The organism is Pseudomonas sp. S30_BP2TU TE3576 (assembly GCF_050436025.1).
GTDB lineage: Bacteria > Pseudomonadota > Gammaproteobacteria > Pseudomonadales > Pseudomonadaceae > Aquipseudomonas.
Map to the genome: position 1 here is coordinate 5791791 of NZ_JBNDLK010000001.1, position 57671 is coordinate 5849461.

A 57671-nucleotide genomic window follows, 5' to 3' on the forward strand; every position below is an offset into this window, starting at 1 on the left:
CACAGGTGGTCGATTGCGGAGGACTCGTCAGGGTGAGCGGTAGGCGACACAGTACCCTGTGGGAGCGAGCTTGCTCGCGATGGCGTCGGATCAATTTGCATTGATGTCAACTGACACTCCGCTATCGCGAGCAAGCTCGCTCCCACAGGTAACCTTATTTCAATCCATGAGTTCTGGCCTGTTTCGGAACTGCTCCAGCGCCTCGGGATTGGCCAGCGCATCGGTGTTTTTCACCTTCTGCCCATGCACCACATTGCGCACCGCCAACTCAACGACCTTGCCGCTGATGGTCCGGGGAATGTCGGTGACCGCGACAATTTTCGCCGGCACATGACGTGGCGTGGTGTTGGCGCGAATCGTCTGGCGGATCTGCTGTTGCAGCGCCTCGTCCAGTTCGATCCCGTCGCGCAACCGTACGAACAGCACTACCCGCACGTCATCCTGCCACTGCTGACCGATGGCCACGCTGTCGAGCACCTGGGGGACTTTTTCCACCTGGCGATAGATTTCCGCCGTGCCGATGCGCACGCCGCCGGGATTGAGCACGGCATCGGAGCGGCCGTGGATCATCATTCCGCCATGGGGCAATTGTTCGGCGTAGTCGCCCTGGGCCCAGACACCGGGGAACAGGCTGAAATAGGATTTGCGCAGCTTTTCGCCATCCGGATCATTCCACAGGCCCACGGGTATCGCCGGGAAATGGCGGGTACAGACCAGTTCACCTTTTTCGCCGATCACCGGGTGGCCGTCGTCATTCCACACTTCGACGGCCATGCCCAGGCTCTTGCCCATGATTTCGCCACGCCGCACTGGCGACATCGGGTTGCCATTGACAAAGCACGAGACGATGTCGGTGCCGCCGGACATCGAGGCCAGGCACACGTCAGCCTTGAAGTCGCGATAGACGAAATCATAACTCTGCGGCGACAACGCCGAACCGGTGCAAAGCAACATCTTGAGGCTACTCAGGTCATGAGTCTCACGCGGCTTGATGCCACTGCTTTCCAGGGTTGTGAGGTATTTAGGGCTGGTGCCGAAGACGCTGATGCGTTCGTCGTCGATCAGGTCGATCAAGCGTTGCGGGTCGGGCTGGAACGGCGAACCGTCGTACAACACCACCGCACTGCCTACCGCCAACGCCGAAACCAGCCAGTTCCACATCATCCAGCCACAGGTGGTGTAGTAGAACAGGCGTTCACCGGGGCCGAGATCGCCATGCAGGCCATGTTCCTTGACGTGTTGCAGCAACACGCCGCCGGTGCTGTGGATGATGCATTTGGGCACGCCGGTGGTGCCGCTGGAGTAGAGGATGTACAACGGATGGGCGAAGGGCACGGGGACGAAATCCGGTTCGCCGCCAGGTTCATAGAAGTCGTCCCACAGCGTCACATTGGCCGGGGTGCGGAAGTCTACGATGTGCGCCTGTGGCCGCGCATACGGAACCACGATCAACTGCTGCAACGACGGCAGGCGTTCGAGGATTTCATTGACCTTGGCGGTCTGGTCGATGTCCTTGCCGGCATAACGGTAGCCGGCGCAGGTCACCAGCACCTTCGGTTCGATCTGGCCGAAACGGTCTACCACCCCTTGAGTGCCGAAGTCCGGTGAAGAGCAGGACCAGACAGCGCCAAGGCTGGTAGTGGCGAGCATGGCCACCAGGGTTTGCCAGGTGTTGGGCATGCAGGCGGCGACCCGGTCGCCAACAATGACGCCGGCGGCGATCAAGCCATTCTGAAAACCGGCGACGTGTTCGGCCAGTTCGGCCCAGGTCAAGTGTTCGCGTTGACCGTTTTCGCCGACAGCGACCACGGCTATGGCGTCGTCACGACGTCGCAGCAAGTGTTCGGCGAAGTTCAGGGTGGCACCAGGGAACCACTGGGCGCTGGGCATCTGAGGGCCTTCGAGCAGCACGGCGTCGGGTTGCTCATGAAAGCGAATGTCGAAGAAATCGACGATCGCCTGCCAGAAGTCCGGGCGTTGCTCGATGGACCATTGGTGCAGGGCAGGGTAGTCGTCAATCTTGAGGTGATGCCGCTGATTGATGAAGCGCCGGAAGGCCTCCATGCGGGTCTTGCCGATGCGTTTGGCGTCAGGTTGCCAGAGGATGTCGGACATGGTTTGCCTCTTCTTTTTTATGCCTTCACACAAGCTGATGTGGCGCAGGCTTTTGTGGCGAGGGGGCTTGTGTGGCGAGGGGGCTTGCCCCCGTTGGGTGGCGAAGCCGCCCCAAAAACCTGCCCCCGATTTCAATTCATATACCGCGAGTATTGAATTTACGACTGCTGCGCAGCCGAACGGGGGCGAGCCCCCTCGCCACAGGGGTCTGGCAGATGATTACTGCGCCAACCACCCACCGTCCACATTCCACGCCGCGCCACGTACCTGGCTGCCGGCTTCGCTGCACAGGAACAGCACCAGTTCACCCAATTGCGGTGGTGTCACGAACTCCAGCGACGGCTGTTTCTCGGCGAGCAAATCATGCTGCGCCTGCTGTGGATCAACCCCGCTCGCGGCGCGATCATCGATCTGTTTCTGCACCAGCGGCGTCAGCACCCAGCCTGGGCAAATCGCGTTGCAGGTGACCTGGGTGGTCGCGGTTTCCAGTGCGACCACTTTGGTCAGGCCGATCACGCCGTGCTTGGCGGCGACATAGGCAGCCTTGCCCACCGAACCGACCAGGCCATGCACCGAGGCAATGTTGATCACCCGGCCCCAACCCTTGGCGCGCATGCCCGGCAGGCTCAAGCGGGTGCTGTGGAACACCGACGACAGGTTGATGGCGATGATCGAATCCCAGCGTTCCACCGGAAACTCATCCACTGCTGCCACGTGTTGAATGCCAGCGTTGTTGACCAGAATGTCGACGCCGCCGAACTCACGCTCGGCGTAGGCGATCATGTCGGCAATTTGTGCCGGATCGCTGACATCGGCCGGATGATGGCCGACCTTGCCGCCAAACTGTTCCACCTCGGCAATAACTTTGGACGCATCGCCGAAACCATTGAGGATCAGGTTGGCCCCGGCCTTGGCCAGACTGAGGGCTATCCCCAGGCCGATGCCGCTGGTGGAACCGGTGACCAGTGCAGTCTTGCCCGAAAGAGTCGTCATGAATACCTCACACAATGCCAGTGGCGTAGAAAGTGCCGATCACCACGAAAACCGCCAGGGTCTTGATCAGCGTAATACAGAAAATGTCTTTGTAAGCTTCGCGATGGGTCAGGCCGGTAACTGCCAGCAGGGTAATGACCGCGCCGTTGTGCGGCAGGGTGTCCATGCCGCCGCTGGCCATCGCGGCGACCCGGTGCAGCACTTCCAGCGGAATGTTCGCCGCATGGGCGGCACTGATGAATTGCTCGGACATCGCTGCCAGCGCGATGCTCATGCCACCCGAGGCGGAACCGGTAATACCGGCCAGCAAGGTCACGGTAATCGCTTCATTGACCAGTGGATTGGGAATGCTCTTGAGCCAGTCGGCCAGCACCAGAAAGCCGGGCAAGGACGCGATCACGGCGCCGAAACCATATTCCGAGGCGGTGTTCATTGCCGCCAGCAGCGCCCCGCTGACCGCGCTTCTACTGCCTTCGGCGAGCTTGCCGCGAATCGCCTGGAAGCCAAACACCAGCACCATGAGGATGCCGACCAGCAAGGCTGCCTGTACCGCCCAGATCGCCGTGAGCTTGGCAATGTCGGTGGTCACCGGCGCAGCCATGCCCGGCAGCGCGAGGCTGTGGGTCTTGCCGTACACCTGCGGAATCCATCGGGTGAACAGCAGGTTCATGATGCCCACCGCCAGCAGCGGCGACAGCGCGAGCCACGGGTTGGGCAGCTTGAGGTCGGCGGCGGTTTCCGGCTCGTTGCGCAGCTGCGAACCATAGCCTTCACCGGCGCGCTGCGCCTTGTTGCGCTGACGCTGGAGAAACAGCATGCCGGCGCAGAACACGAAGATCGTGCCGATCAAGCCCAGCCACGGCGCCGCCCACGCGGTGGTGTTGAAGAATGTGCTGGGGATGATGTTCTGGATTTGTGGCGTGCCGGGCAGGGCATCCATGGTGAACGAGAACGCGCCGAGGGCGATGGTCGCCGGGATCAGCCGCTTGGGGATATTGCTCTGGCGGAACATCTCGGCGGCAAACGGATAAACCGCGAACACCACCACAAACAACGATACGCCGCCGTAGGTCAGCAGGGCGCAAACCAGCACGATCACCAGCATCGCCTGGCGGGTGCCGAGCAAGCGAATCGCCGCCGCGACGATGGAGCGCGAGAAACCGGAAAGTTCGATCAGCTTGCCGAACACCGCGCCGAGCAGGAATACCGGGAAGTACAGTTTGACGAAACCGACCATTTTCTCCATGAACACCCCGGTGAAGGCCGGGGCGACGGCAGAGGGGTCAGTCAGCAGGACGGCGCCGAGGGCGGCAATCGGGGCAAAAAGGATAACGCTGTAGCCACGGTAGGCAGCCAGCATCAGCAGCGCGAGCGCTGCCAAGGCAATGATCACACTCATGGTGTGTCTCTCCTGGGTTGTTATTTTTGTAGGGTGAAACCGGGTAGAGAGGCGTATAGCGAGTTTTGTGCCAAGAAGCTAACTTGTTGAAATATAAGGATATATTTTCAAGGTAGTGAGGTTGTCAGACACTTTTGTCTCTATTTTGAGACTTTCGTTGGGAGTGCTGGCCTCTTCGCGAGCAAGCCCGCTCCCACAGTTGACCGCGTTGGCTCGGAGAATGCCTTCTTCTGTGGGAGCGGGCTTGCTCGCGAAGGTCTGTCTAATAATGGAGATTTACGTCTCTTTATTGAGATTCGGCAATCCCCAGCGCCACCATCTTCTTGTACAACGTCGACCGCCCAAGCCCCAATCGCGCCGCTGCTTCAATTACCTTGCCCCCGCATTGCGCGAGGGTGGTTTCGATCAGTTGCCGGTCAAATCGCTCCCGCGCCGCACTGAATGTCTCGTGGGCAATCGGCTCGATGGTTACAGGCGCCATGCGCTCCACCGGGGTGAACGTACCAATCGCCGCACGGATGTCCGCCACCGTCAGGCGCAAGTCATCACTGAGCAACGCGGCCCGCTCCAGCACATTGCGCAGTTCCCGGATGTTCCCCGGCCAGGCGTGTTGCCCCAACAGCTCCAGGGCTTCGTGGTGCAGTTCATGCTGGCTGCGCAGTTCCTCAAGAATCGCCTCACTGAGCGCCGGCACGTCATCGAGGCGATCGCGCAGGGGGGGAACCTGGATCGGCAGCACATTGAGCCGGTAATACAAGTCGGCGCGGAATTCGCCGCGCTTGATGGCGGCTTGGAGGTCGGTCGAGGTCGCAGCGATCACCCGCACATCGCTCTGGATCACTTCATTGGAGCCTACCGGCTCGAATTCCTTTTCCTGCAACACTCGCAGCAGTTTGCTTTGCAGGGGCAGCGGCATATCGCCGATTTCATCGAGGAACAACGTGCCGCCCTGGGCGATCTGCAATTTACCGGCGCGGCCCTTGCGGTCGGCACCGGTAAACGCGCCGGGGGCAGTGCCAAAGAACTCGGCTTCCAGCAACGCTTCGGGGATCGCCGCGCTGTTGATGCTGACAAAGGCCTTGTGCGCACGGGGCGAGGCATTGTGGATCGCCTGGGCCAGCAACTCCTTGCCGGTGCCGGTTTCGCCGAGCAGCAACACCGGCGATTCGGTACTCGCACTGCGCCGGGCGCGACGTTTGACTTCCAGGCTGGCGGCGCTGGTGCCGATGAAGTGGGCGAAGTTGTATTTGGTCTGCCGGGCGCGCAGCAGCGAGCGGGTGGAGGCCAGTTCTTCCTGCATGCTCATGTAGCGCTTGAGCATCGGCGACAGGCTGCGCAGTTCGTCGAACAGGGCGAAACCGATGGCACCGATCACCACGCCGGCGTCATCGTGAATCGGCAGGCGCATGACCACCAGCGGCTCTTTGGGCGTGTCTTGCATATCCAGCAGAATCGGCCGGCCGGTGCGCACCACTTCACGCAACAGGCTGCCGGGGATCACGCTTTCGCAGGGCTTGCCGATCGCACCCTCCGCCGATTGCAGACCGAAGCGCCGGGCATAGCGCTCATTCATCCAGACGATGTTGGCATCGCGGTCGACAATCACCGTGCCTTCACTCGATTGCTCGATGATTTCGAACAACGAGCGGATCGCCAGCAGGCGAACGCGCTGGTAGTCCTTGAGGCTTTCGGTGGTGTTCATGGGTTTGATCCTGATGATTTATTGCCTGTGCCGGCCTCTTCGCGAGCAAGCCCGCTCCCACACTCGATCTGTGTCGCTCACAAATCCCCTGTGGGAGCGGGCTTGCTCGCGAAGGCCGCGCCGCGATCTAACGGCAAGATTATGCCTGCCCCAACAACGCCGCCGCCAACAGCTCTTTGGTGTACGGATGCTGCGGTGAATCAAACACTTGATGACTGGCGCCGCGTTCCACTACTTTGCCGTCCTTGACCACGATCATGTCGTGGGCCAGGGCACGCACCACCGCCAGGTCATGGCTGATGAACAGGTAGGTCAAACCGTGTTTTTCCTGAAGCTGGCGGAGCAGGGCGACCACCTGTTTCTGCACTGTGCGGTCCAGCGCCGAGGTCGGTTCGTCGAGCAGGATCAGCGCAGGCTTGAGCACCAGCGCCCGGGCAATGGCGATGCGCTGGCGCTGGCCGCCGGAGAATTCGTGGGGATAGCGATGGCGACTTTGCGGGTCGAGGCCGACTTCGCTGAGTGCCCGGATCACTTCGGCGTTGCACTCTTCGGTGCTCAACTGGCTGTGCACTTCCAGGCCTTCGCTGATGATCTGCGCTACCGACATTCGCGGACTGAGGCTGCCGAAGGGGTCCTGGAACACCACCTGCATCTTCTTGCGCCACGGTCGTAGTTGTTTTTGCGTCAGGCCGTCCAGCGTCTGGCCTTGAAAGCGGATGCTGCCTTCGGAGTCGAGCAAACGCAGGATCGCCTGGCCAAGGGTGGACTTGCCGGAGCCGGACTCGCCGACGATGCCCAGGGTCTTGCCGCGCTGGATGTTCAGGCTGATGCCATCGACGGCGCGCAGCCAGGTCTTGCGCTGAAACAGGCCACCACCGACGGGAAACCGCACGTGCAGGTTGTCCACCTCCAGCACGTTTTCGCGCTCGTCCCGGGGCAAGGCTTCGCCCTCGGGTTCGGCGTGCAGCAATAGGCAGCTGTAAGGGTGCTTCGGTTCGGTGAACAGGATTTCGCATGGCGCCTGCTCGACGATTTCCCCGGCCTTCATCACGCACACGCGCTGGGCGATGCTGCGCACCAGATTGAGGTCATGGCTGATCAGCAGCAGCGACATGCCCAGCCGCTGTTGCAGGGATTTGAGCAGCAGCAGGATCTTGCGCTGCACCGTCACATCCAGCGCGGTGGTCGGTTCGTCGGCGATCAGCAGTTCCGGTTCGCAAGCCAGGGCCATGGCAATCATCACCCGCTGGCGCTGCCCGCCGGACAATTGATGGGGGTAGGCCTTGAGGCGTTCCTCGGGCTTCTGGATGCCGACCAGGTGCAGCAACTCAAGGATCCGCTCTTGTGCCGCTTTGCCCGCCAGGCCTTTGTGCACCAGCAAGGTTTCACCGATCTGTTTTTCGATGCTGTGCAGCGGGTTGAGGGACGTCATCGGCTCCTGGAAGATCATCGCGATGCGGTTGCCGCGCAGTTGTCGCAACTTGCCGGTATCGGCGCCCACCAGTTCCTGGCCGCGATAGCGGATGCTGCCCGTCGTTTCGGTATCGGTTTGCGGCAGCAATTGCAGGATCGAGTGGGCCGTCACCGACTTGCCCGAACCCGATTCACCCACCAACGCCAGGCATTCGCCGGGGCGGATATCCAGGCACAGATTGCGCACCACGGTCTGGCCGCTGAAGGCCACGCTGAGGTCACGGATTTCGATCAGGTTGGTCATCTCTACATTCCCAATCAAGAGCGCGGATCAAAAGCGTCGCGCAAGGCTTCGCCGATGAACACCAGTAACGAAAGAATCAGCGCCAGGGTGAAAAACGCCGTCAGGCCCAGCCACGGCGCTTGCAGGTTTTGCTTGCCCTGACCGATCAGTTCGCCCAGGGAAGCGCTGCCGGCCGGCATGCCGAAGCCGAGGAAGTCCAGGGCCGTCAGGGTGGAAATCGCCCCGGTCAGAATGAACGGCAAGTAGCTCAAGGTTGCGTTCATGGCGTTGGGCAAAATGTGCCGGACTATGACTTTGCGGTCGGTCAGGCCCAGCGCGCGGGCGGCCTTGACGTATTCCAGATTGCGCCCGCGCAGGAACTCGGCGCGCACCACATCCACCAGGGCCAGCCATGAAAACAGCGCCATGATTCCCAGCAGCCACCAGAAGTTCGGCTCGACGAAGCCCGACAGGATGATCAGCAGGTACAGCACCGGCAACCCGGACCAGACTTCCAGCAACCGCTGGCCGAGCAAATCCACCCAGCCGCCGTAATAGCCTTGCAGGGCGCCGGCCGCGATGCCAATCAACGCGCTGACAAACGTCAGCATCAAGGCAAACAGGATCGACACCCGGGCGCCGAAGATCACCCGGGCCAGTACGTCCCGCGCCTGGTCGTCGGTGCCCAGCCAATTGACGCTGGAGGGTGGACTGGGTGCGGGTTTGTTCAGGTCATAGTTGGGCGTGTCGTCACTGAACGGAATCGGCGGAAACAGCAACCAGCCGCCGTCCTTCTTGATCAGTTGCTGTACGTAATCGCTGCGGTAGTCGGCCTGGAACGGCAGTTGCCCGCCGAACTCCTGCTCGGTGTGGCGCTTGAAGGCCGGGAAGTACCACTGGCCTTGATAACTGACCATCAGCGGTTTGTCGTTGGCGATCAGTTCGCCGCCCAGGGTCATCAGGAACAGGCCGACAAACAGCCAGAGCGACCACCAGCCCCGACGGTTTTTCTTGAAACGCTCGAAGCGGCGACGCGCCAACGGTGAAAGCTTGAGCATCAGGCGTTCCTCGCGGCGAAATCGATACGCGGGTCAACCAGGGTGTAGCAGAGGTCGCCGGCCAGTTTTATCAAAAGGCCGAACAGGGTGAAGATGAACAGCGAGCCGAACACCACGGGATAGTCCCGTGATACCGCCGCTTCGTAGCTCATGCGGCCCAGGCCGTCGAGGGAGAAGATCACTTCGATCAGCAGGGAGCCGGCAAAGAACACACTGATGAACGCCTGGGGGATGCCCGATACCACCAGCAGCATGGCGTTGCGGAACACGTGCCCATACAACACCCGTCGTTCACTCAGCCCCTTGGCCCGGGCGGTGACCACGTACTGGCGGGTGATTTCATTGAGGAACGAGTTTTTGGTCAGGATGGTCAGCGTGGCGAAGCCGCCGATCACCAGCGCGGTCACCGGTAACACCAGATGCCAGAAGTAGTCGGCCACTTTGCCGATGGTCGACAGCGATTCGAAGTTGTCAGAAACCAGTCCGCGGACCGGGAACCAGTTCAACGAAGTACCACCGGCAAAGACCACGATCAGGAACATCGCAAACAGGAACGCCGGCATGGCATAGCCGATGATGATCGCGGTACTGCTCCAGATATCGAAATGGCTGCCATGGTGCACGGCCTTGCGGATGCCCAGGGGAATCGACACCAGGTAGGTGATCAGCGTCGCCCAGAGCCCGAGGGAAATGGTCACGGGCATTTTTTCGAGGATCAGGTCGGTGACGGTGGCACCACGGAAGAAGCTCTTGCCGAAGTCCAGGCGCGCGTAACTGGTGAGCATCAGCCAGAGGCGCTCGTGTGCCGGTTTATCGAAACCGTACTGTTTTTCAATGTCCTTGATCAGCTGCGGATCGAGCCCGCGACTGGACCGGGACTTGCCGCTCATGGCTTCGCCGGAGCCGCCGCCAACCGTGGCGCCGCCAATGCCTTGCAGGTGCGCGATGGCCTGTTCGACCGGCCCGCCCGGCGCCGCCTGGACGATGACAAAGTTGACCAGAAGAATGATCACCAGTGTCGGAATGATCAGCAGCAGGCGCCGTAATATGTAAGCCCACATCAATGCGGCCCTCCGGGTTTGCCTCGGCTGATACGCTCCGCCGTCATCTGTTGGTTGGTCAATGGCGTGGGGCTCATCTCCCACCAGCTCTCGATGGCTTCGTCATTGCTCGCATGCACGTTCGGGATGCCGAAGCGGTTCCACCACACTGTAGAAGTGCCCGGCGGGTAATAGTTGGGAATCCAGTAGTAATTCCATTGCAGCACACGGTCCAGGGCATGGGCGTAATGCAGCATGTCCGCCTGGGTATTGGCGCGCACCAGCCCGGTAATCAGGGTGTCCACAGCCGGGTTCTTCAACACCATGTAGTTGTTGGAGCCAGGGTCGGTGGCCGCTGCCGAGCCGAAATAATTGAGCAGTTCGTTTCCCGGAGAAGTGGTGACCGGGTAGCCGGTGACAATCATGTCGTAGTCGCGGCTCATCAGGCGATTGACGTACTGGGACGGGTCGATGCGGCGGATGTTCAGATCAATGCCGATCTGTTTCAACGTGCGTTTATAGGGCAACAGCAAACGGTCCATGCCGTTCTGACTGACCAGGAACGTGAAACTCAGCGGCTCGCCGTCGGCGTTGACCAACTGATCACCTTCGGGTTTCCAGCCGGCCTGTTCGAGCAATTCCAGGGCCTGCAACTGCTTGTCGCGAATCACGCCGCTGCCATCGGTCTTCGGCGCCTCGAACACCTTGGTGAAGACTTCGTCGGGAATCTGCCCGCGCAGCGGTTCAAGAATCGCCAGCTCGCCAGCATCCGGCAATTGCCGGGCAGCGAGGTTGGTGTTGGAAAAAAAGCTCTGCTGGCGGATGTACATGTCACGCATCATCTGCCGGTTGCTCCACTCGAAATCCCACAGCATCGCCAGTGCCTGGCGTACACGGCGATCCTGGAACATGGGCTTTTGCAGATTGAACACAAAACCCTGGGCCGGTTGCGGTGCCTCGGTGGCGAGGTGGGCCTTTTGCAGGCGACCGTCGCTCAGGGCCGGGCTGTCGTAGCCGATGGAGTATGCGGTAGCGGAAAACTCCCGGTTGTAATCATAGGCGCCGCCGCGCAACACCTGGCGTGCGACGTCGGTATCGCCAAAGTACTCGATGCTGAAATGATCGAAGTTGTACAGGCCGCGGCTGACCGGCAGGTCCTTGCCCCACCAGTCGGGGTTGCGCTCGAAAGTGATGCTGCGCCCGGAATCGATCTTGCCGACTTTATAGGGGCCACTGCCCAGCGGTGCTTCATAGCCGCCGCCACTGGCGAAATCACGGCTCTTCCACCAGTGTTCGGGAAACACCGGCAAGGTCGCGATGTCCAGGGGCAGGGTGCGATTTTCGTTGTTCTTGAAATCAAAGCGGACAGTCAGTGGCGATTCCACTTCGACGCCTTTGACGTCGGCGAACTGGGTACGGTAACGCAGACTGCCCTGGGTCATCAGCAGGTTGAAGGTATAACGCACGTCTTCAGCGGTAATCGGTTTGCCATCGGCAAAGCACGCCTTGGGGTTGAGGTAAAAGCGCAGGGAAAGACCGTCTTCGGAGCGCTCCATCTTCTCTGCCACCAGGCCGTACACGGTGTACGGCTCGTCCAGCGAGCGCTGGGCCAGTGGTGAATAGAGCAGGCCGTCGATCTGCGTAACGCCGATACCTTTGTCGATGTACGGCAGGATATGGTCGAACTGGCCGATTTCAATCGCCGAGCGGCGCAGGGTGCCGCCCTTGGGGGCTTGCGGGTTGGTATAGGCGAAGTGACTGAAACCGGCAGGGTATTTCGCCGGTTCACCGTAAACGGTCAACGCATGCTGCGGTTCAGCATTCACACCAGCGGCACCCATCAGCAGGGCCACGGCAGTGAACAACAAGGTAGAGAAAGCCGGTCGCATTGTCAGCCTTAGAGCCGGGTGGTCGTTAACGACAATTTGTACGCTAGCGGCGCGTCCCTCGCCAGCCGTATTACGCGTGGGAAACACAACGGCCCACCAAAAGGCGGGCCGTTGTGTGAATAGCTCAAGCGTGAATCAGTCCTGGCGACTGGTCACTTCCAGCAGGTGGTAACCGAACTGGGTCTTGACCGGGCCCTGGACCACATTGATCGGTGCGCTGAAGACCACGGTGTCGAATTCCTTGACCATCTGGCCCGGACCGAACGAACCCAGGTCACCGCCCTGGCGGCTCGAAGGGCAGGTGGAGTTTGCCTTGGCAACTTCGGCAAAATCAGCGCCAGCCTCGATTTGGGCCTTGAGTTCGTTGCACTTGGCTTCGGAAGCAACAAGGATGTGACGGGCAGTGGCTTTAGCCATGGGAAAATACTCCTTTCAATATACGGTAAAGTGCTGAGCCTACCGGATTCAGTGAGCTATTTCTCCTCAAAGTTCCGTTCCACGCAGGATCCACGGCAGTTCGCGCCTCAAAGGCCGGCCTCTCGCAAGCGCTCGGCATGTTGTACAAACAGTTCAATCGGGTCGACACCTGTGCGCAGTTGGCCGGTCGGCTGGCCAATGGTGTCCAGGTGATCCAGCGGATAGTCGGAGCGGATAACAGTACCCAGGTGGGAGCTGAAGCGACCGACCATGCCGTCGTTCTGCTCGCCTTCAGTGACGAAATAGCCAGCCAGGGCCCGACAGAAAGCGTGGAAGGGGGCGAGCGCATTGAACCCTGCGTCGAGGGCATTCGACTGCAGGACGCCGCTCCACGAGTAGTAACGAACACCGTTGACCTGTTCGCTCCCCTTGCCACCCCAGGTTGTCGGCAGTCCTTGCGGGTATTTGTCGTTGAATGCGCCTACGCCTTCGGTGGTCAGCGCGTTGAGGGCCGCAATCGCGTTCCGTGGCAGGTACTGGTTGTCGCTTAATGTTGCCAGAAAGTCGGCGAACAAGGTCACCACCGTCTCGGCCACATGTTCCGGCAGGCTGCCCGGTGTCAGTGCCTTGCGCAGGAAGTCGGCCAGTTCCGAACCATGATTCGGCCCGCTGACGGAGGTCACCGAAGCCACACTGTGTGGCGCAATGGCTGCAGCATAACGTGCGGTCAGTGCGCCCTGGCTATGGCCTATGAGGTTGACTTTGCTTGCGCCGGTTCCTTCCAGTACCCGCTCGATCTGTGCGAGCAATTGGTCACCGCGTACCTCGTTGTCATGGGTGGCCGACAGGTGGGGAACGAACACCCTTGCTCCGGCGTTCCGCAGCGCCTGCCTTATGTCGTGAAAGAGTTCGAATTTGCCGATTCTTTCGAAGCCGAATAGGCCGTGGATCAGCAGGATTGGATAACAAGTATTTGCATTCCGTTGCATGTTCGTACCTTTTCGAAGAAGTTCGCTGGGACTGAATTGCGCTTCACTCTAAAACACTCGACGTAGGTGCGATGTCTGAAAAGTCCGCTGAAAGGTGCAGAAAACGGCATAGAGCAAGTACGAATGCTCTAATGCAGATGCGGGTTTGTTCGGAATGTTTGGACATCTATTTGGCTGACTCTGGCTGCGTACGGGTAAAGACCTACCTCGTAAGCGTCGATTTTCCGAGCCCGCCAGAGCGACCACCTGACAGCGTGGATCTTCACGGTGAGGTTCAATAGTCGTCATTCAATGTCGGCAATCCGGTCGACATGTGTTCCAAGGACTGGAGCGGATAAATGATCACTTATGAAGCCAATACCCCTGAGTACGCGCAGCTACTGTTACCGGCACCTTTATTGGAGGAGGCGGAAAACGGTGTGTTGAACCCCTCGGATAGAAAAGCCGTCGTCAAGGTCCAGCCTTATCCAGAGATGGCCTGTGGAGACAGGCTGCTGTTGAGTTGGGCAGGCCTGGATGCCGATGGCCTCGTCTACCGACATCAACTGTCGCGCTTTGTCAGTGAGGATCGAGTGGGAAAGGAGATTGTCTTCGCGGTTGGCGGCACGCACATTGCTGCACTTGAAGGGGGGGCTGTCGAAATCTGGTACACGCTCGCCAGTGCACGTTTTGCCGGGCCGGTGCATTCCCGTCGATTGCAGTTAAACGTGGGCGATGTCAGATCCGACTTGCTGCCGGTGATAGTGAACGATTCGGTGGGCGGAACGCTTGATCCGGATCGGGTCAAGGAAGGGGCGGTCGTCACGATCAAACCTTATTCGCGCATGGCGGCGGGCGACTGGGTGTTGCTGACCTGGACGGGCGTTACACCTGAAGGAAGTTTCAGTGATGTGTTGAAGGTCGAAGCCTTTGCCGTGGGGGACGAGCTGTCATTCTGGGTCAGTCCCGAGTGTTTGGCGCCCAATCTCGGCTCCACCGTTACCGTCGGTTATTGCGTTAAGCAATCCGGGCAGGCGCCCCGTTACTCGGAACCGACGGCACTATTGATCGGCACGCTGCAGCGGGGCCCGCTGTCCTCACCCAGCGTGCTGGAGGTCGACGAAGGCTGGCTGGACTTGCAGGATGCGCAAGATGGCGTGACCATCATCATCGAACAGGCCCAGGCCGAAGAAGGGGAGCTGGTTTACCTCAAGTGCGACGGGGAGAGATTCAATCACCGTGATGATCGCGAAATATCGCGAGAAACCGCCGGCCAACCGTTGGTGTTCATCGTTCCCTACCGGTTCTGGCGTGAACATCAGGGCTCGACGATAAGCGTCTCCTATTCAGTCGAGCGCCTTGACGATACCAGTCAGCAATCGGAGAAAACGTGGGTGCAGGTGCAATCGCCAATTAGCTGTTGATGGGTCGTTGCCATCCAGTCTTCGGTTCAAGACTGGATGGCAACCCGGTGTCACACCGGTTGCCGGGTGTTGTGCTGAATGCGCAACCGGTCTGCCGCCTTACGCAACAAATCTTCCGTCCCGGCCCAGCCCAGGCAGCCATCGGTCACCGACACGCCGTATTGCAATGACGAGCCCAGAGGCTGGCAACCCTCGAATAAGTGACTCTCGATCATCATGCCGATCAGCGAGCGATCACCTTGCAGGCGTTGCTCCAGCACATCATTGAATACCGCCGGTTGGCGCAGCGGGTCTTTGCCACTATTGGCGTGGCTGCAATCGACCATGATTCGGGCAGGAATCTTGAGCCTGGTCAGGTCGCTGTTCACTTGGGCGACGCTGGCGCGGTCATGGTTCGGCCCGCGATGGCCGCCGCGCAATACCAGATGAGTGTCCGCATTGCCCGGTGTTTGAATGATCGCCGGATGTCCCTGGCTATCGACACCGAAATGGCGGTGTGGATGGGCTGCCGAACGCATGGCGTCGCTGGCGACACCGACACCTCCGTCAGTCCCGTTCTTGAAACCGACCGGCATCCCCAGGCCGCTGGCCATTTCCCGGTGGATTTGCGATTCCGTCGTCCGGGCGCCAATCGCCACCCAGCTCAACAGATCGTCGAAGTAGCCGGCCGCCATCGGTTGCAACAGTTCGGTAGCCACCGGCAGGCCCAGTCGGAGCATCTCGCGCATCAACTCACGGGACAGCGTCAAGCCACCGGCCATGTCGTCGCTGCCATCCAGGTGCGGATCGTAGGCCAGGCCTTTCCAGCCGACAGTGGTGCGGGGTTTTTCGACATACGCGCGCATCACCAGCAGCATTTCGTCGTTGACTTCAGCGGCGAGGCGGGCAAGGTTGCCGGCGTACTCCAGGGCTGATTTCGGGTCGTGAATCGAGCAAGGGCCGACGATGACCAGCAGGCGGGAATCTTCGCCGTTGAGGATTGCGCGAACCGCTTGGCGGTGGGCATTGACTTGCTGGGTCAGGGCGTTATTGAGGGGCAATTGCTGTTTGAGTTGCAATGAGCTGGGCAGGCGCAGGGTCAGCGCTTCATTGGCAGGGCTCAAGGCGGACAGCGGTAGTGCAGAGACGGACGAGTTCATATTCAAGGCTTCCTGGGCTGGTGGCGGGTTCGTGCCCGCGCGCTCGGCCCTACTGGGGTGTTCGACAATTGGCCAAATCGGCTGCGTGTGTGTGCTTGCCACCTGTGGGTGACCGATCGGAGGCGGCAGGCTGTCCCGAGCGGAGGGTGGTAAATCGCCAGGCGGTAAAACTGTCGTAACGGTAGTAAGTGGCGTAGTTCATGTTTTGAATCCTCTAAATGTCTGGTGTGTCGCTAAAAATGTGGGGGGCTGAAAAAACAAAACCCCCGGTCGGGAGGCCGACCGGGGGTTGAGAATTCTCTGGTGGCGACCCGTTTAAAGTGGGCGCCGTGTGGGTATCAGGCGCGCCAGTGGCTAAACCAATACCCAAAATAAAAGCTGACCGGAGCACAACCGTCGTTCACCCGGGCAGCCGCAACCGAGCGCAGGGCGCTGGCGGTACGAAGCTGTAAGAGGGTACTGAACATGGTCTGTCTCCGATGGATGGGCCGAGCTTACTAGAGGCCGGTACGCAGATTCAATCAGAAAATGCTATTGGCCAATGACGATGCTTTCTATCGCTTGAGTGCCCCGAAGGTTGTGACACACTCTGTGCCTCAACAAAAAGCACATCGTCACAAGGACGCACCATGACGGTACTGACCCTCGCCACTGCTGAATCGATCGCCATCGCCGCAGACCTCGCCGGCAATATCGCCAGGCATGGCGGTGCAACAGGTGGCACGGAGCAAGCATGGTAGAGTGCCAATGGCGACCGGCAACGCCTGATGACCTGGTATTCGCCCGCGAGCTGACCTGTAAAGGCATGCTGCGTTACTACATTCAGCATGATTTGTTGTGGCAGGACGAAGCGTTTGACGTGGCCTGGGTTGGGCGAGACAACCGATTGATTACATGGGGCGACAAAGTGGCGGGTTATGTCAGTCTGAGTCGCGATGCGAGAGCGTTGTACATCCGCGAATTGCACGTCGCCGAAACGTTTCGTGGGCAGGGCATTGGGTCCTGGGTGATCGATCAGGTACTGGCTGTCGCACGCAAGGAGTGGCGCCCGGCGTTGCGCCTGACGGTATTCGAAAACAACCCGGCGCAAGCGTTGTATGAACGCAAGGGATTGAGGGTGGTGGGCAAAGACGAATGTTTCCTGAGAATGCAGCTGGATATCAATCGCTGACATTGCCGCAACACGCTGGCGACAAGCCTTTCAAGATGAATTGAAACTTTTAATCTGACGCTTTCTGCTAGGTCTGTCAGATGCTTTTTGCTAAGGTGTCTGACAACCGAATAAGACCATATCGCGAGGTGTCTGCTTGATTAGGGTGCTAGTAGTCGATGACCATGATCTCGTTCGTACAGGCATTACACGAATGCTGGCTGACATCGATGGCCTGCAAGTAGTCGGCCAGGCCGAGTCGGGTGAGGAATCCCTGCTCAAGGCGCGTGAGCTGAAACCCGATGTGGTGCTGATGGACGTCAAGATGCCGGGTATCGGCGGTCTTGAAGCCACTCGCAAATTGTTGCGCAGTCATCCGGACATCAAGGTCGTCGCGGTGACCGTGTGTGAAGAGGACCCGTTTCCTACACGGCTGTTGCAAGCCGGTGCTGCAGGGTACCTGACCAAGGGGGCAGGGTTGCCGGAAATGGTCCAGGCTATCCGCCTGGTGTTCGCCGGGCAACGCTACATCAGCCCGCAAATAGCCCAGCAACTGGCAATCAAGTCATTCCAGCCCACCAACGATTCTCCTTTCGATGCCTTGTCGGAGCGGGAAATCCAGATTGCGCTGATGATCGTCGGCTGCCAGAAAGTACAGATCATTTCCGACAAATTGTGCCTGTCCCCCAAAACCGTGAACACCTACCGTTACCGCATCTTCGAAAAGCTTTCGATCAGCAGTGATGTCGAGTTGACGCTGTTGGCGGTGCGTCATGGCATGGTCGACGCCAGTCTCTGAAAATGACCGATACCTTTGATCCGAGCGCCTTTCTGTCGACCGTTAGCGGGCGCCCCGGCGTGTACCGCATGTTCGACAGCGAAGCGCGGTTGCTCTATGTCGGCAAGGCCAAAAACCTCAAGAATCGCTTGTCGAGTTACTTTCGCAAGACCGGGCTTGCCCCCAAGACCGCCGCACTGGTGGCGCGTATCGCCCAAGTCGAAACGACGATCACAGCCAACGAAACCGAAGCCTTGCTGCTTGAGCAGACGCTGATCAAGGAATGGCGGCCACCCTACAACATCCTGTTGCGCGACGATAAATCCTACCCCTACGTCTATCTCTCCGATGGAGAGTTCCCGCGACTGAGCATTCATCGTGGTGCGAAAAAGGCCAAGGGCAAATATTTCGGTCCTTACCCTAGCGCTGGCGCGATTCGCGAAAGCCTGAGCCTGCTGCAAAAGACATTTTTCGTTCGGCAATGCGAAGACAGTTTCTACAAGAACCGTACACGTCCTTGCCTGCAATACCAGATCAAGCGCTGCAAGGCGCCTTGCGTCGGGCTGGTGGAGCCTCAGGTGTACGCTGAAGATGTGCGCCATTCGGTGATGTTTCTTGAAGGGCGCAGCAATGCCCTGACTGACGAATTGTCCGCCGGGATGGAGGAAGCGGCGATCAATCTCGAATTCGAGAGAGCGGCCGAGTTGCGGGACCAGATTGCATTACTGCGCCGGGTCCAGGATCAGCAGAGCATGGAAGGCGGGACCGGGGACGTCGATGTGATTGCCGCGTTCGTCAACCCGGGCGGTGCCTGTGTTCACTTGATCAGCGTGCGGGGCGGGCGGGTGTTGGGAAGCAAGAACTTCTTCCCTCAAGTCGGTATTGAAGAAGACGTTTCTGAAGTCATGGCCGCGTTTCTCGGCCAGTACTTCATCAGCAGTCCTGAACGCGACTTGCCCAGCGAGCTGATCGTCAATGTGGTCCACGATGACTTTCCAACACTGATCGCCGCCATCGAAGAGTTGCGCGGTCGTGAACTGACCATCAGCCATCGCGTGCGTGGTACGCGAGCGCGCTGGCAGCAATTGGCAGTGACCAATGCCGAGCAGGCACTGAGTGCGCGCCTGGCGAATCGTCAGCACATTACGGCGCGCTTCGATGCGCTGGCCGAGGTGCTGAAGCTGGAAGAACCTCCACAACGACTCGAGTGCTACGACATCAGTCACTCCAGTGGCGAGGCGACGGTGGCGTCTTGCGTGGTCTTCGGCCCCGAAGGTCCGATCAAGGCCGATTACCGCCGGTACAACATCGAGGGCGTTACGGCCGGCGATGATTATGCGGCGATGCATCAGGCGCTGACCCGACGCTTCAGTAAACTGAAGGACGGGGAGGGCAAGTTGCCGGATATCCTGCTGGTCGATGGCGGTAAAGGTCAGTTGTCCATGGCCCGTGACGTGCTCGATGAATTGGCCGTGCCCGACCTGATTCTGCTCGGTGTGGCAAAAGGCGCAACGCGCAAGGCCGGTTTCGAAACCCTGTACCTGAACGACGCAGCGCATGAGTTCACGTTGCGTGGCGATTCTCCCGCGCTGCATCTGATCCAGCAGATTCGCGACGAAGCCCACCGATTTGCCATTACCGGGCACCGTGCCCGGCGTGGAAAAACCCGCCGGACGTCTACACTGGAAGGCGTCGCTGGCGTCGGGCCAACCCGTCGGCGGGACTTGTTGAAACATTTTGGTGGATTGCAGGAGCTGTCTCGTGCAAGCATCGAAGAAATTGCCAAAGCCCCCGGGATCAGTAAAAAGCTCGCAGAGTTGATTTATGCAAATCTGCACAGCGAGTAGAATGCCCCCTCACCTCGTAGCCAGTTGTGCCGATGAATATCCCTAATCTGATTACCGTTCTACGCGTTCTGCTCATACCGATCTTCATTTTACTGTTCTACCTGCCTTACCAATGGAGCTACCTGGCATCCGCCTCGGTCTTCGCATTCGCTGCCGCCACCGACTGGCTGGACGGGTACCTGGCCCGCCGCCTGGAGCAAAGCACACCGTTCGGGGCTTTTCTCGATCCGGTTGCCGACAAGCTGATGGTTGCGGTTGCATTGGTACTGTTGGTACAGGAACACGGAAACCTGTGGCTCACGCTGCCAGCTGCCGTGATCATCGGTCGCGAGATTGTCGTTTCGGCACTGCGCGAATGGATGGCCGAACTGGGCGCTCGTGCACACGTTGCCGTGTCGAACCTGGGCAAATGGAAAACCGCCGCGCAGATGCTGGCGCTGGTGATCTTGTTGGCCAATCCCAAGGATTTCAGTTTCTGGGTCTTGCTGGGTTATACGTTGTTGATGGTGTCGGCCGGCCTGACTTTGTGGTCGATGGTCCAGTACTTGCGGGCTGCCTGGCCACATCTGAAGACCGACGTTGAAAAGAAATAAAACTTTTTTGAATCAAGGGGTTGACGGGGCTTCTGAATTCTATAGAATGCGCCACACCAAGACGCGGGAATAGCTCAGTTGGTAGAGCACGACCTTGCCAAGGTCGGGGTCGCGAGTTCGAGTCTCGTTTCCCGCTCCAATTATTTTTCTATGGACTTCCATTGAAGTATGTAGAAGTTGAAATCAGGACCTTCGGGTCCTTTTTTCGTTCCGGCGTGAACCACTGAAATCCAGCGCCATCCAGTGCTTTTAAGTCCTGAATTGAGTCTCGAATGAGAGTCTTGAATTCGGACAAGCACCGTCGCCGTGATGAGGCGCGTGCTTTGGTTACTCAGGGCTTCACCCTTATGAGCATCGTAAACAGCAGCGTCGCGCAGTTCGTGGCGCAGCGGAGCACACTTTTGAAGCAGTGTTTGTCAGTGGGTCGAGTTCCGCAGGCTGAGCCTGAAGGAAGGTCGCCAGAGCACGCTTCCGCAGATCTTGTGAGTCTTCAAAAAGACCTCCCGCCAACGCACGGCCGGCTGTCCATCCACGACATTAATCGCCACGATCAGTTCGACTTGCTAAGCGGAATCGAACAACGCGAGGCGTTAACGACAGCGGAAAAATGTCGGACCTGGTTCAAGCAATTATTCCGATGCGCCTTGGTGAAGGTTGGGGGGATGACCAAAATTCCGCGTCGGACCTTGATGTGGTAGCGCTTCCCAATCCCCCCTGTCACACACAATCCCTTTCTCCGTATGAACGAGTTGCCTGCGCCCAGGGTTTTCCCGAAACATTGCGCAACCTCAAAGCAGTATCGCCCACCGCCTACCTGACCTTACATTCGACAAATCACGTTCATCCATGCGAGACGGAGATTGTACGGTGGTCCTCGCGCTGTCTCGCCTAGGTCGCGTCGCCATCTACGCTGATCACTTTGAGAGTCCGTTCAGCCAGCGCCCGCAACAGCCGGCCTTCGCCACAGCCCAAGTCAAGCGGCGGTGGGGGGGGCACTTGCTCGCGAAAACTGCAATGCCCGCGATACAGATCCTGACCAGATATCAATCCAACTGATGCCGATAAGGCAAGTCCGGCCCGGTCTTGCCGCAGGTCAGGGCGGCGGCGCTGACGGCGAAGGTGAGCATCGCGTCGATCTGTTCGCGACTCAAGCGCTGCAAACCCTCCACCGAATCCAGCTGCTGTTCGGTCAGCCAGGCGATCAACGCCGCTTGGAAGGTGTCGCCAGCGCCCACGGTATCAGCCATCACCACCGCGCAGGCCGGCGCCGACCAACTGCCATGGCGGCGGCTGAATACCGTTGCTCCCTGGCCGCCACGGGTGAGGAATACCAGCTGGCAGCGGTGTTCCAGCCAGCCATGGATCACGCTCTGCGGATCACGCTCGGGGTAGAGCAGGTTCAGGTCCTCGTCGCTGACCTTGATCAGGTCGGCATGCTCGACCAGAGTGTTGATGCGTTCGCGCCACAGTTCGATATTCGGTTCCGGGTTGAGTCGCACGTTAGGGTCGAGGCTGATCAGGCGTTTGCCGCTTTCCCGGCGGACCAGGGCCAGCAGGGTGTCGGCAATCGGCTGCACCACCAGCGAGAACGAGCCGATATGCAACCCACGCACCTCAGCGCCTAACTCAGGTAAATGCCCCGGCAACAGCTCGCGATCGGCACAGCCTTCGCCTCGGAAGCTGTAATGCGGCGAGCCGTCGACACCGACGGCGACCATCGCCAGGGTGGTCGGTGCGTCGAAGTCCTGCAGGTAGTCCGGGCGCACGCCTTCCTCCTGCAGCACTTGCTGTAAACGCCGGCCGAGGTAGTCGCTGGACAGCCCGGCGAACAGCGCGACGTCGATACCCAGACGGCGCAAGCCGACGGCGACGTTGAACGGCGAACCACCGGCAATCGCTTTGTAGTTCACTTTTGAAGCTTGAGCGCTGACGTCGTTTTCACTGAAGAAGTCGAACAGCGCTTCACCACATACCAGATACATAGTCATTCGCTCTTTAAAGGTTCGCTACAAGTTGTTGATAGCGTTCGTAGGCCTGTTAGCGTTAAAAAGCTAGCCAAGCAAAGCTGTTGGTTAGCGCGTGATTCTTTCTCAAAAGAGAGGAGGTGGGATCTTAATTTGAGATCGTGAAGTCAGCGATATTGCTGGCCGAAATCACAATGTCGGCATTCGGAAGGTCGTTGCGATGAACTTTTTCATAGGAAGTAGCCTCATCGAAACCCAATGATCGCCATCGATCAAGCAGGCGCGCTTCCAGGATTCTGCGGTCAGCCTGCAGCATTATGGTGGCGTCAAAACAGTCTCTTAAGGACGACCATGGGGCGAGGTCTAATAGAAGGTAGTTTCCTTCCACGACGAGATATTTCACGTCAGAGGGAATCAACTGTCCTGCAGCACGGGATATCTCCAGGATTCGATCGAATACCGGAACGGCAACCGCTGGTTCGTTGTTCGCACGAAGCCGTAGCAGCAGACTCCTGAAACCACCCACATCGAATGTATCAGGTGAGCCCTTACGATCTAAAAGGTTCAAGGATCCAAGAACCGCGTCATCGTAATGAAAGCCATCCCCGGGAACGACAGCTGCGCTCCCCGGCATAACATTATTAAGAGCTTCTACCAAGGCCTGAGAGACGGTGGACTTACCGGCACCAGGCGGCCCCGCTAGCGCAACGACAATTCGATTGCCAGACAGAGCCTTAACGTAGTTGAGTAGCGCTGTACTTACTATTGTGTTTGTTTTGGTAGACATGCCAAATCTCTCCTCAGCAGACGTCGCTCAGGTTTCCCGTAGGTTCACCCCTTTAGGGATTTTCATGCCGTGCGGCCGCTGCGAGCACCTCGCAGCAGCCATTCCCCGCATTAAAGAGGTGGGACTCCTATGTCATTTGACTCAATCGCTCAGTGGTCAGCTTGCCAGCCTTTGTATTCCATGACGTTGGCTCGTGTTACCAGTGAGGGTTGAAGCAGTACCGTTGTACTTTCCAAAGATTTGCCATTCAACAGGTCATAACCCATCGTTACGGCCTGTTGTGCCTGGCCCCAAGGGGACTGAGAGGCGGATGCCTGGATCTGTGTATCGCTTTTGAGCGCAGTCTCTATATCGGGAGCCCCATCCACCGAAGCGATAATGATGCCTTTGCGCTTGAGTTGTTTTGCTGCCAGGTCTGCACCTATGGCCTGGGGATCATTGATCGCGAACACCGCGTCGACTTTTGCAAAGCGAGTCAAGTCGCCTTGCATCACGCTGTAGCCACCTTCGCGCGAGCCTTTGGCATCCTGATTATCAGACAGTACCTTGATATCGGGTGCCTGCGCGAAAACACTCTTACAGCCATTGACTCGGTCCAAGACTGCTGAAGTTTGCGTACCATTCTGGATAATAACGTTACCCTTGCCACCCAGCTTCTCAGAGATGTACTGACATACAATCCTGCCGGCTTCGACGTTATCAGTTTGTACCGTGGCGTTGGCACCTTGCACCATGACATCTACGCCCACAACCACTATGCCTGCCTTCCTTGCTTTCGCAATCGCAGGTGCGATTGCGACAGGGTCGACGGCGTTGACTAGAATCAAGTCTACGCCCGAAGAAATGAAGTTATCGATTTGAGTGAACTGCTTATTCAAATCGTAATCTGCCGACACTGAGATAAATTTTGCGGCGGGATTGATATGCAGTGCCTCGGCTTTGGCGCCATCTACCATCGCTACAAAGTAAGGATTACCCAGCGAGCCAACAGTTATCCCGACGGATTTCAACTCTCGCGCTTGAGCGGTGCTGAATGCCAGTAGTGTACAAACGGCGGTAAATATTATTTTTTTCATGAGCACTGTCTCTTGTTATTGGAGTGTGGGGGTTATATATGATTCAGGTTCGTGCACCTGACTGCCGAAAGCGATCAAGGGCTACCGCTCCGATAATGACAACACCTTTGATAATGTATTGCCAGATATCCGAAACTCCCAGCAATATCAGGCCATTGGAAAGTGTAGCGATAATCAGGGCGCCAATTAGCGTACCGACGATAGTGCCGACGCCTCCTGTAAAGCGCGTGCCTCCCAGAATAACGGCGGCGATAGCGTCGAGTTCATAAGACTGTCCCATTTGCAGTCCGTTAGCAGCCATCAGTCGAGCGGAAGTCATAATAGCCCCCACACCCGCCAACAAACCGGACAAGGCATAAGTAAATAACAGGACTTTCCAGACTTTGATTCCCGACAACCGTGCGGCCTCAGGATTGCCGCCCACTGCGTAAATCTGTACGCCTAACACCGTACGTCGAAGAATAACCCACGAAAGAGTAACCACGACTACCGCGATTACAACCAGCCATGGCACCCCGAACAACGTATCGTTTCCAATGTAAGCAAAGGACAGGTCGGGATTGAAAACCGTTTTGTCTTCGCCGATGAGGCGTGCGATTCCACGCATCGCAGTCAAACCGCCTAGTGTGACGATAAATGCCGGTAGCTTTCCAAAAGCGACCAATACACCATTGACGAGCCCTAGCAGCAGTCCGACTCCAAGCCCCGCAGCGATGGCCAGGGGAGCAAAACCCGGAACTTGCGATACCAATAGCGCCACTACTGCGGAAACAGCCAGAATCGAACCAACCGAAAGGTCGATTCCACCGGTCAAAATCACGAAAGTCAGACCTGACGCCAATACCACATTGATAGAGGCTTGCTGACTGATGATCGAGAAATTCTGAACCGAGAAAAAGCTCTCGCTCATCAGGCCAAAGCCCACACAAAGGAGTAACAGTACGGGCAGCATGCCCGCCACTCTCATCAGTTGGCGCATTTTATCCTGGGTGGAAGCTCCGGCGATGCTTCGTACACCAGGCGTGGTGAAGTCACTTGCTACTTTGCTTTGCAGTGGGGAAGTCATTGGACTAAGTCTCCGTTGGCTAGAGTCAACCTGTCGCTGCCTGTGGCAGACGCGATAATGGCTTCAGGTGTGATATCAAGACCGCTGTGGCCACCGAGTTCGGTGACAAGTTTACCTTCACACATGACCAATACACGGTCGGCAATTCCAACGATCTCTGGTAGTTCACTTGAAATTATCACTACGCAAACGCCGGATGCTGCTAATGCATTGATGATTTTATATATTTCTGATTTAGCCCCAATGTCGACACCCGATGTAGGCTCGTCGAGGAACAATACTCTGGGCTTCATCTCCAGCAGACGAGCCAACAAAACTTTTTGCTGGTTGCCTCCGGACAGTGCTCCAACATTGATATCTGAAGACGCTTTGATATTGAGTGCCTGGATTGCTTGTTCGGTACGTCCAGTTCCGGCCGTTCGGTCCACAAACCCCGCAAATCGAGCATCACTTCCCACAACACATACATTGATATTGTCGTGGACACTCATGTCGAGAAAAAGGCCCAGTGCTTTGCGGTCTTCTGTCAGATAGACGATGCCTGCGTTACCTGCATCGCGAGGAGAGCGTATGACTACAACTTCGCCGTCCATCTCAATATTTCCGCCTGAGTACGCATCGACGCCTGCGATTAATCGGGCAAGTTCGGTTCTTCCAGAACCCACCAGTCCTGCAATCCCGAGAATTTCGCCGGCATACAGATCGAAACTGCAATCCTCAATTTTGAAGTCATCTGTAAGATTGCGAACACGTAGTATCGGTTGCTCGTAAGAGCACAAAGGACGCTCATGGGCGTAGAAGCCGGAAACATCGCGGCCAACCATCATCCGGACCAGGGTTTCAGCTGACAGCGTGACGCGATCCAGCGAACCAACGTAATGACCGTCCCGGAGCACCGAAACAACGTCAGACAATGCGTATATCTCGGCCATTCGATGGCTGATATAGATGATCGCGACGCCATCTTCACGTAGCTGGCGAATCAATGTAAAAAGACTTTCGGTCTCTTTTGTGGATAGCGGCGTTGTAGGCTCGTCCATCACCAGGATTCGCGTATCGGCATGAATTGCACGCGCGATTTCAACAAGTTGTTGGTCCGCAATCGACAAGGTACCGACCAGTGCGTGCGGATCAAATGTGACGCCAAGTCGTTTTAGTACTACGAGCGCACCTTCGGTCATTGCCTTGCGGTTTATAACTCCACATCGTCGAATCTCTCTACCCAGGTAGATGTTCTCCACCACGCTCATATTCGCGCACAAGCTGAGCTCTTGATAGATGACGGATATGCCATGGCGCTTCGCATCGTTCACGCCATAATTTCGAATATCACATCCGTCGATTCGAATAGTGCCACTGTCGGCGACATAGGCCCCCGATAGTATTTTCATCAGAGTGGATTTTCCGGCGCCGTTTTCGCCCATTAGCGCGTGGATTTGTCCAGGGAAAATACTGAGGTCAATGTCATGCAGGACGCGTACCCCATTGAATGACTTCGAGATGGAATGCATTTCCAATAGGGCAGGAGGGGGGCTTTCAGATCCAGTGCTCAGCATAGCTGTTAACTCCTTATCTACCGATTTGAGAAGCAGTTGAAACCTCTCATCGGTGTTCTTGTTTGAGCAACATAGTCGAAAGGAAAGCGCTTGCGCAAGCGCTTTCCTTTCCGTTCGAGGAATTCTCCAAAAAGCACTTCCATGTCCATCCCCTAGGGAAGCCCCGACCAAAGAGGACATGAATAGGATGTTAGAAAAGCGCTTGCGCAAGCGCTTTCGTCTCGGCTATGCTTTTTTCAACAAGCGCTGTTGCGTCCATTAATTGGTTCGCAGGAGGATCGCTACGATAATAAAAAGGAGTGCCCGGCTATGCTGCATGGCGGATTCCACCATCTCGATTCACAGACTTCAGATGTGCTGCGCACCTCGCTGGGTCTTTCACGAAATTGCGGGTTCGTCCCGGCATCTATTCCGAGAGCCATCGACGCATTTTCTCGCCGTGAGCTTTACAATAGGTAGCAACTGGACATGAGTTCAGCGCTATCCATCAAATCACGTGAGAAAGGAGTGATACACAGTGGGCGCAAAGATGAGCGATGTCGCGAGAGTCGCGAACGTATCAATGTCTACGGTATCTCATGTACTCAACGGTACTCGTAAAGTACATCCTGACACCGTTCGTAGTGTGAATCAGGCTGTAGAGTCCGTAGGCTATATTCGAAACTCACTCGCTCGGTCTCTGGCTCGTTCCTCTTCGGGTTCGGGTGCTATCGGCGTGGCGATTGCTACGCTTTCAAACTATTATTTCAGTGAAACAGTACGTGCCATCGAAGCGGCATGCGCGAAAAGCGGTTTGATGATGATACTGGTCAATACGCAAAGAGATCCGGAACAGGAACTTAAAGCGGTCAAGGCACTGCATGAGCGGCGTGTTGACGGGATTGTACTCGCCTCGGAATATGATCCGGAGAATCGAGTATTTAATTACTTAAAAGCCAACAAAATACCCACGGTTCTCATCGATCGACTTCTCTCGACGTCTTTCGATCAGGTGGGGGTAGAGAATAAGAATTCATCTCAAGAGTTGATTGCACATTTGATTAAGCTTGGTCATCGGCGTATCGGGATGGTATCCGGACGATTGACCCAGTCTTCTTCTCACGAGCGAATTGACGGCTACCGTGCGGCTTTAGCTGACGCTGGAATTGAGTACGAAGATCAATTGGTTTGCTGTGGTGAATCGGCGATTGCGCCGGCAATGGAAGCCACGCGCCGTTTGCTATCGCTAGAGCACCCGCCCACCGCAATAATGACTGCAAACAACTTGATGACCATTGGTGCAATGCAGGCTCTTCGTGAAGCGGGGCTTGAGGTGCCAAAGGATATCGCGCTGGTTGGCTTTGACGATTTCGACTGGGCGGATGCTTTTAGCCCAAGACTGACAGTTGTAGCGCAACCTCTCGAGGAACTCGGAGCCCAGGCTGTGAAACTTTTATTGAAGCGTATCAAGCAACCTGAGGGTAGACGTCAGACTATTAGATTGAAACCCTCTTTAATCCAGAGAGATTCTTGCGGCGCTCCAAAATGACTGTACTCAGGGTTTCGTCCTGAGGATCTAGCGGTGCAGACGTGAATTATTTGACGCTTGTCCACGTCTCGCCGTCTGGATAACTTTGAAACTAAATGACTGGCACCTGATTTCCATTTGTCGTGCATGGGTATGCATGTTTGCAGTGTTTTCTGCTTGAGTACCCCCGCGTTCGGTTTTGTTTTCTTCAGGTTTCAATGATTTCGTTATCGAAATAGACATTTATTTGAATCGCGATGGAGAACGCTGGCCCTCGCGGGACTAAATCCGATAATTGGTCGTAACTGCACAATGCAGGGCTTATTCCTGTGATGGCGCTTCTGCGTTTGCAGAATTACAAAACGCCCACATTTGAATGGCAAGAAAAGAGTTGATTGAGACGGCACAAGCCGTATTGGCGAAGAAGGGCTGAGCATGAATAACTACAACAAAACGAATGATGTGACTGCACTGCCGGCATGGCGCAATCTGCTCGACCATCGGGAGAGCATGAAAAATTTTAGTATGCGCGATGCCTTTCGAGATAACAGTAAACGCTTTCAAGACTTTTCCTTGGCGGGCTGCGGGCTTTTTTTGGATTACTCCAAAAACCTGATCACTCACGAAACGCGTTCATTGCTTGTAAACCTTGCTCGCGAGGCAGGCGTGGAACAGGCCGCGCGTGCCATGTTCAGTGGAGAGAAAATCAACTGCTCCGAGGGGCGCCCAGTGCTGCATACGGCGCTGCGGCGACCAGTGGGGGACGCTTTGATGGTTGATGGTCGCAACTTGATGCGCGATGTGCATGGAGCCCTGGCGCAGATGACTGACGTTGTGAGTCGTATCCATGACCATCTGTGGCGTGGTTACAACGACAAGGTCATCACCGATGTCGTAAACATTGGTATTGGTGGCTCATTTCTGGGCCCGGAGCTTGTCTCTGAGGCGCTGGCGCCTTTTGCTCGGCATGGGGTGCGGTGCCATTATCTAGCTAATATCGACGGCAGTGAGTTCCGAGAGGTTACAGCCGAACTGAACGTAGAAACAACGCTGTTCATCATCTCCAGCAAAACCTTCGGTACTCTTGAAACCTTGAAGAATGCACAAGCTTCTCGTAGCTGGTACTTGGCTAAGGGCGGGACGGAAGAGAAGCTATATCGCCATTTCATTGCTGTGACCAGTAATCGCCAGGCCGCGCTGGATTTCGGCATCCGTGAAGCAAACATTTTTCCTATGTGGGACTGGGTCGGTGGCCGTTACTCACTATGGTCTGCAATTGGCCTGCCGATTGCTCTGGCCATTGGCATTGCTAACTTCAAGGAGCTGCTATCCGGCGCGTACGCGATGGATCAGCATTTCCTGAACGAACCATTGGAACAGAACCTTCCTGTTCTTTTAGCGGTACTCGGCGTTTGGTATCACAACTTTTGGGGTGCGCAAAGTTATGCTTTCTTGCCCTATGACCATTACCTGCGCAACTTCGTGAAGCATCTGCAGCAGATGGACATGGAGTCAAATGGCAAAAGTGTACGTCATGACGGCACGTCAGTGTCCTGCAGCACGGGCCCAGTAATCTGGGGCGGCGTGGGATGTAACGGACAGCACGCTTACCACCAGTTGCTGCATCAGGGGACGCCTCTGATTCCAGCTGACTTCATTGTGCCTGTGGTCAGCCACAATCCAGTGGCTGATCATCAGGAATGGCTGTACGCCAATTGCTTGTCTCAAAGCCAAGCGCTGATGTGGGGCAAAACCCGCAGTGAAGCTGAGGCAGAGTTAAAAGCCAAAGGCCTTTCATCCAGTGAGATTGAACGACTGGCACCGCATAAAGTCATCCCCGGTAACCGGCCAAGCAATACAGTTGCTCTTGAGATCATCAATCCACATAGCCTTGGTGCGCTGATCGCCCTTTATGAGCACAAGGTCTTTGTCCAGGGCGTAATTTGGGGAGTCAATTCGTTTGATCAATGGGGTGTGGAACTGGGCAAGGAGCTAAGTAACAGCGTCCATAGCCTCCTGACTCGCTATGACGCGCAACCGGCTGATGATTCCTCGACGCAGGGTCTTATAGATTTCTTCCGAGGACGTCATCGGGGGTAGAGCCTCATAAGATTGGACGGGACTAATGTCTTATCGTTAGCTCGTCTGGTCACTTCGCACTGGCAACGCCTGGACTTTTCTCATGCTTTTGAGTTCAGCGGTGCCTTTTTATTCGATTTAACTTGGTATTTCCCTTTCGAAAACCGGTGCGTGGGAGTTAACCGCGTACTTTGATTAAAAGCGTGCTGTTCGCGTCGGCCTTATCCAATAAATATAACAAACAAAAGGTGTTATGAATGAACGTTAAAACTCTCAGCGCAGTTCTGGGTGCGTCCTTTGCTGCCGGCTTTTTGCCCGTTGACGCGTATTCAGCAGACTTCAGTGGTTATTTCAGAACCGGAGTAGGGGATTCGACTCAAGGAGGGAAACAGTCGTGTTTTCAGCTACCGGGCGCGCAATCCAAATACCGTCTTGGCAACGAATGTGAGCAATATCTGGAGCTGGATTTGCGCCAGGATCTGCTTTCACTGGACGACGGCTCGGTGGTCAGCGTGGAAGGCATGGCACAGTTTTATAACGAGTATGGCCATGAACCAAAATTTGACGGGGAGCACGGCTATACGCGGATGAGTCAGCTCTATGCAGAGTGGAGCAAGATGCCGGCATTGAATGGCGGTTCTTTCTGGGCGGGCCGTCGTTACTACAACCGAAACGACATCAATATTTCCGACTACTTCTACTGGAACCAAAGCTCAACAGGCTTTGGGTTCGACCAGGTCGCGTTGGGAGATCTGAAATACAGCTATGTGCTCTCACGCAAGGACAACGTCTTCCAAAAGGATTTTGTTACCCGTCATGATGTGACCGTCAGCGGATTCAACACAAATCCCGGTGGCGAGGTTCAGCTGGGCGTCAGTTATCTGGACAAGCCGAGCCGCGAGAATGCTCATCAGGGCTGGTCGGTGGTTGCCCAGCACAAGCAGGTCGCGTTTCTCGGCGGAGTCAACAAGTTCGCTGTTCAATACGGCCGAGGGCCGGGCACCGCATTGGGCTACACCGGTGATACCACGTTGGATGAGAGCAACAAGAGCTGGCGGCTCGTGGAGTTTTTCGACTGGCAAATGACTCATGCTTTCAGTGGTCAAGTTGAATTGGTCTATCAAAAAGACACGCGCCCTGCTGGTGATGATCAGAACTGGTTATCCATTGGTGTTCGGCCAATTTATGCGTTCACGGATCAGTTCAAGTTGATCACCGAAGTTGGGCGCGACCAGGTTGAAGCCGCAGACGGTACCCGAAAACTCACTAAGTACACCATCGCGCCTACCTGGTCACCGAAGGGCCCGGGATTCTGGGACAGGCCGGAATTTCGTCTGTATTACACCTACGCTACCTGGAACAAGGCTGCGCAACGCGCCGCCAGCTTGCAATCTCCGGGATCGGCGTTGTCTGATACCGGTTCGTTTGGTACAGACCTGCACGGCTCCAACGTAGGGGTTCAGATCGAGTATTGGTGGAAATAAATCCTGAAATGACAGTGCTGACAATCAGCCCGGATCTGCTTCAACAACTGCGGATAGCGAGGGCAATCCAACGCTTCCTCTCAAACAGGAAGGGAGTGGTGAACCGCGAGAGGAAGTGAGCGAGTCAGAGGGTGCTGAACGTTGTGACGTTCAGCACCATAGTCGATCCGGGCTGATGAGGAGCCATCGACCAAACCTGAGTCGAACCTGCCGATAGACTTGGGCTGGAGTGTTACTGGTTTCGGTGACAAACAGCCGCTCAAGTTGCCATTTACTGGTAACCGACAAGGTTTGCCGTCCTCGTGCTGTTGTTCAAAGATTTTCTGCAGCCCATCACGATCCTGGTCGCGCGCTCTCTGTCCAGCGGCGGCGCCATTGCAGGTCTGCTGCTTTATGGCGCAGCACTTGACCTTCCCGCGATGATCGGCATCTTGATGTTAATGGGCGTCGTCACGAAGAACTCTATTCTTCTGGTCGAGTTCGCCAATGAAAAGTGCAGGGAAGGGGGTTCGCGCGGGGACGCACTTCTGCGGTCGGGAGCAGAGCGCGCCCGCCCTATCATCATGACGACCATCGCCCTGGCCGCCGGCATGGTGCCCGCGGTACTCAGCAGTGGGGAAGTCATTGGCTTTCGGTCGCCCATGGCGATCGCTGTGATTGGGGATTGATCACGTCGACCGCCCTGAGTTTGGTTTTCGTTCCGGTGGTGTTCAGTTATATGGACGATTTGCGAAGATATCTCGCGGAAAAACCAGGGCCATTTTTGACCGTTCCATTGCTTCGGTTCGTCCTCAGTATCTTTCCGAGCCCGCAGTCTGAACATGCGCACTGATGTACCGGCGCGAAAGTCACCTATGCCGCCGCTTCGTCGCTTCTTGCAGCTGCATTTGGAAGTATCAGCTCAAATATTCGTCCAGGTTGCTGGATTCTTCTGCAAAGCGCCCGATCAGAAATTCGAGAAGGGCGCGTACGCGAGGTGCCATATACCGGTTACGTTGATATAGGGCATGTACCGGCGCGTCCTCAGACCGCCATTGCGGCAATAGAATCTTCAAGCGTCCTGCTCGTAGGTCTGCGCCAATATCCCACATCGATTTCATTGCAATGCCGTAACCGTGAACCGCCCACTCTCGAGCGACCGCGCCATCATTCGTCTCGCGAGCGTTTGCAAGCGGGACCCTATAACTTTCGACTTTGCCATTTCGGGTGAAGCGCCAGTCGTTCGCAGGCCCGGCGACAGAGTTGAGGACAATGCAGTCGAAACGTTCCAAATCCCGTGGATGTTCGGGGGCGCCGTGTTTTGCCAGATATCGAGGCGATGCACACAGCACGCGCCGATTGGGTGCCAGGGGGCGGGCAACGAAGGAGCTGTCCGGCGGCACGCCAAATCGGATGGCAAGATCAATATCGTCGTGCAACAAATTCGACAGCGAATCCGACAGCACCAGCGCGAACCTCACCTCAGGGTATTGCGTGTTGAACTGGTCAAGCCAGCTCTTTAGCACGTTGCGACCGAAATCCGAGGTTGCGGAAATTCGCATCTTGCCACCCACGACGCTTTTCCCAGCTTGGAGAAAGGCATTGCCATCGTCGAGTGCCTGGAGTGCCTGCTGGCAATAGGACAAATACGTCCGCCCCTCATCCGTCAAGCGCAGGTGGCGTGTCGTGCGTTCGAACAGGCGCGTATGCAACACAGATTCGAGCTTAACCAGGCGCGCACTCGCGGCAGCGGGGGATAGCCCGAGCTTGCGGCCTGCAGCCGACAATCCACCCAGATTTGCTGCTTCGACAAACAGCCTGATATCGCCTAGGTAGTCCATGATATTTCGAAATTTTTTGAAAGTTATTCAAATAATACGCCAATTATCAAATTGAGGATGGCTGCGCAAAATGGCGGCATGAACAAACAGCCAGAGACTCGTCATGAAGCTTGACCATGCAACGATCGTCACCGGAGACCTCGAAGGCGCACGGCGCTTTCTTTGCTCCGTCGTTGGCCTCAGCGAGGGTCCACGTCCGCCATTCGGCGTAAGTGGCTACAAGGCTTTATGTAAACGGGCAGCTGGTCATTCATCTGATCGAAGCGGCGGTCGCCTCGTCGGTGAAACCAGTTCCCCCTCCTATTGACCATATCGGATTGCAACAGCTTTCAGGAATGGTCGCAGTTGCTCGATCGGATTCGACTCAGCGGCGTTCACTATGGGCTCAGTGAAGTGCCGCTTGCGGGCGAACGCCAGTTGTTCGTCGCAATGGCATCCGGCGTCGTCATCGAACGGGTCACCGATCAGCAATCAGTCATCCCCTGAGCAGCCAAGCCTTTATCAAACTGCGGTTCGACCGCGTATCCATCATTACCTATCGATTGGAGAATCCTCATGTCGCTTTTACCTGTTGCACGCCTGACCCGCGCAAGTTGTTGGTTACTCACTTCGCTGGTCAGCGTCGCGCTGCCCCCCGTCTTCGCCGCGACCGATTCGCTCGTCCAGCCCCGCACTGTGATCGTCGACCATAGTCTTTCTAAGGCACAGGTCGAGGCGCAGATCCTGGCCGCACGCCGCTATGGCACATTCTGGACCACCGGCGACGAAGCTCTCGCGCGCGCCGCCCTGGCACCCGACTTCAAGGATTCCACACTGCCGCCAGGTCGCCCCCAAGGCATCACCGGGCCGATCGCGGCATCGAAAACGATGCATGCGGCTATTCCCGATATCCAGTGTGAAGTGGAGCAGATGATGGTGGTCGGCGACCGAGTCATCGCTCATTTGCATTTCACCGGCCACTTTACCGGCCAGTTCAAGAGCGTCCAGGGCAAAGGGCAGCCGATCGACTTCATCGCGACCGATATTTATCGCGTCGTCGAAGGTCGCATCGCTGAGAACTGGCATCTCGAAGACAATCTGACCCTGCTGCAACAGCTCGGCTTGATTGCCAAGTAAGGAGATTGCACTGATGAACATTGATCATGAACCCATTGCTGACAACCCGAATACATCGGAGCAAGTCAGTCGCCGGACGTTTCTCAATCGAGCCGGGGCGGCAGCGGGCGTCCTTGCTGCGAGTGCGGTGTTCCCTACCGTCGCAGCCGCGCAAGCTGCACCCTCCACGTCAAAGCTCGCGGCTACGCCACGCCATGGTCAGTTCTGGCCTGACGGCATTCGGCTGGTCATTTCCATTTCCATGCAATTTGAGGCGGGTGGACAGCCGTCCAAAGGTACGGACAGTCCTTTCCCCAAGGTAGATTTTCCGCCAGACATTCCATCGGATCTAGCAGCCAATACCTGGTTCGCCTACGGCTATCGCGAGGGAATTCCACGTATGCTCGATCTGTGGGATCGCCACCATGTCAAGGTGACCTCGCACATGATCGGCGAGGCCGCTCGACGGCATCCCGAAATGGCAAGAGAGATCGTTGCGCGCGGCCATGAAGCGGCCGGACACGGTCCTCGCTGGAGTTCCCAGTATGCGATGAGCCGCGAGGAGGAGAAGCAGTTCCTCATCCAGGCAGCCAGTATGGTCGAAGAAGTCACGGGCCAGCGACCGATAGGCTACAACTGCAACTGGCTGCGGCGTGGTCCGAACACGTTGTCGCTGCTACAAGAGTTGGGCTACGTCTACCACATCGACGATCTGAGTCGCGATGAGCCTTTCATCGAACAGGTCAACGGCAAGGATTTCGTCGTGGTGCCATATACGCTGCGCAACAACGACATCTTGCTGATCGAAGGCCGCAACTATTCGCCGACCCAGTTCCTGGAGCAGATCAAGCTGGATTTCGATCAACTCTACGAAGAAGCCGGCACACGCCGCCGCATGATGTCGGTCAGCGCTCATGACCGCATCAGCGGCTCGCCGCAGATGGTGAGGGTCTGGGACGAGTTTCTGCGTTACGCCAAGAGCCGGCCGGGGGTCGCATTCATGCGCAAGGACGAGATTGCACGCTACATCCAGAACAGCCCGCTGACTCTGCGCGAAGCTGAAACACTATAAAAACGGCTCGAATTGCGGCCGTCATGGCGCTCTTCGTTTGACGCTATGTGAAACGAGCCCCGCGCGGGGCTCCAGTTTTCCCCCTCCTAGTACTAAAGATACTGATTCGCAAGAGGTATTTTTGAGACGTAGCCGTTTATCTCGCACCCAGCAGCAGGCGATCACCCGCGAGCGGTTGCTTGTGGCCGCCCAAGAAGTATTTTCCCGGCTAAGATTTTGGGGGCGCTTCGATTGATTTGATAACCGCTGAGGCGGGCTACTCTTTTACCCCTGGCATTCATAGCAAAGAGCAGATAGCGGGATGGCGACTCATCATCGACGCCGTGCATGCCGCGGGTGGGCGCATCTGTTCGGCGACATCTTCGAGCGCGACAACCTGGACTGGCAAAGTCGTGAGCTGGCCACCGTCGCTGCTTTAGCCGTCACTCCCGGTGTCGAACCGCAACTGCGCTCGCACATGGCTGCCAGCCTGCGGGTCGGCCTGACTGCTGCGCAGTTGCGTCAGCTGGTGCAACTGCTGGCTGACCAAGGTGATGCTGACGCGGCCAAGCGTGTTGGTGAAGCGCTAAGTCGGCATGCGCAGGGTGATGCAGTTGTGCATCATGAGGTCACTCGGGATGACCGGTCTGGGATATCGGGTGAAATACGCCGGGGAGCCGACCACCGCCATGCGCATGTCAGGGCCGATGCGCATCGCGATCTGACCCAGCCTTACGCCAGCGTCGAAACCCTCCGCCACGATGTCGGTAAGGCCATAGTCGACGATGATTTCGATATTGAGATCGGGATTATCGGGCAGCAACTTAGCTAACACTGGATGCAACAGCGTGATCGCCGAGTGCTCACCTGCCGTGATGCGCAATTTGCCGGCCGGCTTGTCGCGGAACTCGCTGAGCAACGCCAGCTCGCTATCGATTTCTTCAAACCGCGGCGCGATCACCCGCAGCAAATGCTCGCCGGCTTCGGTGGGGGGAGACGCTTCGAGTGGTGCGAGCAAGTAACCTGACCCCCAGTCGCTCCTCCAGCTGACGCATCGCCCGGCTCAAGGCCGGTTAGACATGCCGAGCCTGGCGGCGGCGCGGGTGAAACTGCGCTCTTGGGCTACGGCCGAGAAGATCGCGAGTTGGTCGTAGCTTTCGACGGTCATTTATACGCCCCTGTTATGAACAGTTTGCGATTATGCCATCCGTGCGATTGATCGTCCGGTTGAATCCACAGCCGTTTCAAGTCACTCACCCATGATTACCCGGCCAGGCTGGACCTGTTGAGCTCAAGGATTTCGAGGAGGCTCTGGCTGGGTCGCGCCGGCTCTTAGCGCTCTGGATACCTGGGTTTGAATCGCGTAAGCAGGCGTCTCGACGGCTGTGTAATCTCGGGTATAACGAGTGGCAAACTCGTGAACGCCCCATTGCAGGTATTGCTGCACGTGTTTGAGTTCGTGTGCCCACAGCGCGACATTGTTAAGCGCATCATCGGGGCTCCGAAAGACGATGATGTCTATGAGGGTGACAGCGCTTATATCGGGATTCTGCAGCATTGTGTGTGCGGCGTTCAGCTCCACGTCATCACCTACCTTATAGCGGGCCGAATCGAGCACCTGAATGTCATAGAAGGGTTCGAGTTGGGCGCGGATATTCAGCGGGATTGTACGAATATCGCCAGTTGCCGCGGTGTTGCGCGATTGCTCAATCCAACTCTGTAATCCAGAGGCCGCCATTTGGTTCATGTTTTTGAAGATCGTCCCAATTTCCTCTTCGGAGCCCGGAGCACAAAAACAAGCGACCATGCAGACTTGGTACTGCCCTCCTGGGCAGGCCAAAACAGAAGACGAAGTGCCAGCGGAAAAGAGCAGTATCGCTAAGCGGAAAGTTTGGCGCAAAAAGACAGCTAACAATTGGTTCTCCCAAAGGCAATGGCGGTCGGCCGGTGATACTTTGGGGCATCTCGCGCCCGTTGTCCGGCACGTGTTGGACCGCTGCGACTGTCATTCGATTCCCTGGGTTCCACAGCTTTTTCAGGCCCTTGCCAACAATGCCTGGCGTGCGTTCACCGGCGGGTGAGCATGACGATGTGGTCTGGGTTCCCTGCTGCCCTGATGTTTTGTACGGACCTTGGAGGTTTACATAGTGGCAACCCAGGCTCTTTAGGTAGGAAAAGAATTTTTAGATGGGGGTTGACCGCGTGTTTTAATCCTGTATTATTTGCCTCCCGCTAACGAGCAGTTTGATGCTGAGTTTGGCTTAAGTAATTGATTTTGTTAATAAAATCATGCGCTTTTAAGGGTGTTATTTGAGAGCGTGTGCTGTATAGTGCGCGCCTCGGTTGAGACGAAAGGCTCTTGACCAACCGCTCTTTAACAACTGAATCAAGCAATTCGTGTGGGTGCTTGTGGAGTCAGGCTGCTAGTCAACAGATTATCAGCATCACAAGTTACTCCGCGAGAAATCAAAGATGTAACCAACGATTGCTGAGCCAAGTTTAGGGTTTTCTCAAAACCCAAAGATGTTTGAACTGAAGAGTTTGATCATGGCTCAGATTGAACGCTGGCGGCAGGCCTAACACATGCAAGTCGAGCGGATGAGAGGAGCTTGCTCCTTGATTCAGCGGCGGACGGGTGAGTAATGCCTAGGAATCTGCCTGGTAGTGGGGGACAACGTTTCGAAAGGAACGCTAATACCGCATACGTCCTACGGGAGAAAGCAGGGGACCTTCGGGCCTTGCGCTATCAGATGAGCCTAGGTCGGATTAGCTAGTTGGTGAGGTAATGGCTCACCAAGGCGACGATCCGTAACTGGTCTGAGAGGATGATCAGTCACACTGGAACTGAGACACGGTCCAGACTCCTACGGGAGGCAGCAGTGGGGAATATTGGACAATGGGCGAAAGCCTGATCCAGCCATGCCGCGTGTGTGAAGAAGGTCTTCGGATTGTAAAGCACTTTAAGTTGGGAGGAAGGGCATTAACCTAATACGTTAGTGTTTTGACGTTACCGACAGAATAAGCACCGGCTAACTCTGTGCCAGCAGCCGCGGTAATACAGAGGGTGCAAGCGTTAATCGGAATTACTGGGCGTAAAGCGCGCGTAGGTGGTTTGTTAAGTTGGATGTGAAAGCCCCGGGCTCAACCTGGGAACTGCATTCAAAACTGACAAGCTAGAGTATGGTAGAGGGTGGTGGAATTTCCTGTGTAGCGGTGAAATGCGTAGATATAGGAAGGAACACCAGTGGCGAAGGCGACCACCTGGACTGATACTGACACTGAGGTGCGAAAGCGTGGGGAGCAAACAGGATTAGATACCCTGGTAGTCCACGCCGTAAACGATGTCAACTAGCCGTTGGGAGCCTTGAGCTCTTAGTGGCGCAGCTAACGCATTAAGTTGACCGCCTGGGGAGTACGGCCGCAAGGTTAAAACTCAAATGAATTGACGGGGGCCCGCACAAGCGGTGGAGCATGTGGTTTAATTCGAAGCAACGCGAAGAACCTTACCAGGCCTTGACATCCAATGAACTTTCCAGAGATGGATTGGTGCCTTCGGGAACATTGAGACAGGTGCTGCATGGCTGTCGTCAGCTCGTGTCGTGAGATGTTGGGTTAAGTCCCGTAACGAGCGCAACCCTTGTCCTTAGTTACCAGCACGTTATGGTGGGCACTCTAAGGAGACTGCCGGTGACAAACCGGAGGAAGGTGGGGATGACGTCAAGTCATCATGGCCCTTACGGCCTGGGCTACACACGTGCTACAATGGTCGGTACAGAGGGTTGCCAAGCCGCGAGGTGGAGCTAATCCCACAAAACCGATCGTAGTCCGGATCGCAGTCTGCAACTCGACTGCGTGAAGTCGGAATCGCTAGTAATCGCGAATCAGAATGTCGCGGTGAATACGTTCCCGGGCCTTGTACACACCGCCCGTCACACCATGGGAGTGGGTTGCACCAGAAGTAGCTAGTCTAACCTTCGGGAGGACGGTTACCACGGTGTGATTCATGACTGGGGTGAAGTCGTAACAAGGTAGCCGTAGGGGAACCTGCGGCTGGATCACCTCCTTAATCGACGACTCAGCTGCTCCATGAGCTCCCACACGAATTGCTTGATTCATTGAAGAAGACGAGAGGCCAGCCTTTAAGGTGGTCTGTTTCGTTAGAGTTTAGAAATGAATATTCCGGCGTGAATATTGATTTCTAGTCTTTGACTAGTTCGTTCTTTAAAAATTTGGGTATGTGATAGAAAGATAGACTGAACGTTACTTTCACTGGTAACGGATCAGGCTAAGGTAAAATTTGTGAGTGGCTCTTTAGAGCACAATCGAATTTTCGGCGAATGTCGTCTTCACAGTGTAACCAGATTGCTTGGGGTTATATGGTCAAGTGAAGAAGCGCATACGGTGGATGCCTTGGCAGTCAGAGGCGATGAAAGACGTGGTAGCCTGCGAAAAGCTTCGGGGAGTCGGCAAACAGACTTTGATCCGGAGATGTCTGAATGGGGGAACCCAGCCATCATAAGATGGTTATCTTGTACTGAATACATAGGTGCAAGAGGCGAACCAGGGGAACTGAAACATCTAAGTACCCTGAGGAAAAGAAATCAACCGAGATTCCCTTAGTAGTGGCGAGCGAACGGGGACTAGCCCTTAAGTGGCTTTGAGATTAGCGGAACGCTCTGGAAAGTGCGGCCATAGTGGGTGATAGCCCTGTACGCGAAAATCTCTTGGTCATGAAATCGAGTAGGACGGAGCACGAGAAACTTTGTCTGAATATGGGGGGACCATCCTCCAAGGCTAAATACTACTGACTGACCGATAGTGAACTAGTACCGTGAGGGAAAGGCGAAAAGAACCCCGGAGAGGGGAGTGAAATAGATCCTGAAACCGTATGCGTACAAGCAGTGGGAGCCCACTTTGTTGGGTGACTGCGTACCTTTTGTATAATGGGTCAGCGACTTATTTTCAGTGGCGAGCTTAACCGAATAGGGGAGGCGTAGCGAAAGCGAGTCTTAATAGGGCGTCTAGTCGCTGGGAATAGACCCGAAACCGGGCGATCTATCCATGGGCAGGTTGAAGGTTAGGTAACACTGACTGGAGGACCGAACCGACTACCGTTGAAAAGTTAGCGGATGACCTGTGGATCGGAGTGAAAGGCTAATCAAGCTCGGAGATAGCTGGTTCTCCTCGAAAGCTATTTAGGTAGCGCCTCATGTATCACTGTAGGGGGTAGAGCACTGTTTCGGCTAGGGGGTCATCCCGACTTACCAAACCGATGCAAACTCCGAATACCTACAAGTGCCGAGCATGGGAGACACACGGCGGGTGCTAACGTCCGTCGTGAAAAGGGAAACAACCCAGACCGTCAGCTAAGGTCCCAAAGTTATGGTTAAGTGGGAAACGATGTGGGAAGGCTTAGACAGCTAGGAGGTTGGCTTAGAAGCAGCCACCCTTTAAAGAAAGCGTAATAGCTCACTAGTCGAGTCGGCCTGCGCGGAAGATGTAACGGGGCTCAAACCATACACCGAAGCTACGGGTATCATCTTCGGATGATGCGGTAGAGGAGCGTTCTGTAAGCCTGTGAAGGTGAGTTGAGAAGCTTGCTGGAGGTATCAGAAGTGCGAATGCTGACATGAGTAACGACAATGGGTGTGAAAAACACCCACGCCGAAAGACCAAGGTTTCCTGCGCAACGTTAATCGACGCAGGGTTAGTCGGTCCCTAAGGCGAGGCTGAAAAGCGTAGTCGATGGAAAACAGGTTAATATTCCTGTACTTCTGGTTATTGCGATGGAGGGACGGAGAAGGCTAGGCCAGCTTGGCGTTGGTTGTCCAAGTTTAAGGTGGTAGGCTGGAATCTTAGGTAAATCCGGGATTCTAAGGCCGAGAGCTGATGACGAGTTACCCTCTGGGTGACGAAGTGGTTGATGCCATGCTTCCAAGAAAAGCTTCTAAGCTTCAGATAACCAGGAACCGTACCCCAAACCGACACAGGTGGTTGGGTAGAGAATACCAAGGCGCTTGAGAGAACTCGGGTGAAGGAACTAGGCAAAATGGCACCGTAACTTCGGGAGAAGGTGCGCCGGTGAGGGTGAAGCATTTACTGCGTAAGCCCACGCCGGTCGAAGATACCAGGCCGCTGCGACTGTTTATTAAAAACACAGCACTCTGCAAACACGAAAGTGGACGTATAGGGTGTGACGCCTGCCCGGTGCCGGAAGGTTAATTGATGGGGTTAGCTAACGCGAAGCTCTTGATCGAAGCCCCGGTAAACGGCGGCCGTAACTATAACGGTCCTAAGGTAGCGAAATTCCTTGTCGGGTAAGTTCCGACCTGCACGAATGGCGTAACGATGGCGGCGCTGTCTCCACCCGAGACTCAGTGAAATTGAAATCGCTGTGAAGATGCAGTGTATCCGCGGCTAGACGGAAAGACCCCGTGAACCTTTACTATAGCTTTGCACTGGACTTTGAATTTGCTTGTGTAGGATAGGTGGGAGGCTTTGAAGCGTGGACGCCAGTTCGCGTGGAGCCATCCTTGAAATACCACCCTGGCAACTTTGAGGTTCTAACTCAGGTCCGTTATCCGGATCGAGGACAGTGTATGGTGGGTAGTTTGACTGGGGCGGTCTCCTCCTAAAGAGTAACGGAGGAGTACGAAGGTGCGCTCAGACCGGTCGGAAATCGGTCGTAGAGTATAAAGGCAAAAGCGCGCTTGACTGCGAGACAGACACGTCGAGCAGGTACGAAAGTAGGTCTTAGTGATCCGGTGGTTCTGTATGGAAGGGCCATCGCTCAACGGATAAAAGGTACTCCGGGGATAACAGGCTGATACCGCCCAAGAGTTCATATCGACGGCGGTGTTTGGCACCTCGATGTCGGCTCATCACATCCTGGGGCTGAAGCCGGTCCCAAGGGTATGGCTGTTCGCCATTTAAAGTGGTACGCGAGCTGGGTTTAGAACGTCGTGAGACAGTTCGGTCCCTATCTGCCGTGGACGTTTGAGATTTGAGAGGGGCTGCTCCTAGTACGAGAGGACCGGAGTGGACGAACCTCTGGTGTTCCGGTTGTCACGCCAGTGGCATTGCCGGGTAGCTATGTTCGGGAAAGATAACCGCTGAAAGCATCTAAGCGGGAAACTTGCCTCAAGATGAGATCTCACTGGAACCTTGAGTTCCCTGAAGGGCCGTCGAAGACTACGACGTTGATAGGTTGGGTGTGTAAGCGCTGTGAGGCGTTGAGCTAACCAATACTAATTGCCCGTGAGGCTTGACCATATAACACCCAAGCAATTTGCGAACTCGGAAGAGACCAGATTGCGGTGTGTGAAGACGCAATGAACCGAAAGTTCGAGATGCTCACAAAACACCAAACTATCACCTACCCAATTTGCTGAAGCGAGGCCCGCCGGTCACGACTCAGTACCCGAATTTCTTGACGACCATAGAGCATTGGAACCACCTGATCCCATCCCGAACTCAGCAGTGAAACGATGCATCGCCGATGGTAGTGTGGGGTTTCCCCATGTGAGAGTAGGTCATCGTCAAGATCAAATTCCGAAACCCCAATTGCGCAAGCAGTTGGGGTTTTGTTTTTGCCCGCAGAAAAGCGAAATTACTGCCCCGGCCGTTCCTGCGTGGGCTCTAAGTGAACAGTGCGAAACGCTAAGCCGCAGCCGCTCTCGCAACCTTCAGGGCGTTCAAAAACATCACCGTAGAAAAGGTAGCCCTGGGCAATGGGTAGCGAATAACTTGTTGTCTGTCCCATAGTTGGCAATAAAGCGCATAAAACTATTGAAAAAAACTTCTATAAGCTCTAAATCGAAAGCTCACTGGCGCATTGCTAGCGGTCAGTAAGTGAGTATCGCCAGTTTTTGGCTCAGGGAGCACTGATGAGTTTTCGTCCATTGACCGACTCCCCATGGCAATCGAAAGACTGCGACGCGGTCGCATCCCAGCTGAAAGGGAACCCGGATACTGCCGGCATGGCAGACGCTGGCAACGAGGACGCCATCGAGCAATTGCTGGATTCGGCCCGCAACTGGGGCCATACCACCGCGTGGGCCGTTTACCGCGCCGGTGAGCAAATGCATTTGGTCGGGCAAGGCGACCCACGGGTGCGCTGGCCATCAAGCGTTGCAAATGAACAGTTCGATGCCTTTTGCTCGACCAGGCGCTTGCAGCGCTGGCCGACCGGTAAAGGCGAAAGTGTGCTGGGTTGGCTACTCGCGCCAGTCACCGATACCGCGCAGACGGCGCTCGCCGAGTTTGCCCGGCACTTGGGCATTCAAGTACAGACCAATACCCTGGCCCGTGCGCAGATTACTCAGCGTGTGCTGTATGAAATTACTTACCTGGCCAGTTCGACCCGCGACCGGTCGGTGTTTCTGGTGGGGGTTCACCGGCTGCTAGCCAGTCTGATCGATGCCGAGAACTTCTATCTCGCGCTGTATGACCCGCACAGTGGCAAGATTGACTACCCGTATTACGTCGACATCATCGACGTTGATGCCCTGGAATCCGAGAACTACGAATACCTTGACCCTTCGCGCCTGTCGTTGACTGGCCAGGTGTTGACCACTGGCCAGCCGCTGCTGATCGACGCTGCCGGCATTCTCGCGGCTCAGGCCGAGGGCCGTTTCTACTGTGTGGGTGATCGTCCCGAGTTCTGGATGGGCGCACCGTTGAAAAATGCATCGGATGACGTATTTGGCATGCTGGCGATGCAGGTCTACGACGTTTCTCGTACCTACAGCGCTGAAGACCGCGCGCTGTTTCTGGTGGTGGCCCGCCACGTGGCGATGGCGCTGGACCGGATTCTGCACCGCGAGGACCTAGAAGGGACGGTGCTGCGTCGCACCCTGGAGCTTTCGGCACTCAACGACGCATTGAGGCAGGAAGTGGCAGACCGGGAACGCGCCGAACATCTGCAGAACGCGTTGTTCCAGATTGCTGAGCTGTCGAGCCAACCTGGCGAGATGGCTGAGCTGTTTCAATCCTTGCATGGCATCGTCGGTGATCTGTTGTTCGCGCAGAACTTCTACATTGCACTGTTCGACGACACGACCAGCGAAGTGACCTTTCCGTATTACATCGATGAGCGGCAGACAACATGCCCGGTGGCGCGGCGTGGGCGCCGAGGCTTGACGGAGTACGTTATCCGTCAGCGTCGACCTTGCCTTATCGACTTCGATGAGGCTGACCGATTGTCTGCGCAGGGTGAAATCGAAATTGATGAGTCTGTCCGAGCTTTCTCCTGGCTGGGCATTCCATTGTTCGATGGCGATGTGGTGCGTGGCGTGCTTGCGGTACAAAGCTATACCTCGCAGGTTCGGTATACCCAGCGGGACCAGGAACTGCTGACGTTTGTGTCGCGGCACATTGACACCGCGTTGTCGCGACGCACGGCCGCCGAAGCCATCCATATCGCCAACCTCAAGCTGGAAGCCCGGGTGCAGGACCGCACCCGCGAGCTCGATCACGCCAATGCCAAGTTGCAACACGAAAATTCCCACGATGCGCTGACTGGGCTACCGAATCGTACCTACCTGCAACAGCGTCTCAATCTGGCCTGGTCGCGGTTCAACAGTGAAGGTGGGCACCTGGCGGTGATGTTTATCGATCTCGACCGTTTCAAGATGGTCAATGACAGCCTTGGTCACCATTTTGGCGACCTGCTGTTGATGCAGGCCGCCCACCGTCTACGCGGTTGTCTGCGTGCCTCCGACATGCTGGCTCGCCTGGGGGGGCGATGAGTTTTCGGTACTGGCTCCCGATGCGCCGCTGGACGTGGTGATCGAAATCGCCGAACGGATTCTTGTAGCGTTTGACCTGCCGTTTTTCATTAATGGCTATGAAGTTTTTTCGTCCTGCAGTATCGGTATTGTCAGCGCTGACGGGCAGTTCCATCACGAGCCAGCCGACTTGCTGCGCGATGCCGATGCGGCGATGTATCGGGTCAAGAGCGCCGGGCGCGACAGCTATGCAGTGTTCAACCAGGAAGTGCGCCGTGAAGTCTCGGACCAGGTCGAGCGTGAAGGGGCCTTACGCAACGCGCTCAAACGTACCGACGAACTGCTGCCATATTTCCAGCCGATTGTCAGCGTCGAAAGCGGCGAGCTGTTGGCCCTTGAAGCGCTGATCCGCTGGCATCAGCCGGGTGGGCGGGTGATCGCGCCGGGCGAGTTTTTGCCGGATGTCGAGGGTTTGCGCCTGATCGGGCGACTGGACCTTTACATGCTCACCAGCATCGCAGTGATCCTTGCACAACCCCGGCACGCCAATTGGCCTGCGGTGCACGTCAATTGCTCGAGCTACAGCATGACGCGTCCGGACTTTGCCAGTGAGGTGCTTGCCCTGTTGGCGCGGCACGGGGTCTCGCCGTCGCGGATTTGCCTGGAGTTGACCGAAGGTGCGCTGGTAGCCGAGCCGGCGATTGCCCGACTGACCATGCAGCAACTGGCCGACAACGGCATGTCGGTGGTGCTCGATGACTTCGGTGCAGGGTTTTCATCCCTGAGCTATGTGCATCAATATCGTTTCAGCGGCTTGAAGATCGACAAGTCGTTCATCCTTGAATTGACCACCAGTTCCCGCAGTCGCGCGATCGTCCGGGCGATTGTGCGGATGGCCGAATCGCTGGACCTGAGTGTGGTGGCCGAAGGTGTCGAAGATGAGGCGACCCTGGACTTGCTGCGCGAAATCGGTGCAGGGCAGGCCCAGGGTTACTATTTTGCCAAGCCAATGGGATTGGAGGATTTGTTGGCGAGTTCGCTGGTCAGTCGCTAGGGGTTGTTGACGTTTCAGGCCGCCGCGCTCACGCCGGCGCCTTTTTCCTGCGTCGCAACATCATGCAGGGAAATCCTTGAAGTCTCCGGTAATGCCAGCCCACCCGCCAACGCGAGTAATGCAATCGCGATGAGGTAGAACGCCGGCGACAAGTTGCTGCCGGTGGTGCTGATCAGCCACGTTGCCACCAGCGGTGCGGTGCCGCCGAAAATGGTATACGCCATGTTGTAGGTGATGGCCGATGCGGTGTATCGAGTACGGGTAGGAAAGGTTTCCGAGAGCAAAGCCGCCGTCACTACGCCACACAACACAGCGCCAATCGCCAGGAGCATGACGCCGACGACGGACGCTGCGAACGAGCCGGAGCTGGCCATCAGGAACGATGGGTACACCGCGATAATCAATAGAGCGCAAGCCGTCATCACCGTGACTCGACGCCCGACCCGATCCGAATACAGCCCGGCCAGCGGGCAGATCGCCGCCGCGAATAGCAAGGCAATCAGCGACACCAGCAATGCTGTTGCGCGACTCAGGCCACCCGCGACTTGCAGGTACGTAGCGAAGTAGGTGGTGAACATATAAAACGAGAGTGCCGTGAGTGACACAAAGGCACCCAGGCAACAGATAGCCGCACCATGGTTGCGCAAGGTTTCCTTGAGTGGGGAATGGGCTACTGCATGTTCCTGAGTCACTGCCTGGAATGCCGGTGTCTCATCGAGCTTCCAGCGCAAGTAAAGACCCACCAGACCCAGTGGCGCGGCGATCAGGAACGGCAGGCGCCAGCCCCAGCTACCCATCGCTTCGGCCGATAATGACGCCTCGAGTGCGTAGGCCACCACGGCTGCCGCGGCGAAGGCGGAAAATGTCGACACGGGAATGAAGCTGCCGTACCAGGCGCGTTTATCACGCGGTGCATGTTCCATCAGGTAGGCACACGCGCCTGCGTATTCTCCCCCGGCGGAAAAGCCTTGGGCGCAACGGATCAGGGATAGAAGAATCGGCGCCATGACCCCGATCGCGGCGTAAGTGGGCAGCAGACCGATCAAGGTCGTCGCACCGGCCATCAGCAGAATCGTCATCGCAAGGGTTCGCTTGCGGCCGATCCTGTCGCCCAGCATGCCGAAGAAAATCCCTCCAAGGGGCCGAAACGCAAAAGCCACGGCGAATACTGCAAAGGTCTTGAGCAGCGCGGCACTGGCATCGCCGCTGGGGAAAAATTGCTGGGCGATGGTTGTGGCCAAAAAACCATAGACGGCGAAGTCGAACCACTCGACGAAATTGCCGATACCGGCGGCCACAATCACTCTTCTCAGCGTTTTAGGGCTGACTTGCTCTGTAGTTGCGCTCGTCATGCTGGACCTCGACTGTTCGTCAGTAAGCTATCGATTATCGGGGCAGGCACTGAGGCGGTTCACTTCAAAAGTGTCATCCACATAGTCAGTACCGACTTCATGCCGTTGGAACAGGCATGATTAGCGCCAGATTGGCGGAACGTGTGATCGCTGAGAATTAGTTCCTTTGGATTAACGCCAATGTTTGTTCTAGCACCGAAAGGCCTGTTTGCAGAAACGCTCCGGTTACTGCGCCATGAACCACGTAAAGCAGGAGGCCCGGTAAATAAGTTCAGCAAGAAGTAACAAAGAGTAAAAATGAACTATACCCAATAGGGCAATCGCTTCTGCCCCCGGGACATCATACTGCTGAAGATGCAGGTCCCAGGAACTTCAACGTCAAGCCGACCGAGAACTTCTGGTTATGGACGCTTTGAAAATTCAATTCGCTCAAACACTACACCGAGTCCGCCAACGCGACTTTCGCCTGCCCGGTCTACCAGGGCGGCCAGTTCTTTGGCAAATACCGTCGATTTGGCACAGCGCTCCCGGTATTGATCGTGATCGACACTCAGCAGTATGACGACAGCATCATCTTGTGCAGCGCCCAACCTGCAAGGTTTGCGTGATCAAGCAGTAAGCATTAGCCCTTGTCCGGCCGCGTGCTGCACGTCGCCAGACCCAGGTTCAAAACTCTGAAAAAAGCAAGGAGTTTGCGATGGCTGATTCAAGCAAGAAAATGGGCCTGATGGGGCTCACGACGCTGGTAACGGTCAACATGATGGGCTCGGGTATCATCATGTTGCCCACTAATATGGCCCAGTTGGGTGCCGTGTCGTTGCTGTCATGGATCTTCACCGCGATCGGCTCGATGGCCATCGCCTACTGCTTTGCCCAGTGTGGGGTCTTCTGTCCGCGTTCCGGCGGTTTGTCCGCCTACACCGAAGAGGCTCATGCGAAGTCGGGGTTTTTCCTCTGCTCATACCTGTACTTCCTGTCCCTGGCCATCGCCAACGTGGCCGTGGCCATTTCGGCGGTGGGCTACATGACCGCCTTCGTGCCCTGGTTGGGCACGGGGGCCATCCCGCTGTGCATCGGCACGATCTCGCTGATCTGGCTGACCACCTTCGCCAACTTCGGTGGCCCGGGTATCACCGGCAAGATCGGCGCCTTCACGGTGTGGGGCGTGATCATTCCGGTAGCGGGCCTTAGCATCATCGGCTGGTTCTGGTTCAAGCCCGATGTGCTGGCCGCCGCCTGGAACCCGAACAGCCTGGCGATTTCCGAAGCCATCAGCAAAGCCATACCCCTGACCTTGTGGGCGTTCCTGGGCATGGAATCGGCGGCCCAGGCCACCGATGCCGTGGAAAACCCCAAACGCAACGTGCCGTTGGCCTGCCTGTTCGGCACCCTGGGTGCAGCCGTGGTCTATGTGCTGTCGACCACCGTCATCCAGGGCATTATTCCCAACGCTGACCTGGCCAAGTCCACGGCACCATTCGCGCTGGTCTACGCGACGATATTCAGCCCGATGGTGGGCAATATCGTCATGGCCCTGGCGGTCATGGCCTGCGTCGGCTCGCTGCTGGGCTGGCAATTCACCCTGGCGCAAACGGCCAAGATGACGGCTGACCAGAACCTGTTCCTCAAGCTGTTCAGCAAGGTCAACTCGATGAATGCGCCCGTCGTCGGCATGATCGTCTGTGGCGTGCTGCAAACCCTCATGGCCTTGTCGACCATCTCGCCCGACGCCGCCGCCCAGTTCAGCAAGCTGGTCAGCCTGGCAGCGGTGACCAACCTGATCCCCTATATCACTGCGCTGACCGGTCTGCTGGTGATCATGCACAAGGCCGGGGTCTCGTCGGCGATTCGCACGCGTAATGTGGTGGTGTTGCTGATTGCCGTAACGTACTCCTTGTATGCCCTGTATGCCTGCGGCAAGGACGCAGTGATGGGCGGCACCCTGGTACTCGCTGTCGGCTACTTGCTCTATGGATTCCTCGCCAAGCGTTTCACCGAAGCGGCGCCAGCCATCCAGGCCAGAGCCGGTAATCCTTAGGCGTGGCCATCAAGACTGCACAGACATCTGCATACGGGGAAACCGGACATGAACGTACCATTTGCCAAAACCACCAGATTGCTGCTTGCCATCGCGCTTTCGACGCTGCCGCTGATAGCCGGAGCCAACACCCTTGAGCGCGTGCGCAGCAGCCACACCTTTACCCTGGGCTACTTGCCAGACCTGGCGCCCTTCAGCAAGCAGGAAGGCGACAAGGCCAGCGGTTATGCCATCGACCTGTGCCTGAAGGTCGCCGACAAGCTCAAGAGCGAGCTGGGCCTGCCCGACCTGCAAGTGCACTACCAGCCTGTACAGGTTTCGGAGCAGGTCAGTGCCGTGAGCCAGGGCAAGGTTGATATCCTCTGCACGCCGACTCCGCCAACCTTGGAGCGGCGCAAGATGATCAGTTACTCCATACCGATCTATACCGCCGGCCTCTCGGTGTTGGTGCGCAAGGACGCCAACGAACCGCTGCTCAATGTGCTCAAGGGCGAGGTCGCCTACAACGGTCCGACCTGGCGTGCCAGCATCAACAATGGTCTGGCCAACCAAACCTACGCCACCCTCGAGGGGGGGGTGACCGAAGACTGGATTCGCGAACGGATGCGCCTGCTCAACGTGATCGCTTCGCTGGTGACCGTGGCCAACAATGACGAGGGCGTCAAACTGGTCACCGAGGGCAAGGCCGATGCCTTTTTCTCAGAACGCATGCTGTTGCGAAACGAAATCACGAAGGAGGGCGCGGCCGGGAACCTGATGGTCCTGGACCGCATCTTCGAGTACTCGCCGGTGGCGATGATCGTGGATCGCAACGACGAAGACTTCCGCTTGCTGGTTGATACGGCCTTGAGCGAAGCCTATTACACAGGTGCCATAGAAAAGGCATACGACCAGTATCTGGGCGGGTCCAACGATACCGTGAGAAAACTGTTCAGGGTATACGCATTGCCTTAGTGGCATCGTCAGCAACGGGCCGCCTGCGGGCGGCCTTTTCATTGAACACTCAACGGGTCACCACGAACTTCGGCTGCAATTACTGACTTTCTGGTCGGCGTCAATTCGCGAAGACCATGGCGAAGCAACCGAAGACCGTCAGCAGGATTCCCGAGACTGCAAACGCTACGGGAAATCCGACCCATGGCACCTGCAACCGTGCCCAAGCCGTAACCCTTGATGGTGAAGCGGCCGATCAGCACCGCCAAGCCAATCACCAGGAACAGCAGCATGTAGGGATTGGCATTGAGAAACGTGAGGAGTGCCTGCACTTGTTGATTCCGCCGGATACGCTACGTCAGCGCCTGAGATCAGTAAAACCTCAGGCACTAGCGTAGCGGGTGAATCCAGGCGGGGTTGACCTGCAATAAAAGTCTCAAGCCAAGGTCCCCGGGCTGGCCCGGCTTTCTGTCGGTGCTAACGGTTAAAACGTTCTGCCAGACTGTGCAAATAATCGGCCATGACTTCCAGATCCTGGCTGATTGCCGCGCCTTGTTTGGCCTGCCCGGCGCTGTGATCGCACAACTGAGCAATGCGCATGATCTGTTGATTGATATCTTCTGCCACGTGACTTTGTTCTTCTGATGCCGAGGCCATCTGCTGGCTCATTCCCGTGATCCGGCTGACGGCCTGACTGATCCCGACAAGCGCCGACTGCACCGCCTCTACACGCTGCATGCTGTCGCGGGAAATCTGCTCGCCACGGCTAGCCGTCGAGACAGCGCGATCGGCACCGATATACAGTGAAGCGATGATGCTGTGGATCTGTTCGGTGGATGTGCGGGTGCGTTGTGCCAAAGAGCGCACCTCGTCGGCAACCACTGCAAAACCGCGACCTTGCTCACCAGCCCGGGCGGCTTCGATTGCTGCATTGAGCGCCAGCAGGTTGGTCTGTTCGGCAATGGAAGTGATGACATCCACCACACTGCCGATCGACTGTGTTTCGCTCGCCAGTGCATTGACCGCCTGACCAATTTCGTTGACTGCTTCATGCATGGTTTCCATGGCGCTCAGGCTTTGTTGAGCCAGTTCACTACCCTCGCGAGTCAACTGGTCGGCCTCGGACGCTGCATGTGCAGTGCTGATTACGTTATGCGTGACTTCCTGAATGGTTGCGGCCATCTGTGAAATGGCGGCGGCTGACTGATCAGTTTCGCTGCGTTGGCGATCAAGCGATTGCGCTTGCGAACCGGAGAGTTCGGATGACTGCGCCGCCTTGGCCTTGACGTTGACCCCGGCATCGACGAGTCGGGACAGGGCCGTCTGCAAGCGGGCTTCCTCACTGAGCATGGCCATGTCCAGTTGCCCCTGGGGGCCGTGGTTGTCGCTATAGGTGAGTGCGACCAACGGATCGGAAAATGCTTTCGGGTGCTCGGCCAGGGTGCGCTCAATGGCTCTGCGATGCCGGGACTCGATCAGGTACCAGGCAATACTCAGGCTCGCCACCAGAACCCCTTGAGCCGCAGCTTTTGGCAGCCACTGATCACCCAGCAATGAAATCCCGCCTGCCATCAGTAATGGCCACCCGTGTTGCAGTGGCCGGAACATCCGTGAACTCAACGAAACGATCGGTTTACCGGCCCGCATCCTCGCATAGAGTGCCGTTGCCCGACGGACCTGGTCGCGGCTGGGCACCGAGCGAACCGACTCGTAACCACTCATGCGTCCGTTTTCATAGATGGCCGTGACGTAGGCACTGACCCAATAGAAATCACCGTTTTTCGAGCGATTTTTCACAATCCCCATCCAGGGCTTGCCTTGCTTGATGGTGTGCCACATATGAACAAATACCCCGGGTGGCATATCGGGGTGTCGGACCAGATTATGGGGCTGACCGACCAATTCGTCGTAGGTGAAACCGCTGATGGCGACAAATGCATCGTTGCAATAGGTGATGCGGCTATCCAGATCAGTCGTGGAGATCAATCGTTGTTCGGCGGGAAATACTCTTTCATGCTCGGTAACGGGTAAATTGACACGCATACAATGCGACCCCTCGGATTCTTATTATGATGTTGAGCAGATAAAGCAGAAATGCGCCCAGGCGTTGCGCCGGCCGGGCCAGATGCCAGATCGTGGGATTCAACGCGCGGGCCAGAAGAGGAATTTATGGACGGGGGAGGCTGACGGCCCTTCATTCGACGACAATTTCTTTTCATTTCATGACAAGTCCATGATGTTGATGTGGAATCGTGCCTAACGTCGAACTGAATCAGATTTGGGTCGCGAACGAGCGCGAGTGTCACGGCTTCGGGCCCGGTGTATGTCCGCTGCCAGAGCCTTCCTTTTTCCGTCTCTACACGAGCCGTGGGTACGAGGCGAGCTATGGCCCTTGTCGCATAAATTTGAAATGTACGGCGTTGCTCGACAGAATCGCGCCCCGATCCGGCCAAAGGAGCCGGGCGTTTATGGTGAAAAGGGGCTGCAGTTGAACGAACAGACATTGTCCATGCGTCTGGAGCGCGTGGCCGCACATGTGCCAGCAGGTGCGCGCCTGGCCGATATCGGCTCAGATCACGGCTACCTGCCGGTGGCGTTGATGCGCCGTGGCGCCATTGCGGCGGCGGTGGCCGGCGAGGTGGCATTGACGCCGTTTAACTCGGCCGAACGCACCGTGCGCGAGAACGGCCAAGAGCTGCGGATCAGCGTGCGTCTGGCCAACGGCCTGGCGGCGATCGAGCCGGGAGACGGGATCACGGCGATCAGCATCTGCGGCATGGGCGGCGAAACAATCCGTGACATCCTCGACAGCGGCAAGGCGCGCCTGAGCGGCCAGGAGCGTCTGATCCTGCAGCCCAATGGTGGCGAGCAGCCACTGCGTCAATGGCTGATGGAAAATGGCTATCGCATCCTCTGCGAGGAAGTGCTGCGGGAAAACCGCTTTGACTACGAAATCATTGTCGCCGAGCGCACCGGACCGGTGCTGTACACGGCCGAGGAGCTGTACTTCGGCCCGCTGCAGATGCGGGCCCGCAGCCCGGCGTTCCTGGTCAAGTGGCAGCGCATGCTGCACCTGAAACAGCAGGCCCTGAGCAACTTCGCCCGGTCGCGGCAGGCCGTGCCCGAGGAGAAGGTACAAGATATCGCCCGGCAGGCGCGGTGGATCACCGAACTGTTGGCTTGAGCCTGCCAGGGTTCGTCCGAACAGTCGCCGAACGGCTTGCAACGAGGAGCAGTCCATATATAGACATTCCTCAAGACTAGCCTCCAGGTAGCACGATGTTCGATTTTTTCCCCATGCTGATGCGTGATTCGGTCGATTTTTCTCAACGCGTGCCGAAGTCCTGATAGTCGGTGGTTGACACTGGGGCTGACAGCATTAATCTAAAAGCTGTGGGAATATTTCCCACGTAACGTTGCTAACTGGCTCTGAAGGACCGTGCGGAAACCGCAGTTGCTCGTTAATGCTGCACATTTATGGCCGCGCCAGTTGGCTGGCCGCTCCAATGGGCGGCTGGGAACTCACTGATCATTGCGTTCGATACGGAGATGACTACGCAACTCCCAGCGGAGGTGCATCATGCTGTTAAAGAAATGTTTACTAGCTGTGGCAATTGGCGGAGTCCTGTCGGCATCGACGGTCTTGGTGCCCGATTACATTGGTAGCTTCTCCAGCGTGTATGCCAAAGATGGCGGTAGCGGCGGCGGCGGCGGTGGTGGCGGCCATGGCGGTGGCGGTGGCGGCCATGGCGGCGACGGAGGCGGCCATGGTGGCGGCGGAGGCGGCAGCGGTGGCTCCGGCGGTGGAGGCTCCGGAGGCGGTGGTCACGGTGGTGACGGCGGTGGCGGTCACGGTGGCAACGGTCATGGAGAGGGTGGCGATCATGGTGCTGCAGGTGGTCATGGCGGCCAGGGACGCGGCGACGCTGACCATGGTATGGCCGGGAATAGAGGCCCAGGCAATGCACGTGACAACGACGATGACCATGGCATGGTCGGGAACAGAGGTCCAGGCAACGCACGTGACAACGACGCTGACGACGATAATGACAACGATGCCGCAGATGCAGCCCGGGACGCTGCCAGAAATGATGCGGATGCAGCCCGGGACGCTGCCAGAGCAGCTGCAGATGCAGCGAGAGATGCCGCCAGAGCTGACGCGGATGCTGCCAGGGACGCTGCAAAAGCTGCTGGCGTAGCGGGCGCAGATGCAGCCAGAGATGCAGCCCGGGCCGCCGCAGATGCAGCCAGGGATGCCGCCAAGGCAGAGGCAAATGCAGCCAGAAATGCTGCCAGGGCAGCTGCTGATGCGGCCAGGAACGCTGCCAAAGTTGAGGCGAAAGAAGCCAGAGAGCCGAACGAAGCCGCAAGAGAGGCCGCCGAAGATCAGGCGGACGCAGCTAGAGAGGCTGCCGAAGATCAGGCGGACGCAGCTAGAGAGGCTGCCGAGGATCAGGCGGAGGCAGCCAGAGAGGCTGCCGAAGCTAAGGCGGACGCAGCCAGAGAGGCTGCCGAAGCTCAGGCGCAAGCAGTCAGGGAGGCTGCGGAAGATGCCGCGGACGCCCCGGATGTCGACGTGGTTGAGGTTCGGAACTAGGCTTGCACATTCAGTAATGAACACGGCAGGTATACCCGTTGAAAACGTCCTGGGAGCCTGAAGGACGTATCGGCAATGAGTCGCAAACCCTGAAGAATCGCGGGGTTTGCGACTTTTTTTCACATCGTGTCGCATGGTCCGGAACACCAACGAGGATGACCGCCGGCTCCAGGCAGCGCATCACCATCTGCCTTTATTTCTATACTGAATCCAACCCTCCAGCAGTCTCCACCCCCGACCAGGGCCTGTTCGTCATGAACACGGCCTCTTGCCTTCTGCGCGCCTTCGTATTCGCTGTGATTTTTTTCTGCGTGTGCCGCCGACGTTGAACGCTGCCGCCGCCCTAACCGTCGGTCGGCTTTCTCATGTGCAGGTTGACCCGGAGCCAGATAGGGCTAATTTACAGTATGTGGGAAAAATTCCCACGTTAATGGTTCGGGGAAACTGTAGAGCCGAGGGTTGCTCCCATACCGCTCCCGGACTGCAACCTGATTGCGTTGGCACTGCTCGCGGTAAATCACCAGGAGAATGCACGATGAACACTTACCTGCTTTTCAAGAGAGGATTATTGGCGCTGGCAATCGGTGGCGTCCTCTCGGCTTCCATTGTTTTGGTCCCCGACACCGTTTCCCATGAATCGAGTGCCTATGCCAAGGATGGTGGTGGTGGTGGTGGTGGTGGTGGTGGTGGTGGTGGTGGTGGTGGTGGCAACGGCGGAGGCAATGGCGGTAACAGTGGGAGCGGTGGCAACAGTGGTCACAGCGGCAGCGACCATGGGAATGGGAATTCCGCTCATGCCGGTTCTGGAAGCTCGAACTCCGGTCGTAGTGGTACTCATGCAGAAGCGGGCGACGACCACGGCAGCCACGCCCGCGGCGAGGCCGGTGACGATCACGGCGTCCACGTCGGCGGCGAGCCTGGTGACGACCACGGCGTCCACGTCGGCGGCGAGCCTGGAGATGACCACGGCGTCCATGTCGGTGGCGAGCCTGGTGACGACAATGGCAACCATGCTGGTGGTGAACCCGGCGACGACAATAGCCGGATCTGACGCGGCTTGATGAGCTCATACAAAACCTTTGGGGTCGGTTTTGTATGAGACACGGCGAAAAAATATGCGCTTGCATTCATGGGATTTTTTCCCACGTGACTATACTAGGGTTAACTGTCCAGGAATGCGCTGAATGCAATCATCTACCTTGCCTGCCTCCCTCCTTAAAGCCCTGCGGCATGTCATGCGGCCGCTGGTACGCCTGATGCTGCGCAAGGGCGTCACCTATCTGGTATTCGCCGACCTGCTCAAGGAGGTTTTCGTCGATGTGGCGGACCGTGAGTTCCGTCTGAATGACAAAGCACCGACCGACAGCCGCATCAGCCTGCTCACTGGCGTGCATCGCAAGGATGTAAGGCGCTTGCGCAACACCAGCGACCCTGCTTCTTCCACGCTTCCGGAAAACATCACCTTCGGGGCGCAACTGATCAACGCCTGGACCAGCGCACCCTTTTGCAACAACGCCGGCCAGCCACTGCCACTGCCTCGATTGGCCAGTGCCGGCGGCGACTGCTCCTTTGATGCCTTGGTGGCGAAGGTCAGTACGGATATCAGGGCACGCGTGGTGTTGGACGAGTGGTTGCGGCTGGGTATCGTCCGCCTTGACGAGCAAGAGCGCGTGCATCTCGAGGTCCAGGCCTTCGTGCCGCAAAAGGGCTTCGATGAGAAAACTGCTTACCTGGGGCACAACCTGCACGACCATGCCTGCGCTGCGGTACACAACCTGTGCAGCGAAGGACCGGCCTTTTTTGAACGTAGTGTTCACTATGACGCACTGACCCCGATGAGCGTCGATGTGTTGCGCGAGGCCGTAGCCAGCGAGGGGATGCAGGCCCTGTTGAGTTTCAACCGACTCGCCGCCGAACTGGAATTTCGGGACTTGCCCAGTCTTGAACCACGCCAGCGCATCACGGTCGGCTTGTACTTCTATACTGAAGTTTCCGATCCCAATTCGCCGACGGCCCCCAAGCCATGACCGTCAATTCGAGCCTGATTCGTGCAATCGCCCTCGCTCTGGGCCTCGCGCTTCCCATTGTGCTGCAAGCCGCCCCGGCCTGTGTCAGCCAGAATGACGCGGGCATAAGTGACGTGCCGGTCATCCAGGCTCCGGGTGGCACCGGCGGCACGGGCGCGGCACCTGGTGGCATGGGTGGTACCGGCATCAGCACCGACAACGGCGGGATCGGCGGTACGGGCGCACCGCTCAAAAAACGTAGCGGCGGTA

Annotated in this window: 41 protein-coding genes, 1 tRNA gene, 3 rRNA genes and 6 pseudogenes (1 of these 51 only partly in view); 27 read left to right on the forward strand and 24 right to left on the reverse strand. The window is 57.0% G+C overall.

The window, feature by feature from the left end; all coding sequences use genetic code 11:
- Window positions 1-159 precede the first annotated feature (159 nt).
- The 10 genes from ABIA48_RS26505 to ABIA48_RS26550 all read right to left on the reverse strand — a co-directional run bounded on the left by ABIA48_RS26505 (window position 160) and on the right by ABIA48_RS26550 (window position 13298).
- Window positions 160-2115, reverse strand: a complete 1956-nt coding sequence (locus tag ABIA48_RS26505; protein ID WP_429492493.1) for an acetoacetate--CoA ligase — start codon at window positions 2113-2115, stop codon at window positions 160-162.
- 219 nt (window positions 2116-2334) lie between these two features.
- Window positions 2335-3108, reverse strand: a complete 774-nt coding sequence (gene hbdH, locus ABIA48_RS26510; RefSeq protein ID WP_007984643.1) for a 3-hydroxybutyrate dehydrogenase — start codon at window positions 3106-3108, stop codon at window positions 2335-2337.
- Window positions 3109-3115: 7 nt separating this feature from the next.
- The gene (locus ABIA48_RS26515) at window positions 3116-4507 is read right to left on the reverse strand and encodes a GntP family permease (RefSeq protein WP_310062651.1); all 1392 of its coding nucleotides are present in this window, start codon (window positions 4505-4507) and stop codon (window positions 3116-3118) included.
- Between the two features lie 286 nt (window positions 4508-4793).
- Window positions 4794-6209 (reverse strand): sigma-54 interaction domain-containing protein, encoded by a 1416-nt coding sequence (locus tag ABIA48_RS26520; RefSeq protein WP_429492496.1) that lies wholly within the window; start codon window positions 6207-6209, stop codon window positions 4794-4796.
- Between the two features lie 139 nt (window positions 6210-6348).
- Window positions 6349-7926: an ABC transporter ATP-binding protein gene (locus ABIA48_RS26525; protein ID WP_429492498.1), complete on the reverse strand. Its 1578-nt coding sequence runs from the start codon at window positions 7924-7926 to the stop codon at window positions 6349-6351.
- A gap of 14 nt (window positions 7927-7940) precedes the next feature.
- Window positions 7941-8963: an ABC transporter permease gene (locus tag ABIA48_RS26530; RefSeq protein WP_108228193.1), complete on the reverse strand. Its 1023-nt coding sequence runs from the start codon at window positions 8961-8963 to the stop codon at window positions 7941-7943.
- The gene (locus tag ABIA48_RS26535; protein WP_429492500.1) at window positions 8963-10024 is read right to left on the reverse strand and encodes a microcin C ABC transporter permease YejB; all 1062 of its coding nucleotides are present in this window, start codon (window positions 10022-10024) and stop codon (window positions 8963-8965) included. Before ABIA48_RS26535 ends, ABIA48_RS26530 begins: the two co-directional genes overlap by 1 nt.
- Window positions 10024-11892, reverse strand: coding sequence for an extracellular solute-binding protein (locus tag ABIA48_RS26540; protein ID WP_429492502.1), 1869 nt, complete (start codon window positions 11890-11892; stop codon window positions 10024-10026). The genes ABIA48_RS26535 and ABIA48_RS26540 overlap by 1 nt, the downstream gene beginning before the upstream one ends.
- Window positions 11893-12027: 135 nt before the next feature.
- Entirely contained in the window at window positions 12028-12309 is a 282-nt protein-coding gene (locus tag ABIA48_RS26545) for a peptidylprolyl isomerase (RefSeq protein WP_007984657.1), read from the reverse strand.
- A 107-nt stretch (window positions 12310-12416) separates the two neighbouring features.
- Entirely contained in the window at window positions 12417-13298 is an 882-nt protein-coding gene (locus ABIA48_RS26550; RefSeq protein WP_429492504.1) for an esterase/lipase family protein, read from the reverse strand.
- A 338-nt stretch (window positions 13299-13636) separates the two neighbouring features.
- On the opposite strand from ABIA48_RS26550, the gene ABIA48_RS26555 reads away from it, so the two are divergent.
- A complete protein-coding gene (locus ABIA48_RS26555; protein ID WP_429492506.1) occupies window positions 13637-14701 on the forward strand; it encodes a hypothetical protein in 1065 nt (354 codons plus the stop codon).
- A gap of 50 nt (window positions 14702-14751) precedes the next feature.
- Here ABIA48_RS26555 and ABIA48_RS26560 read toward each other — a convergent pair whose 3' ends face one another.
- Window positions 14752-15840 (reverse strand): 3-deoxy-7-phosphoheptulonate synthase, encoded by a 1089-nt coding sequence (locus tag ABIA48_RS26560; protein WP_429492507.1) that lies wholly within the window; start codon window positions 15838-15840, stop codon window positions 14752-14754.
- A 733-nt stretch (window positions 15841-16573) separates the two neighbouring features.
- Here ABIA48_RS26560 and ABIA48_RS26565 point away from each other — a divergent pair.
- From ABIA48_RS26565 to ABIA48_RS26590, 6 genes are all read left to right on the forward strand, one after another.
- Window positions 16574-17011: a GNAT family N-acetyltransferase gene (locus ABIA48_RS26565; protein ID WP_429492509.1), complete on the forward strand. Its 438-nt coding sequence runs from the start codon at window positions 16574-16576 to the stop codon at window positions 17009-17011.
- A 136-nt stretch (window positions 17012-17147) separates the two neighbouring features.
- Window positions 17148-17789: a response regulator transcription factor GacA gene (gacA, locus tag ABIA48_RS26570; protein ID WP_008015884.1), complete on the forward strand. Its 642-nt coding sequence runs from the start codon at window positions 17148-17150 to the stop codon at window positions 17787-17789.
- A gap of 2 nt (window positions 17790-17791) precedes the next feature.
- Window positions 17792-19615 carry an excinuclease ABC subunit UvrC gene (gene uvrC, locus ABIA48_RS26575; RefSeq protein ID WP_429492511.1) on the forward strand — a complete coding sequence of 608 codons (1824 nt, stop codon included), beginning with the start codon at window positions 17792-17794 and terminating at the stop codon, window positions 19613-19615.
- 32 nt (window positions 19616-19647) lie between these two features.
- The gene (gene pgsA / locus ABIA48_RS26580; protein ID WP_007992985.1) at window positions 19648-20208 is read left to right on the forward strand and encodes a CDP-diacylglycerol--glycerol-3-phosphate 3-phosphatidyltransferase; all 561 of its coding nucleotides are present in this window, start codon (window positions 19648-19650) and stop codon (window positions 20206-20208) included.
- Window positions 20209-20271: 63 nt separating this feature from the next.
- Window positions 20272-20347: transfer RNA gene (locus tag ABIA48_RS26585), tRNA-Gly, on the forward strand.
- 208 nt (window positions 20348-20555) lie between these two features.
- A complete protein-coding gene (locus ABIA48_RS26590) occupies window positions 20556-20906 on the forward strand; it encodes a phage integrase central domain-containing protein (RefSeq protein ID WP_429492955.1) in 351 nt (116 codons plus the stop codon).
- 193 nt (window positions 20907-21099) lie between these two features.
- Here the strand turns inward: ABIA48_RS26590 and ABIA48_RS26595 are convergent.
- The 6 genes and pseudogenes from ABIA48_RS26595 to ABIA48_RS26620 all read right to left on the reverse strand — a co-directional run.
- Window positions 21100-21198, reverse strand: a pseudogene (locus tag ABIA48_RS26595) (class I SAM-dependent methyltransferase); the annotation flags it as partial.
- A gap of 53 nt (window positions 21199-21251) precedes the next feature.
- Window positions 21252-22190 (reverse strand): carbohydrate kinase family protein, encoded by a 939-nt coding sequence (locus tag ABIA48_RS26600; RefSeq protein WP_429492513.1) that lies wholly within the window; start codon window positions 22188-22190, stop codon window positions 21252-21254.
- 130 nt (window positions 22191-22320) lie between these two features.
- On the reverse strand, window positions 22321-22959 hold the full coding sequence (locus tag ABIA48_RS26605) for a nucleoside/nucleotide kinase family protein (RefSeq protein WP_429492514.1): 639 nt from the start codon (window positions 22957-22959) through the stop codon (window positions 22321-22323).
- A 149-nt stretch (window positions 22960-23108) separates the two neighbouring features.
- Window positions 23109-24035 (reverse strand): ABC transporter substrate-binding protein, encoded by a 927-nt coding sequence (locus tag ABIA48_RS26610; protein ID WP_429492516.1) that lies wholly within the window; start codon window positions 24033-24035, stop codon window positions 23109-23111.
- Between the two features lie 43 nt (window positions 24036-24078).
- A complete protein-coding gene (locus tag ABIA48_RS26615; RefSeq protein ID WP_205889892.1) occupies window positions 24079-25101 on the reverse strand; it encodes an ABC transporter permease subunit in 1023 nt (340 codons plus the stop codon).
- Window positions 25098-26657, reverse strand: coding sequence for a sugar ABC transporter ATP-binding protein (locus ABIA48_RS26620; protein WP_429492518.1), 1560 nt, complete (start codon window positions 26655-26657; stop codon window positions 25098-25100). Before ABIA48_RS26620 ends, ABIA48_RS26615 begins: the two co-directional genes overlap by 4 nt.
- A 517-nt stretch (window positions 26658-27174) precedes the next feature.
- Here ABIA48_RS26620 and ABIA48_RS26625 point away from each other — a divergent pair.
- The 4 genes from ABIA48_RS26625 (at window position 27175) to ABIA48_RS26640 (ending at window position 32395) form a co-directional block, all read left to right on the forward strand.
- Window positions 27175-28185 (forward strand): LacI family DNA-binding transcriptional regulator, encoded by a 1011-nt coding sequence (locus ABIA48_RS26625; protein ID WP_429492520.1) that lies wholly within the window; start codon window positions 27175-27177, stop codon window positions 28183-28185.
- A gap of 414 nt (window positions 28186-28599) precedes the next feature.
- On the forward strand, window positions 28600-30264 hold the full coding sequence (gene pgi, locus ABIA48_RS26630) for a glucose-6-phosphate isomerase (RefSeq protein ID WP_429492522.1): 1665 nt from the start codon (window positions 28600-28602) through the stop codon (window positions 30262-30264).
- A gap of 236 nt (window positions 30265-30500) precedes the next feature.
- Window positions 30501-31727, forward strand: a complete 1227-nt coding sequence (locus ABIA48_RS26635; RefSeq protein ID WP_429492524.1) for a maltoporin — start codon at window positions 30501-30503, stop codon at window positions 31725-31727.
- A 302-nt stretch (window positions 31728-32029) separates the two neighbouring features.
- Window positions 32030-32395 (forward strand): efflux RND transporter permease subunit, encoded by a 366-nt coding sequence (locus ABIA48_RS26640; protein WP_429492526.1) that lies wholly within the window; start codon window positions 32030-32032, stop codon window positions 32393-32395.
- Between the two features lie 228 nt (window positions 32396-32623).
- Here the strand turns inward: ABIA48_RS26640 and ABIA48_RS26645 are convergent, their stop codons facing one another.
- Window positions 32624-33547: a LysR family transcriptional regulator gene (locus ABIA48_RS26645; protein ID WP_429492528.1), complete on the reverse strand. Its 924-nt coding sequence runs from the start codon at window positions 33545-33547 to the stop codon at window positions 32624-32626.
- A 345-nt stretch (window positions 33548-33892) separates the two neighbouring features.
- Here ABIA48_RS26645 and ABIA48_RS26650 point away from each other — a divergent pair, with 345 nt between their 5' ends.
- The 5 genes and pseudogenes from ABIA48_RS26650 to ABIA48_RS26670 form a co-directional block, all read left to right on the forward strand.
- On the forward strand, window positions 33893-34033 hold the full coding sequence (locus ABIA48_RS26650; RefSeq protein WP_429492530.1) for a hypothetical protein: 141 nt from the start codon (window positions 33893-33895) through the stop codon (window positions 34031-34033).
- A 69-nt stretch (window positions 34034-34102) separates the two neighbouring features.
- A complete protein-coding gene (locus tag ABIA48_RS26655; RefSeq protein ID WP_429492532.1) occupies window positions 34103-34663 on the forward strand; it encodes an ester cyclase in 561 nt (186 codons plus the stop codon).
- Window positions 34664-34676: 13 nt separating this feature from the next.
- The gene (locus tag ABIA48_RS26660; protein WP_429492534.1) at window positions 34677-35714 is read left to right on the forward strand and encodes a polysaccharide deacetylase family protein; all 1038 of its coding nucleotides are present in this window, start codon (window positions 34677-34679) and stop codon (window positions 35712-35714) included.
- A 254-nt stretch (window positions 35715-35968) separates the two neighbouring features.
- A pseudogene (locus ABIA48_RS26665) lies at window positions 35969-36061 on the forward strand (hypothetical protein); the annotation flags it as partial.
- Window positions 36058-36282 (forward strand): annotated as a pseudogene (locus ABIA48_RS26670) (carboxymuconolactone decarboxylase family protein); the annotation flags it as partial. The pseudogenes ABIA48_RS26665 and ABIA48_RS26670, both read left to right, overlap by 4 nt.
- On the opposite strand, the pseudogene ABIA48_RS26675 reads toward ABIA48_RS26670, so the two are convergent.
- Together ABIA48_RS26675 and ABIA48_RS26680 are read right to left on the reverse strand one after the other, a co-directional pair.
- Window positions 36283-36861: pseudogene (locus ABIA48_RS26675) on the reverse strand (LysR family transcriptional regulator); the annotation flags it as partial. It abuts the pseudogene before it with no gap.
- A 123-nt stretch (window positions 36862-36984) separates the two neighbouring features.
- Window positions 36985-37608, reverse strand: a complete 624-nt coding sequence (locus ABIA48_RS26680; RefSeq protein ID WP_429492536.1) for an eCIS core domain-containing protein — start codon at window positions 37606-37608, stop codon at window positions 36985-36987.
- Window positions 37609-38222: 614 nt separating this feature from the next.
- Here ABIA48_RS26680 and ABIA48_RS26685 point away from each other — a divergent pair.
- The 4 genes and pseudogenes from ABIA48_RS26685 (at window position 38223) to ABIA48_RS26700 (ending at window position 46475) form a co-directional block, all read left to right on the forward strand.
- Window positions 38223-39759 (forward strand): 16S ribosomal RNA (locus ABIA48_RS26685).
- Between the two features lie 312 nt (window positions 39760-40071).
- Window positions 40072-42965: ribosomal RNA gene (locus ABIA48_RS26690) — 23S ribosomal RNA — on the forward strand.
- A 156-nt stretch (window positions 42966-43121) separates the two neighbouring features.
- A 5S ribosomal RNA gene (rrf, locus tag ABIA48_RS26695) occupies window positions 43122-43237 on the forward strand.
- The 16S, 23S and 5S rRNA genes sit together here, the layout of an rRNA operon.
- Before the next feature lie 342 nt (window positions 43238-43579).
- A pseudogene (locus ABIA48_RS26700) lies at window positions 43580-46475 on the forward strand (sensor domain-containing phosphodiesterase).
- Window positions 46476-46489: 14 nt separating this feature from the next.
- Here the strand turns inward: ABIA48_RS26700 and ABIA48_RS26705 are convergent.
- On the reverse strand, window positions 46490-47827 hold the full coding sequence (locus ABIA48_RS26705; protein ID WP_429492538.1) for an MFS transporter: 1338 nt from the start codon (window positions 47825-47827) through the stop codon (window positions 46490-46492).
- A 697-nt stretch (window positions 47828-48524) separates the two neighbouring features.
- Between ABIA48_RS26705 and potE the strand changes: the two genes are divergently transcribed.
- Together potE and ABIA48_RS26715 are read left to right on the forward strand one after the other, a co-directional pair.
- On the forward strand, window positions 48525-49865 hold the full coding sequence (gene potE / locus ABIA48_RS26710) for a putrescine-ornithine antiporter (protein ID WP_429492540.1): 1341 nt from the start codon (window positions 48525-48527) through the stop codon (window positions 49863-49865).
- Window positions 49866-49913: 48 nt separating this feature from the next.
- Complete coding sequence (locus ABIA48_RS26715) at window positions 49914-50819, forward strand: amino acid ABC transporter substrate-binding protein (RefSeq protein ID WP_429492542.1); 906 nt, start codon at window positions 49914-49916, stop codon at window positions 50817-50819.
- A 38-nt stretch (window positions 50820-50857) separates the two neighbouring features.
- Here ABIA48_RS26715 and ABIA48_RS26720 read toward each other — a convergent pair whose 3' ends face one another.
- From ABIA48_RS26720 to ABIA48_RS26730, 3 genes and pseudogenes are all read right to left on the reverse strand, one after another.
- Window positions 50858-51130 (reverse strand): hypothetical protein, encoded by a 273-nt coding sequence (locus tag ABIA48_RS26720; RefSeq protein WP_429492544.1) that lies wholly within the window; start codon window positions 51128-51130, stop codon window positions 50858-50860.
- Window positions 51131-51275: 145 nt separating this feature from the next.
- Complete coding sequence (locus tag ABIA48_RS26725; protein ID WP_429492956.1) at window positions 51276-52406, reverse strand: methyl-accepting chemotaxis protein; 1131 nt, start codon at window positions 52404-52406, stop codon at window positions 51276-51278.
- A 126-nt stretch (window positions 52407-52532) separates the two neighbouring features.
- Window positions 52533-52841, reverse strand: a pseudogene (locus tag ABIA48_RS26730) (PAS domain-containing protein); the annotation flags it as partial.
- Between the two features lie 445 nt (window positions 52842-53286).
- Here ABIA48_RS26730 and ABIA48_RS26735 point away from each other — a divergent pair.
- From ABIA48_RS26735 to ABIA48_RS26755, 5 genes are all read left to right on the forward strand, one after another.
- A complete protein-coding gene (locus ABIA48_RS26735; RefSeq protein WP_429492546.1) occupies window positions 53287-53982 on the forward strand; it encodes a tRNA (adenine(22)-N(1))-methyltransferase in 696 nt (231 codons plus the stop codon).
- 496 nt (window positions 53983-54478) lie between these two features.
- Window positions 54479-54997, forward strand: coding sequence for a hypothetical protein (locus tag ABIA48_RS26740; protein ID WP_429492548.1), 519 nt, complete (start codon window positions 54479-54481; stop codon window positions 54995-54997).
- 945 nt (window positions 54998-55942) lie between these two features.
- Window positions 55943-56446 (forward strand): hypothetical protein, encoded by a 504-nt coding sequence (locus ABIA48_RS26745; protein ID WP_429492958.1) that lies wholly within the window; start codon window positions 55943-55945, stop codon window positions 56444-56446.
- A gap of 133 nt (window positions 56447-56579) precedes the next feature.
- Window positions 56580-57422 (forward strand): DUF6502 family protein, encoded by an 843-nt coding sequence (locus ABIA48_RS26750; RefSeq protein ID WP_429492550.1) that lies wholly within the window; start codon window positions 56580-56582, stop codon window positions 57420-57422.
- A protein-coding gene (locus tag ABIA48_RS26755) for a DUF5666 domain-containing protein (protein ID WP_429492552.1) crosses the window boundary here: on the forward strand, window positions 57419-57671 show its 5' portion. The gene runs 1301 nt beyond the window's last position; the window shows 253 of its 1554 coding nt (coding positions 1-253); it begins with the start codon at window positions 57419-57421; the stop codon falls past the right edge of the window. Before ABIA48_RS26750 ends, ABIA48_RS26755 begins: the two co-directional genes overlap by 4 nt.

Excerpts from the sequence above, each read along its gene's own strand:
- ABIA48_RS26750 (WP_429492550.1), top strand. The coding sequence starts at position 56,580 with ATGCAATCATCTACCTTGCCTGCCTCCCTCCTTAAAGCCCTGCGGCAT.
- ABIA48_RS26505 (WP_429492493.1), bottom strand. The coding sequence starts at position 2,115 with ATGTCCGACATCCTCTGGCAACCTGACGCCAAACGCATCGGCAAGACC.
- ABIA48_RS26550 (WP_429492504.1), bottom strand. The coding sequence starts at position 13,298 with ATGCAACGGAATGCAAATACTTGTTATCCAATCCTGCTGATCCACGGC.
- ABIA48_RS26515 (WP_310062651.1), bottom strand. The coding sequence starts at position 4,507 with ATGAGTGTGATCATTGCCTTGGCAGCGCTCGCGCTGCTGATGCTGGCT.
- ABIA48_RS26540 (WP_429492502.1), bottom strand. The coding sequence starts at position 11,892 with ATGCGACCGGCTTTCTCTACCTTGTTGTTCACTGCCGTGGCCCTGCTG.
- ABIA48_RS26530 (WP_108228193.1), bottom strand. The coding sequence starts at position 8,963 with ATGCTCAAGCTTTCACCGTTGGCGCGTCGCCGCTTCGAGCGTTTCAAG.
- potE (WP_429492540.1), top strand. The coding sequence starts at position 48,525 with ATGGCTGATTCAAGCAAGAAAATGGGCCTGATGGGGCTCACGACGCTG.
- ABIA48_RS26645 (WP_429492528.1), bottom strand. The coding sequence starts at position 33,547 with ATGGACTACCTAGGCGATATCAGGCTGTTTGTCGAAGCAGCAAATCTG.
- ABIA48_RS26545 (WP_007984657.1), bottom strand. The coding sequence starts at position 12,309 with ATGGCTAAAGCCACTGCCCGTCACATCCTTGTTGCTTCCGAAGCCAAG.
- ABIA48_RS26740 (WP_429492548.1), top strand. The coding sequence starts at position 54,479 with ATGCCAAAGATGGCGGTAGCGGCGGCGGCGGCGGTGGTGGCGGCCATG.
- ABIA48_RS26535 (WP_429492500.1), bottom strand. The coding sequence starts at position 10,024 with ATGTGGGCTTACATATTACGGCGCCTGCTGCTGATCATTCCGACACTG.
- ABIA48_RS26615 (WP_205889892.1), bottom strand. The coding sequence starts at position 25,101 with ATGACTTCCCCACTGCAAAGCAAAGTAGCAAGTGACTTCACCACGCCT.
- pgsA (WP_007992985.1), top strand. The coding sequence starts at position 19,648 with ATGAATATCCCTAATCTGATTACCGTTCTACGCGTTCTGCTCATACCG.
- ABIA48_RS26705 (WP_429492538.1), bottom strand. The coding sequence starts at position 47,827 with ATGACGAGCGCAACTACAGAGCAAGTCAGCCCTAAAACGCTGAGAAGA.
- ABIA48_RS26590 (WP_429492955.1), top strand. The coding sequence starts at position 20,556 with ATGAGCATCGTAAACAGCAGCGTCGCGCAGTTCGTGGCGCAGCGGAGC.
- ABIA48_RS26555 (WP_429492506.1), top strand. The coding sequence starts at position 13,637 with ATGATCACTTATGAAGCCAATACCCCTGAGTACGCGCAGCTACTGTTA.
- ABIA48_RS26560 (WP_429492507.1), bottom strand. The coding sequence starts at position 15,840 with ATGAACTCGTCCGTCTCTGCACTACCGCTGTCCGCCTTGAGCCCTGCC.
- ABIA48_RS26635 (WP_429492524.1), top strand. The coding sequence starts at position 30,501 with ATGAACGTTAAAACTCTCAGCGCAGTTCTGGGTGCGTCCTTTGCTGCC.
- ABIA48_RS26600 (WP_429492513.1), bottom strand. The coding sequence starts at position 22,190 with ATGTATCTGGTATGTGGTGAAGCGCTGTTCGACTTCTTCAGTGAAAAC.
- ABIA48_RS26605 (WP_429492514.1), bottom strand. The coding sequence starts at position 22,959 with ATGTCTACCAAAACAAACACAATAGTAAGTACAGCGCTACTCAACTAC.
- ABIA48_RS26725 (WP_429492956.1), bottom strand. The coding sequence starts at position 52,406 with ATGTTCCGGCCACTGCAACACGGGTGGCCATTACTGATGGCAGGCGGG.
- hbdH (WP_007984643.1), bottom strand. The coding sequence starts at position 3,108 with ATGACGACTCTTTCGGGCAAGACTGCACTGGTCACCGGTTCCACCAGC.
- ABIA48_RS26520 (WP_429492496.1), bottom strand. The coding sequence starts at position 6,209 with ATGAACACCACCGAAAGCCTCAAGGACTACCAGCGCGTTCGCCTGCTG.
- uvrC (WP_429492511.1), top strand. The coding sequence starts at position 17,792 with ATGACCGATACCTTTGATCCGAGCGCCTTTCTGTCGACCGTTAGCGGG.
- pgi (WP_429492522.1), top strand. The coding sequence starts at position 28,600 with ATGAATAACTACAACAAAACGAATGATGTGACTGCACTGCCGGCATGG.
- ABIA48_RS26620 (WP_429492518.1), bottom strand. The coding sequence starts at position 26,657 with ATGCTGAGCACTGGATCTGAAAGCCCCCCTCCTGCCCTATTGGAAATG.
- ABIA48_RS26610 (WP_429492516.1), bottom strand. The coding sequence starts at position 24,035 with ATGAAAAAAATAATATTTACCGCCGTTTGTACACTACTGGCATTCAGC.
- ABIA48_RS26655 (WP_429492532.1), top strand. The coding sequence starts at position 34,103 with ATGTCGCTTTTACCTGTTGCACGCCTGACCCGCGCAAGTTGTTGGTTA.
- ABIA48_RS26715 (WP_429492542.1), top strand. The coding sequence starts at position 49,914 with ATGAACGTACCATTTGCCAAAACCACCAGATTGCTGCTTGCCATCGCG.
- ABIA48_RS26660 (WP_429492534.1), top strand. The coding sequence starts at position 34,677 with ATGAACATTGATCATGAACCCATTGCTGACAACCCGAATACATCGGAG.
- ABIA48_RS26525 (WP_429492498.1), bottom strand. The coding sequence starts at position 7,926 with ATGACCAACCTGATCGAAATCCGTGACCTCAGCGTGGCCTTCAGCGGC.
- ABIA48_RS26565 (WP_429492509.1), top strand. The coding sequence starts at position 16,574 with ATGGTAGAGTGCCAATGGCGACCGGCAACGCCTGATGACCTGGTATTC.